General features: G+C 71.3%; 47 protein-coding genes and 2 pseudogenes. 22 read left to right on the forward strand and 27 right to left on the reverse strand.

Annotated elements, in window-relative coordinates; translation table 11 throughout:
• Together CA984_RS45955 and CA984_RS08645 are read left to right on the forward strand one after the other, a co-directional pair.
• Positions 1 to 904: pseudogene (locus CA984_RS45955) on the forward strand (hypothetical protein); the annotation flags it as partial.
• Between the two features lie 162 nt (positions 905 to 1066).
• Positions 1067 to 4786, forward strand: coding sequence for a S8 family peptidase (locus CA984_RS08645; protein WP_086570058.1), 3720 nt, complete (start codon positions 1067 to 1069; stop codon positions 4784 to 4786).
• 220 nt (positions 4787 to 5006) lie between these two features.
• On the opposite strand, the gene CA984_RS08650 is transcribed toward CA984_RS08645, so the two are convergent.
• Positions 5007 to 7739, reverse strand: a complete 2733-nt coding sequence (locus CA984_RS08650) for an AfsR/SARP family transcriptional regulator (RefSeq protein ID WP_165781159.1) — start codon at positions 7737 to 7739, stop codon at positions 5007 to 5009.
• Between the two features lie 247 nt (positions 7740 to 7986).
• Between CA984_RS08650 and CA984_RS08655 the strand changes: the two genes are divergently transcribed.
• The 3 genes from CA984_RS08655 to CA984_RS08665 all read left to right on the forward strand — a co-directional run bounded on the left by CA984_RS08655 (position 7987) and on the right by CA984_RS08665 (position 11509).
• The gene (locus CA984_RS08655) at positions 7987 to 9075 is read left to right on the forward strand and encodes a ThiF family adenylyltransferase (protein WP_086570062.1); all 1089 of its coding nucleotides are present in this window, start codon (positions 7987 to 7989) and stop codon (positions 9073 to 9075) included.
• A gap of 4 nt (positions 9076 to 9079) precedes the next feature.
• A complete protein-coding gene (locus CA984_RS08660; RefSeq protein ID WP_086570064.1) occupies positions 9080 to 10273 on the forward strand; it encodes a hypothetical protein in 1194 nt (397 codons plus the stop codon).
• Between the two features lie 84 nt (positions 10274 to 10357).
• Positions 10358 to 11509 carry a hypothetical protein gene (locus tag CA984_RS08665; RefSeq protein WP_086570066.1) on the forward strand — a complete coding sequence of 384 codons (1152 nt, stop codon included), beginning with the start codon at positions 10358 to 10360 and terminating at the stop codon, positions 11507 to 11509.
• Positions 11510 to 11563: 54 nt separating this feature from the next.
• Here CA984_RS08665 and CA984_RS08670 read toward each other — a convergent pair whose 3' ends face one another.
• From CA984_RS08670 to CA984_RS08700, 7 genes are all read right to left on the reverse strand, one after another.
• The gene (locus CA984_RS08670; RefSeq protein WP_086570068.1) at positions 11564 to 12562 is read right to left on the reverse strand and encodes a helix-turn-helix domain-containing protein; all 999 of its coding nucleotides are present in this window, start codon (positions 12560 to 12562) and stop codon (positions 11564 to 11566) included.
• Between the two features lie 202 nt (positions 12563 to 12764).
• Positions 12765 to 13937, reverse strand: a complete 1173-nt coding sequence (locus CA984_RS08675; protein ID WP_086570070.1) for a lipid-transfer protein — start codon at positions 13935 to 13937, stop codon at positions 12765 to 12767.
• A 44-nt stretch (positions 13938 to 13981) separates the two neighbouring features.
• Positions 13982 to 14392, reverse strand: a complete 411-nt coding sequence (locus CA984_RS08680) for a MaoC/PaaZ C-terminal domain-containing protein (protein WP_031160573.1) — start codon at positions 14390 to 14392, stop codon at positions 13982 to 13984.
• Complete coding sequence (locus tag CA984_RS08685; RefSeq protein WP_086570072.1) at positions 14392 to 15351, reverse strand: bifunctional MaoC family dehydratase N-terminal/OB-fold nucleic acid binding domain-containing protein; 960 nt, start codon at positions 15349 to 15351, stop codon at positions 14392 to 14394. The genes CA984_RS08680 and CA984_RS08685 overlap by 1 nt, the downstream gene beginning before the upstream one ends.
• Positions 15348 to 16502, reverse strand: a complete 1155-nt coding sequence (locus CA984_RS08690) for an acyl-CoA dehydrogenase family protein (RefSeq protein WP_086570074.1) — start codon at positions 16500 to 16502, stop codon at positions 15348 to 15350. The genes CA984_RS08685 and CA984_RS08690 overlap by 4 nt, the downstream gene beginning before the upstream one ends.
• On the reverse strand, positions 16502 to 17587 hold the full coding sequence (locus CA984_RS08695; protein WP_086570077.1) for an acyl-CoA dehydrogenase family protein: 1086 nt from the start codon (positions 17585 to 17587) through the stop codon (positions 16502 to 16504). Before CA984_RS08695 ends, CA984_RS08690 begins: the two co-directional genes overlap by 1 nt.
• Positions 17587 to 19155 (reverse strand): long-chain-fatty-acid--CoA ligase, encoded by a 1569-nt coding sequence (locus CA984_RS08700; protein WP_086570079.1) that lies wholly within the window; start codon positions 19153 to 19155, stop codon positions 17587 to 17589. The genes CA984_RS08695 and CA984_RS08700 overlap by 1 nt, the downstream gene beginning before the upstream one ends.
• A gap of 191 nt (positions 19156 to 19346) precedes the next feature.
• Between CA984_RS08700 and CA984_RS08705 the strand changes: the two genes are divergently transcribed.
• The 5 genes from CA984_RS08705 to CA984_RS08725 all read left to right on the forward strand — a co-directional run bounded on the left by CA984_RS08705 (position 19347) and on the right by CA984_RS08725 (position 24151).
• Positions 19347 to 20060, forward strand: a complete 714-nt coding sequence (locus tag CA984_RS08705; RefSeq protein ID WP_242675819.1) for a TetR family transcriptional regulator — start codon at positions 19347 to 19349, stop codon at positions 20058 to 20060.
• A gap of 114 nt (positions 20061 to 20174) precedes the next feature.
• Positions 20175 to 21332, forward strand: a complete 1158-nt coding sequence (locus CA984_RS08710; RefSeq protein ID WP_086570081.1) for a steroid 3-ketoacyl-CoA thiolase — start codon at positions 20175 to 20177, stop codon at positions 21330 to 21332.
• 16 nt (positions 21333 to 21348) lie between these two features.
• Complete coding sequence (locus tag CA984_RS08715; protein ID WP_086570084.1) at positions 21349 to 22368, forward strand: MBL fold metallo-hydrolase; 1020 nt, start codon at positions 21349 to 21351, stop codon at positions 22366 to 22368.
• 36 nt (positions 22369 to 22404) lie between these two features.
• Positions 22405 to 23079, forward strand: a complete 675-nt coding sequence (locus tag CA984_RS08720; RefSeq protein ID WP_012894583.1) for a FadR/GntR family transcriptional regulator — start codon at positions 22405 to 22407, stop codon at positions 23077 to 23079.
• A gap of 76 nt (positions 23080 to 23155) precedes the next feature.
• Entirely contained in the window at positions 23156 to 24151 is a 996-nt protein-coding gene (locus CA984_RS08725; RefSeq protein WP_086570086.1) for an Lrp/AsnC family transcriptional regulator, read from the forward strand.
• Here the strand turns inward: CA984_RS08725 and CA984_RS08730 are convergent.
• On the reverse strand, positions 24099 to 25523 hold the full coding sequence (locus tag CA984_RS08730) for a hypothetical protein (protein ID WP_086570088.1): 1425 nt from the start codon (positions 25521 to 25523) through the stop codon (positions 24099 to 24101). The two genes, CA984_RS08725 and CA984_RS08730, sit on opposite strands and share 53 nt — an antisense overlap.
• A 156-nt stretch (positions 25524 to 25679) precedes the next feature.
• Here CA984_RS08730 and CA984_RS08735 point away from each other — a divergent pair, with 156 nt between their 5' ends.
• Together CA984_RS08735 and CA984_RS08740 are read left to right on the forward strand one after the other, a co-directional pair.
• Entirely contained in the window at positions 25680 to 26336 is a 657-nt protein-coding gene (locus CA984_RS08735; RefSeq protein WP_086570090.1) for a response regulator transcription factor, read from the forward strand.
• Positions 26333 to 27532, forward strand: coding sequence for a sensor histidine kinase (locus CA984_RS08740; protein ID WP_086570092.1), 1200 nt, complete (start codon positions 26333 to 26335; stop codon positions 27530 to 27532). The genes CA984_RS08735 and CA984_RS08740 overlap by 4 nt, the downstream gene beginning before the upstream one ends.
• Positions 27533 to 27737: 205 nt before the next feature.
• Here CA984_RS08740 and CA984_RS08745 read toward each other — a convergent pair whose 3' ends face one another.
• On the reverse strand, positions 27738 to 28148 hold the full coding sequence (locus CA984_RS08745; RefSeq protein WP_086570094.1) for a cupin domain-containing protein: 411 nt from the start codon (positions 28146 to 28148) through the stop codon (positions 27738 to 27740).
• Between the two features lie 59 nt (positions 28149 to 28207).
• Here CA984_RS08745 and CA984_RS08750 point away from each other — a divergent pair, with 59 nt between their 5' ends.
• Positions 28208 to 28678, forward strand: coding sequence for a MarR family winged helix-turn-helix transcriptional regulator (locus CA984_RS08750; protein WP_108724542.1), 471 nt, complete (start codon positions 28208 to 28210; stop codon positions 28676 to 28678).
• Between the two features lie 136 nt (positions 28679 to 28814).
• On the opposite strand, the gene CA984_RS08755 is transcribed toward CA984_RS08750, so the two are convergent.
• Positions 28815 to 29537, reverse strand: a complete 723-nt coding sequence (locus tag CA984_RS08755; RefSeq protein ID WP_086570096.1) for a TetR/AcrR family transcriptional regulator — start codon at positions 29535 to 29537, stop codon at positions 28815 to 28817.
• Between the two features lie 91 nt (positions 29538 to 29628).
• On the opposite strand from CA984_RS08755, the gene CA984_RS08760 reads away from it, so the two are divergent.
• Positions 29629 to 31020 (forward strand): MFS transporter, encoded by a 1392-nt coding sequence (locus CA984_RS08760; RefSeq protein ID WP_086570098.1) that lies wholly within the window; start codon positions 29629 to 29631, stop codon positions 31018 to 31020.
• Positions 31017 to 31364 carry a nuclear transport factor 2 family protein gene (locus CA984_RS08765; protein WP_086570100.1) on the forward strand — a complete coding sequence of 116 codons (348 nt, stop codon included), beginning with the start codon at positions 31017 to 31019 and terminating at the stop codon, positions 31362 to 31364. The genes CA984_RS08760 and CA984_RS08765 overlap by 4 nt, the downstream gene beginning before the upstream one ends.
• A 43-nt stretch (positions 31365 to 31407) precedes the next feature.
• Here the strand turns inward: CA984_RS08765 and CA984_RS08770 are convergent, their stop codons facing one another.
• The 7 genes from CA984_RS08770 to CA984_RS08800 form a co-directional block, all read right to left on the reverse strand.
• The gene (locus CA984_RS08770; RefSeq protein ID WP_086570103.1) at positions 31408 to 32352 is read right to left on the reverse strand and encodes an aldo/keto reductase; all 945 of its coding nucleotides are present in this window, start codon (positions 32350 to 32352) and stop codon (positions 31408 to 31410) included.
• Positions 32353 to 32533: 181 nt separating this feature from the next.
• Entirely contained in the window at positions 32534 to 33547 is a 1014-nt protein-coding gene (locus CA984_RS08775; protein WP_086570105.1) for an ABC transporter permease, read from the reverse strand.
• Positions 33547 to 35040, reverse strand: a complete 1494-nt coding sequence (locus CA984_RS08780; protein ID WP_086570107.1) for a sugar ABC transporter ATP-binding protein — start codon at positions 35038 to 35040, stop codon at positions 33547 to 33549. Before CA984_RS08780 ends, CA984_RS08775 begins: the two co-directional genes overlap by 1 nt.
• Positions 35040 to 36101: a sugar ABC transporter substrate-binding protein gene (locus CA984_RS08785; protein ID WP_031160603.1), complete on the reverse strand. Its 1062-nt coding sequence runs from the start codon at positions 36099 to 36101 to the stop codon at positions 35040 to 35042. Before CA984_RS08785 ends, CA984_RS08780 begins: the two co-directional genes overlap by 1 nt.
• Positions 36102 to 36225: 124 nt before the next feature.
• A complete protein-coding gene (locus CA984_RS08790; RefSeq protein ID WP_086570109.1) occupies positions 36226 to 36972 on the reverse strand; it encodes an SDR family NAD(P)-dependent oxidoreductase in 747 nt (248 codons plus the stop codon).
• A complete protein-coding gene (locus CA984_RS08795; RefSeq protein WP_086570111.1) occupies positions 36965 to 38260 on the reverse strand; it encodes an L-fuconate dehydratase in 1296 nt (431 codons plus the stop codon). Before CA984_RS08795 ends, CA984_RS08790 begins: the two co-directional genes overlap by 8 nt.
• Entirely contained in the window at positions 38257 to 39102 is an 846-nt protein-coding gene (locus CA984_RS08800; protein ID WP_086570113.1) for a fumarylacetoacetate hydrolase family protein, read from the reverse strand. The genes CA984_RS08795 and CA984_RS08800 overlap by 4 nt, the downstream gene beginning before the upstream one ends.
• Before the next feature lie 414 nt (positions 39103 to 39516).
• Between CA984_RS08800 and CA984_RS47765 the strand changes: the two genes are divergently transcribed.
• Together CA984_RS47765 and CA984_RS08810 are read left to right on the forward strand one after the other, a co-directional pair.
• A complete protein-coding gene (locus CA984_RS47765; RefSeq protein WP_242675820.1) occupies positions 39517 to 39792 on the forward strand; it encodes a glycoside hydrolase N-terminal domain-containing protein in 276 nt (91 codons plus the stop codon).
• A 236-nt stretch (positions 39793 to 40028) separates the two neighbouring features.
• Positions 40029 to 41234: a cytochrome P450 gene (locus CA984_RS08810; RefSeq protein WP_086570115.1), complete on the forward strand. Its 1206-nt coding sequence runs from the start codon at positions 40029 to 40031 to the stop codon at positions 41232 to 41234.
• Between the two features lie 17 nt (positions 41235 to 41251).
• Here the strand turns inward: CA984_RS08810 and CA984_RS49220 are convergent.
• From CA984_RS49220 to CA984_RS08825, 3 genes and pseudogenes are all read right to left on the reverse strand, one after another.
• Positions 41252 to 41449, reverse strand: a pseudogene (locus CA984_RS49220) (IS982 family transposase); the annotation flags it as partial.
• Between the two features lie 134 nt (positions 41450 to 41583).
• Positions 41584 to 42624, reverse strand: coding sequence for a zinc-dependent alcohol dehydrogenase family protein (locus tag CA984_RS08820; protein WP_086570117.1), 1041 nt, complete (start codon positions 42622 to 42624; stop codon positions 41584 to 41586).
• A complete protein-coding gene (locus tag CA984_RS08825; protein ID WP_086570119.1) occupies positions 42621 to 43043 on the reverse strand; it encodes a hypothetical protein in 423 nt (140 codons plus the stop codon). Before CA984_RS08825 ends, CA984_RS08820 begins: the two co-directional genes overlap by 4 nt.
• A 351-nt stretch (positions 43044 to 43394) precedes the next feature.
• Here CA984_RS08825 and CA984_RS08830 point away from each other — a divergent pair, with 351 nt between their 5' ends.
• From CA984_RS08830 to CA984_RS08840, 3 genes are read left to right on the forward strand one after another with little or no spacing between them, the layout of a single operon-like run.
• Positions 43395 to 44003: a dihydrofolate reductase family protein gene (locus CA984_RS08830; RefSeq protein ID WP_086570121.1), complete on the forward strand. Its 609-nt coding sequence runs from the start codon at positions 43395 to 43397 to the stop codon at positions 44001 to 44003.
• A 53-nt stretch (positions 44004 to 44056) separates the two neighbouring features.
• On the forward strand, positions 44057 to 44380 hold the full coding sequence (locus tag CA984_RS08835) for a YciI family protein (protein ID WP_086570123.1): 324 nt from the start codon (positions 44057 to 44059) through the stop codon (positions 44378 to 44380).
• Entirely contained in the window at positions 44377 to 45612 is a 1236-nt protein-coding gene (locus CA984_RS08840; RefSeq protein WP_086570125.1) for an RNA polymerase sigma factor, read from the forward strand. Before CA984_RS08835 ends, CA984_RS08840 begins: the two co-directional genes overlap by 4 nt.
• On the opposite strand, the gene CA984_RS08845 is transcribed toward CA984_RS08840, so the two are convergent.
• Together CA984_RS08845 and CA984_RS08850 are read right to left on the reverse strand one after the other, a co-directional pair.
• Entirely contained in the window at positions 45523 to 46437 is a 915-nt protein-coding gene (locus tag CA984_RS08845; protein ID WP_086570126.1) for a Tn3 family transposase, read from the reverse strand. The two genes, CA984_RS08840 and CA984_RS08845, sit on opposite strands and share 90 nt — an antisense overlap.
• Before the next feature lie 172 nt (positions 46438 to 46609).
• A complete protein-coding gene (locus tag CA984_RS08850; RefSeq protein ID WP_242675821.1) occupies positions 46610 to 47686 on the reverse strand; it encodes a polyprenyl synthetase family protein in 1077 nt (358 codons plus the stop codon).
• 330 nt (positions 47687 to 48016) lie between these two features.
• Here CA984_RS08850 and CA984_RS08855 point away from each other — a divergent pair, with 330 nt between their 5' ends.
• Entirely contained in the window at positions 48017 to 48694 is a 678-nt protein-coding gene (locus CA984_RS08855) for a DsbA family protein (protein ID WP_242675822.1), read from the forward strand.
• Positions 48695 to 48776: 82 nt separating this feature from the next.
• Here the strand turns inward: CA984_RS08855 and CA984_RS08860 are convergent, their stop codons facing one another.
• Entirely contained in the window at positions 48777 to 49004 is a 228-nt protein-coding gene (locus CA984_RS08860) for a DUF397 domain-containing protein (protein ID WP_086570129.1), read from the reverse strand.
• 20 nt (positions 49005 to 49024) lie between these two features.
• On the reverse strand, positions 49025 to 49882 hold the full coding sequence (locus CA984_RS08865) for a helix-turn-helix domain-containing protein (protein WP_086570132.1): 858 nt from the start codon (positions 49880 to 49882) through the stop codon (positions 49025 to 49027).
• 260 nt (positions 49883 to 50142) lie between these two features.
• Here CA984_RS08865 and CA984_RS08870 point away from each other — a divergent pair, with 260 nt between their 5' ends.
• The gene (locus CA984_RS08870; RefSeq protein ID WP_086570134.1) at positions 50143 to 50529 is read left to right on the forward strand and encodes a hypothetical protein; all 387 of its coding nucleotides are present in this window, start codon (positions 50143 to 50145) and stop codon (positions 50527 to 50529) included.
• A gap of 135 nt (positions 50530 to 50664) precedes the next feature.
• Here CA984_RS08870 and CA984_RS08875 read toward each other — a convergent pair whose 3' ends face one another.
• Together CA984_RS08875 and CA984_RS08880 are read right to left on the reverse strand one after the other, a co-directional pair.
• Positions 50665 to 51513, reverse strand: coding sequence for a GNAT family N-acetyltransferase (locus CA984_RS08875; RefSeq protein WP_086570136.1), 849 nt, complete (start codon positions 51511 to 51513; stop codon positions 50665 to 50667).
• 53 nt (positions 51514 to 51566) lie between these two features.
• On the reverse strand, positions 51567 to 52584 hold a 1018-nt coding region (locus CA984_RS08880), incomplete at its 5' end, for a WD40 repeat domain-containing protein (protein ID WP_207620790.1).

Below are 52584 nucleotides of genomic sequence, written 5' to 3' on the forward strand. Positions count from 1 at the left end.
CACCACGCCGGCCCCGGCCGAGTCGCCCCTCGCCGCCGCCCCGGCACCACGGCCGGCCGCGCCGCCGCTGCCCGCTCCGCTCCCCGCCGACGTGCTCGACGACCCGCCGGCGCCGACCGCGGGCTTCCCCCCGCTGGAGGACCTGTTCCGCCCTCTCACCCCCGAGACGCGGGCGGCCCTGGCCTACACCGACAAGCTGGTCGCCTCCGCGCCCCGCGAGGAGCCGATCCCCGCCGCGTTCGCGACCTGGCCCACGCCCGTGGCGCCGCCGGAGCCCCCGGACGCCGCACCGGTCCCGGCGGCCCCCGGCGGGACCGCCCAGGCGCAGCCGCCCCTCCCCGGCTGGCCCCTGCGCCCGGACGAGCTGGACGGACCGGCCCACCAGCACTGGACGCCCCCCGCGGAACGGCCCGGCACCGGCCGGACGCCCTCCGTCGAACAGCCCACCAACAGCCGGACGACCCCCGCCGAACAGCCCACCACCGACCGGACGACCCCTGCCGAACAGCCGAGCGCCGACCGGACGACCTCCACGGAACGGACTGCCACCGGCCAGACGACCTCCACGGAACGGGCTGCCAGCGGCCGGGGGCCGTACACCAGGCGGCCCCGGCACGCCGCCCCGTCCGGCGTCGCACGGCCGGACGCCCCCGGGCCTGAGGCGATCACACCGGACACCGCCGGCACCGCCGGCATCACCGGTGCCGCCGAGGCGGAGGCCGGGCCGGCGCGGGTCTCCCGGCCGGCGCGGGCCGGCAGACGGGCACGTCGCAGGCACAGGGCGGCCGGTGGCGGCCACCGCCACCGCCACCACGACTGGATATGGGAGCTGGTCGGCTTCCTCATCTGCGTGGCGATCGCGATGATCGTCTTCTTCGCGGTCCCCACGATCGTCACTCCCTGAGCACAGGTCCCGGCGGCCGTCGATGACGGCCCGATCCGGGCACCCCGAGCTGTCGCATTAGCGACATGTCATATTTTCGGCAGGCGGTAAATCGTGACGTGAGGGAGTCCTGTCGCCCACTCTCGTGATCAGCAGTACCGAATCACGGAAGGCCACCCCCTCATGCACTGGCTCGCGCGTCTTGCCGCCACCGGAGCGGCGCTCTCCCTCGCCCTACCGGCGTTACCGTCCGGGGCCGAGACCGCTTCCGCCCCGTCTCCGGCCACCGGCCTCCACCGGGTCACCCTGATCACCGGCGACGTGGTGACCGTCCGCCAGGCCGCGGCCGGGAAGTGGGCCGTCACGGTCGATCCCGCCAAGGGCCGGGAGAAGATCAAGTTCACCACCCACGACATCGACGGGAAGCTGCAGGTGCTGCCCGACGACATGGTCCCGTACGTGGCCGAGAACCTGGTCGACAAGGGTCTTTTCGCCGTCGGCGACCTGATCGAGCAGGGATACGACGACGCGGGCAGCCGCACGCTGCCGCTGCTGCTCGCCTACGACAAGGGCGCGCGGACCTCCGGCGCCCTGCCCGGCGCCAAGGCGGGGACCGAGCTGGAAAGCATCGACGCGCGGGCCGTGGACGCCGGCAAGGGCGAGCTGGCCGCGTTCTGGAAGGCCGTCGAGGCGGCGCCGTCGGCTCGCTCCGGCGGGCCCCGGCTCGCCTCGGGGATCCGGAAGATCTGGCTGGACGCCAAGGTCAAGGTGGACCTGGAGCACAGCGTTCCGCAGATCGGCGCCCCCGAGGCCTGGAAGAGCGGGTTCGACGGCAAGGGCGTCAAGGTGGCCGTCCTCGACACCGGCGCCGACGAGAACCATCCCGACCTCGCCGGAAAGATCGCCGACAGGCGCAACTTCACCGCCGACCCCTCGACCCAGGACGGCCACGGGCACGGCACCCACGTGGCGACCACCGTCGCGGGCCTCGGGACGGCCTCCCAGGGCCGCCGCAAGGGCGTGGCCCCCGGCGCCGAGCTGATCGTCGGCAAGGTGCTGGACAACGGCGGCTCGGGCCAGTTCTCGCAGATCATCGCGGGGATGGAGTGGGCCGCGGCGTCCGGCGCCGACGTGGTGAACCTGAGCCTCGGCGGCGAGGCGACCGACGGCACCGACCCCGCCAGCGCCGCCCTGAACGCGCTGACCGAGCAGACCGGCACCCTCTTCGTCGTCGCGGCCGGCAACGAGGGCGAGGAGTACTCCGTCGGTACCCCCGGCGCCGCGACCTCCGCGCTGACCGTCGGCGCGGTCGGCGCCGACGAGACGCTCGCCTCCTTCTCCAGCCGTGGTCCGCGTCTCGACGGAGGCGCCAAGCCGGACATCACCGCCCCGGGAGTGGCGATCGTGGCCGGACGGGCCGAGGGCACCTCGATGGGCGAGCCCGCCGACGAGCGCTACACCGCCGCGTCCGGGACCTCGATGGCGACCCCGCACGTGGCCGGCGCCGCCGCGATCCTCAAGCAGCGGCACCCGGACTGGAAGGCCCCGCAGCTCAAGGACGCCCTGATCTCGACCGCCAAGACCGCGCGGGACCTGACCGTCTACGAGCAGGGCGGCGGGCGGGTGGACCTCGCGCGCGCCGTACGGCAGGACGTCACGGCCACCGGCGTGCTCGACCTGGGCACCCACCAGGACGGCGACTCCACGAGCCCCGCCGGGACCGTCGCCTACACCAACTCCACCCAGGCGCCCGTCTCCCTGGCGCTGACCGCCACCCTGAGCAACCTGGACGGTGACGCCCCCGCGCAGGGCGCGCTCACCCTGGGCTCGGCGTCGGTCACCGTCGACGCCGGCGCCACGGTCACGGTCCCGGTGAGCGCCGACCTGGCGAAGCTGGCCCATGGCCGGCACTCCGGCCATCTCACCGCGACCACCGCGGACGGCTCGGTCGCCCTGCAGACCACGCTGGCGCTGACCAGGAGTCCCCGCACCCACAAGGTGCGCATCAGCGCCGTCGGCAAGGACGGCAGGCCGTCGAGCATGAGCACCATCTTCATGTTCGGCCCCGGAGCGCAGGACAACCTCCTCACCTACATCCTGCCGTGGGAGGCCGAGGAGGGGAAAACCTTCGAGATCCCCGAGGGCACCTACTACGCGCAGGGCCAGTTCGGCGAGGAACGGTCGGGCGCGCGCGTCATCGACATCAAGATCGACATTCCCGAGTTCCCGGTGACCGGTGACGCGGAGCTGGTGTTCGACGCGCGGAAGACGCGGCCGATCGTGATCAAGACGCCGCAGCCGGTGGTCCAGGAGGGCATCTCCACGTTCGCCAGCTACCGCGACACCGGGACCCGGAAGATCTCCTCGTCGTACATGAACTTCCCCTCGGTCGAAGAGCTGCACGTGGCCGAGACGCAACCGGTCCGCCAGGGCGCCTTCGAGTTCACCTCGCGCTGGCAGTACGGCGCGCCGAGGCTGTCGTCACGGGTCAGCGGCCTCAAGGGGCCGCTGGACATCTCCCCGACGGTGAGGTCACCGGAGTGGAACGGCAGGTACCGGTGGGAGCTCGTCGACGGCGGACACGGCACCCCCGAGGAACTCGGCGCTCTCAAACTGCGCGGCCGGGCAGTCATCATGTCGAGCGCCTCGCAGGACGACCCCCAATGGGACGAGATGATCGCCGCCGCCGCCGAGGCGGGCGCCGCGGCGGCCGTCGTCGTACCGGCCGCCGACGACAACCCGTGGCAGTACTGGTCGCCGGTCATGGACAGGCAGGCGATCCCGGCCGCCACGATCCCCCATGAGCAGGGGAAGAAGCTGCTGGAGCGGGTCCACAAGGGCAAGGCCGTCCTCGACGTGACCGGGAACATGGCCATCCCCTACGTCTACGACATCTCGCAGGTCTCCAAGGGGCGGATCCCGGAGCAGATCGTCTACGAGGCCAACGCCTCCAACCTGGCCCGGGTGGACACCGGCTACCACGAGACCGGCGGCTTCGGCTGGGCCAAGGAGCAGCGGTTCGGCTGGCGGCCGTGGCAGGTCTTCGCCAACGAGGGACAGCGGTGGGTCCGCACGGGATCCGCGCGCACCGAGTACGTCACCTCGGGCGACACCGAGTGGGAGCACGTGGCGCAGCACATGTTCACCTGGGAGGCGTTGCGCCCGCTCTCCCCCGGGCTCACCGGCGGGCTGCGCGGCTACGCCGCCGGTGAGAAGGTCGGCGAGCGGTGGTTCGGTCCCGTCGTGCGGCCGGCGGTCCCGCCGGGCAGGCCGGAGTTCACCCCGACCCGGACGGGGGACACGCTGAGGCTCGACATCCCCGAGTTCGTCGACGCCGCCGGCCACTACGGCTACGCGTTCACCTCCGACGAGGAGGACACGGTCTCGGCCCGCTTCTACCGCGACGGCACGCTCGTCGAGGAGCCCCGACGGGCCGTGGGGAACTTCCCCGCCGTTCCCGGGAAGGCCACCTACCGGATGGAACTGTCCACCAAGCGCTCGTCGGAGGAGTGGACGTACGCCACCGAGACCAGCACGGCGTGGACGTTCGGTTCCGCCCGCCCGAAGTCCGGCTCCGAACCGCTGCCGCTGCTCGGCGTCGACTACACCGTGCCCGCCGACCTCGACGGCCGGGTCCGCCGGACGCTGCCGATCCCGCTGGACTTCGGCGTGCGGAGCACCGCGCCCGGCCTCGCCCTGCGGCAGGTCACGGCCGAGCTCTCCTATGACGACGGAAAGAGCTGGAAGCGCCTGGTGCTGCTGCCCCGCGGCAAGGACCGCTACTCCACCCTGGTCTCCCACCAGGCGCGCAGGGGACAGTACGTCTCGCTGCGGGTCACCGCGGAGGACAGCGCCGGGAACGCGGTCAAGCAGACCGTGCTCCGCGCCTACGGGGTGAAGTAGCGGCCGTGCTCCACGTTCACGGCGTGGAGTAGGGCCGACTCTCCGGGGCCGACGTCGAGGTTCTGCCTCCGGAGCGGGCGAGCCCTCCACGGACCCGTCGCGGATGAGAGCGGAGCGGACCTTCCAGCTGGAATGGCCGGAGAGATTGTCGGTGATGACGGTGGCGCCGGGACGGCCGGACCGTGAAGCGCCGCGGGAGGACTTCCGGTGCCGCGTCCGGTCAGCCGAGAGCGGCCCGGGAGCGGGCGATCTGGTCGCGGGTGCGAGCGGACCAGACGTGTTCGTTGAGCGGGTCGAGCCGGTGGAGGCAGGTGGTGAAGTGGGCCAGCGCGGCCCGTTCGTCGCCCCGCCACCGGCTGATCTCGCCCAGCGTGTAGGAGATCAGCGCCTCTCCCCGAGTGTCTCCGGCGTTGACGGACATCTCCGCGCACCGGAGGAGGATGCCGGTGGCGGTGTCGTGGCGGCCCAGCGCGGCCTCGGCCTGGGCCAGCCGGTGCAGCGCCAGCCGCTCGCCGGTGCTCCACCGCAGGTCCCGGCAGAGATCCAGGCAGGCCCGGTAGTAGCCGATCGCCTCCTCGACGCGGCCCGTCTCGTAGCAGGCGATGCCGAGCATCCGCAGGAAGCGGGCCCGGTGGACGGCGCTGTGTCCCTCGGCGCGGGCGAGGGCCCGGCGGCAGATCGCCGCGGCGGCGTCGTGGCGGCCCAGGAAGAACTGGATCGCGGCGATCTCGGTCCACGCGCTCAGCAGGCCGTGCCCGTCGCCCAACGCGTCGAACCGCTCGGCGGCCAGGGTGGCGGCGGCGAGCGCGGACCCCAGGTCCGCCTCCAGGGTGGCGGCGACCCCGAGCGACGCGTACGCGGCGGCGTGCTGATCCCCCGTCCGCGAGCAGCGGTCGAGCAGGTGGCGGAACTCGTCGGCGACCCCGCCGGCGCGTCTGCGGTCCACCTCGGCGTCGGCGCGCACCAGCCGCAGGCGCGTCTCGGCGGCGGCGTCACCCGCCGCGGCGGCGGCGTCGGCGGCCGTCCCCAGCATGCGGACGGCATCGTCGTGGAAACCGCGCACGATCAGGAACGGCGCCAGCGCGTAGGCGAGTCCGGCCGCCTCGCGCACCAGCCCGGCGCGGGCGGTGGTCTCGGCCACGTCCCGGGCCGTGGCGGCGACCCGGCGTAGCGCCGCCACCCTGCTCCGCCCGCTCTCCTCCGTGACGAACAGCTCGGCGGCGAAGCCGCGCAGCAGGTCGTGCATGCGGTAGCGGGGCTGGTCCGCGGCGTCGGCGTCACCGGCGGTGATCAGTCCGGCGGCGGCCAGCTCCTCCAGGGAACCGTCCACGTCGCGCACGGTCGCGTCCGCCAACGCGGCCACCGTCCAGGCGGCCACGCCGTCGGCGGCCACCGATCCGAGCAGCCGGAACGCGCGCCGCGCGGGCGCCGACAGCGCCGCGTAGCTCGCCCCGAACGTGGCGCGGACGTCCAGGTGGCCCGCACGCAGCTCGCTCAGCGCCGGGGCGTCGGCCAGCCGCCGCGCCAGCTCGGCCAGCGGCCAGGCAGGACGGGTCACCAGCCGCGCCCCGGCGATGCGCAGCGCGAGCGGCAACCGCCCGCAGGCGCGTACGATCGCCTCCGCCGATTCGGGGTCGCTCGCCACCCGGCTCGCCCCGGCCACGCCCGCGAGCAGGTCGCGGGCGTCGGCGGGCGGCGGCACGTCCAGTGCGTACGCGATCGCGCCGGGCATCGCGGGCAGCGGCCCCCGGGAGGTGACGAGGACCGCCGACCCGGGAGTCCCGGGGATCAGCGGTTCCACCTGGGCCTCGCCGGCCGCGKCGTCCAGCAGCACGAGCACCGCCCGGTCGGCGACCTTGGCCCGGTACATCGCCGCCCGCTCCTCGACGGAGGAGGGCAGGCCGGCGGAGTCCACGCCGAGCGCCCGCAACAGCTCCGCGAGCGCGTCGGCCGGGTCGCGGGGCGACGCCGAGGCGTCACACAGCCGGACGAACAGCTGGCCGTCCGGATACCGCTGCCGCACCAGATGCGCGACATGGACCGCCAGCGCGCTCTTCCCGACGCCGGGCGGCCCCGACACCGTCACGATCACCGGCGCCGTCCCGGTGCCGTCCAGCGCGGCGACCAGGTCACGGGTCTCGCCCTCGCGGCCGGCGAAGTCGGCGATGTCGGCCGGGAGCAGGCAGATCCCCGTCCAGGCGGGTTCCCGGACCGTCTCCCACGCGGGAGCCGGGACGGGGGCGTCGTCGAGGACCGCCGCCTGCAGGCCGCGTAGTTCCTGGCCGGGTTCCACGCCCAGCTCGGCGACGAGCGTCGAGCGGGCCCGCCGGTACGCCTCCAGCGCCTCGGCGCGCCGGCCCGCCCGGTGCAGCGCCAGCATGAACCGGTGCCACAGGCGTTCGTTGAGCGGCGCGGCCTCCACCAGCGGTGTCAGCTCACCGACGAGCTCGTCGTGCAGGCCGAGCCGCAGGCGCACGTCGATCCAGCCGAGCCGGGCGTTCTCCCGGCGCTCCTCCAGCTCGGCGACGCGCGCCTGCATCGTCGCGGCCAGCGGCACGTCCTCGGCCGGTCGGCCGCGCCACAGCGCCAGCGCCTCGGCGAACAGCCGGTTCGCCGTGGCGGCGTCGCCGCCCGCCGCCTCCAGCCGGGCTCGCCGTACGGCCTCGTCGAAGGCGAGCAGATCCAGCCGGTCGGGGCCGAGGCGCAGGCGGTAGCCGTACGGCACGGTCTCGACCTCGATCGCGGCACGGCGCAGCGCGGTCAGGTACGTCTGAAGGTTCGGCAGGGCGGACCGGGGCGGGTCGTCCCACACCGAGGCGATCAGCCGGTCCCTGGACAGCACGGTGTCCGGATGGAGCAGGAAGACGCCGAGCACCGCGCGCACCTTGGCGGCCAGCCGGAGCGGCTGCCCGGCATCGGTGACCCGGACCGGTCCGAGGACCGCGAAGTCCACTTCGTCTCCCGGAACGATCAGCGGTTCTGCAGCTTCTATGGCGACCATATGCGGTTTCTGTGGGCGAAGGGAGGAGCTTGATCAAAGACATCCGGAAGGAGGTGGATGAGATGAAGATCGAGGTTCGCAAGGTGGAAGCCGTCAAGGCCACCCAGTTCATGACCTGAGGCACCGCCTCTCAGCCGGTCGGGAGGTGGCACGGCCGCCTCCCGGCCGGCTCCGTCCCGACGAGCGATGCGGATGAGCGATGCTGGTGATGTTGAAAGAGTGCGCCTGGGAGTCTCTCGGTGACGAACTGGTGGTGGTCCACGACCCGCGCGAGGCGTACACGCTGGCTGATCCGGACGGCCGGATCGCGGCTCTCCTCGACGAGCTGGCCCGCGGGCCGGCCACGGCGGAGGAGCTGAGCGAGGCGCTGACCGCGCGAGGCGTGGCCGTCACGGGAGACAACGTCCGCGACGGTCTCACCGGGCTCGACTCCCTCGGCCTGGTCGAGAACGCCGACGAACGCCTGCTGGGCGACCCGGACGCCGACGAGCGGCATTTCTCCAACCTGACGTTCTTCGGGGTCTTCGCCCGGCTCGGCAGGTCGCGAGCGGAGTTCGTCCGGCGGCTGCGCGACTCCCACGTCCTCGTGCTCGGTGCGGGCGGCGGCGGCTCGTCCCTCGTGCAGTGCCTGGCCGGGCTCGGCGTCGGCGCGCTGACGCTGGTGGACCGCGACGACATCGCTCCGCGCAACTTCGCCCGCCAGTTCCTCTACCGGCACGCCGACATCGGCCGGTCGAAGGCGGAACGCGCCGCCGAATGGGTGCGCGAGTACGACCCGGGCATCGAGGTCCGCGCCGTGGACCGGTGGATCTCCGGCCCGGACGACCTCAAGGACCTGACCGGGGACGTCCATGTGATCGCCGGCGGCCTCGACGGCGCGCTGGACGCGAACCTGTGGGTCAACGAGGCGGCGCTGCGCGCGGGCGTCCCCTGGGTGGCCGGCGGGATGACCCGCACCCAGCTCATCTACTTCTCCGTCGACCCGGGCAAGAGCGCCTGCCTGCGCTGCGACGAGTCCGACCTGCCCCGCCTGGACGAACGCACGACCGCGGCGGTCGCCCATCGGCTCACCCGCGGGCTGCGGCTCGCCAACGGCCTCACCGGGCCGATGGCGATGCAGGTCGGGTCGCTGGTCGCCTACGAGGTCATGCGTTACCTGACCGGCGTCGAGCCGCCGCGCGCGGCCGGGTTCCGGGTGGTCGTCGACCTGCTCAACGGGCTCGTCCCAGTGTGGCGACCGTTTCCCCGTGATCCCGCCTGCCCGGCGTGCGCACTGGCCCGGCGGTGAGCCGATGAGCGGCAGGGTCCCGCTGCGCCCGCTCAGCGTGGTCGAGGAGGACGATGAGGTACTGGTCGGCGATCCCGCCACCGGCACCTTCGTGACCATGCCGGCCGTGGGCGGAGTGGTGATCTCGGCGCTGCTGCGCGGCGCGACCGAGGAGGAGGCCGCAGCCGAGGCCGAGGCGTTCGCCGGTGAGCCCGTGGACATGCCGTCGTTCGTGGCGACCCTCGCCGAGCTGGGATTCGTCGACGACCGGCCCGACGTGGAACGCCGGGCCGTACGCACCGCGCCCATCCAGATGCGGCGCTGGATGGCGGGGGTCAGCCAGCGCGCGGCCCGCCCCTTCTTCGGACCGGTGGCCTGGACCTGCTACACCGTCCTGGCGCTGTTCTGCCTGGCCGTCTTCGCCGCCTCGCCGTCCCTGTTCCCGAGCCCGGCCCGGGACGCGTTCCTGCTCGACGACGTCGGGCTGAGCGCGCTGCTGCTCGTGCCGTTCGTCCTGGTCTCCACGGCTCTGCACGAGGGCGGCCACTGGCTCGCCGCCCGGGCGATCGGCGTCGAGTCCCGGTTCGGGATGGACCGGCGGATGATGCTGCCCGTCCTGGAGACCGACCTCTCCCAGATCTGGACGGTGCCGCGCCGCCGCCGCTACGGGCCGCTGCTCGGCGGGACGGCGGTGGACGTGGTCCTGCTCAGCCTGCTGCTGGGCGCCCGCCTGCTGATCCGGCAGGGGACGTGGTCACCGGACCCCCTGGTGGACGCGACGCTCTCGACATGGGTGTTCGTGAAGCTGGCGGGCCTGCTGTGGCAGTGCATGGTCTTCCTGCGCACCGACCTGTACGGGGTGCTGGTCAACGCGCTCGGCTGCCGCGACCTGTGGCGGGTCAAGACGCTGATGCTGCGGCGCGCGTTCGGCAGGCTCACCCCGGCGCAGGCGGCGGAGCTGGACTCGGCCGCGCCCGCCGACGTGCGGGCCGGGCGGTGGTTCCGGTGGCTGTGGCTGGCCGGGTTCGCCGGGGTGCTGGCCTGGTCCGTCTTCTTCGTGGCCCCCGTCGTGGTGACCGTGCTGGTGTGGGCGGCCGGGGGGCTTCTGCTCGGGCCGCTCAGCTCGCGGTTCTGGTACGCGTTGCTGTGCGCCGTCCTGCTGCTCGGCCCGTACCTCCTGGCCGCCTCCCTGGCCGTCCGGGAGTACACCCGGCGGTAGACGGGGGCATCGTACGGCAACCGGCTCGCGAGCCTCGCCGGTCGGTACGGCGGGCGGCCCAACAAACCTGATCAAGGAGTTGACGTGTGGGAAATCAACGGTCGTCGGGGAAAGGCCCTGCGTGGCGCCGGCCTCGCGCTGCTTCTGGCGGCGGTTCTCGCGGGCTGCGGGGACGGCGACGGACGGTCCGCGGGCCCGGCCGGATCCGCGTCCCGTGCGCCGGAAGGATCGGCGTCCCCTACGACGGAAGGGTCGGCGTCCGCCACGCCGACGGTTTCCAGGACCGGGCTGCTCTACCGGGACAGGGAGATCTCGCTGAGTGACATCCAGGCGATCAAGAACGGATGCCCGTCGGACATCTACGTGGAGTTCGCGGACAGCGGGCCGCGCGTCCTCGGGTCCGACGAGTCGAACCCGCGCCTGAATGACTACGGGGATCAGACGGAGGAGGGCAGGCCGCCCATCCTGGCGTGGTCGCCCCCATGCTCCTCGGCGAACGGGCGGTTCGACTTCGACGACGTGGCCGTCGCCAAGGCGGCCGCGGACGCCGGGGACCTCGATGAGGCGGGCTGCCGGGACGCCGCACGGGCGGCGGTCGGCAGCGGTACGGACATCGACCGCTACGGCACCCAGGCCCTGGCGGTGGGAGACCGGTTCTGTGAGGACTTCGCCGCCGAGGGCCGCGTGGTCCTCCTGCGTGTGGTGAAGGTGAGCGGCTCCCCGGTCGCGGAGCTCACGTTGTCGGCGACCCTGTGGGCCGGGCCGGCCAAGGCCGAGGGCCCGCCGGCGCAGCCCGGTGACAAGGTCTACGAGAACCAGCCCTTCACGGTGGCCGACGACGTGGCCAAGACACAGGACTGCGGCATCGGCGGTGTCGGGATCGGTTCGGACATGCCGCGCGTCAGGTATCGGCACACACTGTCCGGTGGCGGAGGGGACGTCGAGTACTTCCCGAGCTGCCTGTCCGGAAGCCCGAAAGTGCGGTTCGGCGGATACGTGGCCCGGGTGGAGGGCGGCGCCGACCCGGACATCACCGCCTGCCAGGACGCCGCGGCGCGCGGCGAGCGCGACGACCTCGACGTGCCGGTGTCCGAACTGCGGACCGGGGACCGGTTCTGCATGTTCGACAGCTTCGAGAAGTACGTCGCCCTGTTGAAGGTGACCGCCGTGACCGCCGAGGCCCCCGTGTCCGCGACCTTCTCGGTCACCCGCTGGGAAGCTCCCGAACCGTCCTAGTGCCGCGTTCCTCATAGCAGGTGGACGAACTCATGGCGCAGGACCCGGGAGCGCCTAGAGCCATCGTTCCCGGGCGGCGTGCCAGGCGAGCTGCATCCTGGTCTGCGCGCCGGCGAGCTCCATGATGTGCGACAGGCGCCGCTGCACGGTCCGCTGGCTGAGCCCGAGCTGGCTGGCGATCGACTTGTCCGGCACCCCGGCGACCAGCAGCGACAGCAGGTACAGGTCGTCGGAGTTCAGCGGGCAGGGATGGGTTCCCTCGGTGAGGGCGCCGTCCTCGGCGATCCGCAGCGGCGTCGCCCGGTCCCAGTAGCTGTCGAACAGCGCGATCAGCACCTCCAGCAGCTCGCCGCCCCGGATCAGCGCGGCCGTCGGCTCCGCCGTCCCGGCATGCCGTACCAGCGGCATCAGGCCGACCTCCCGGTCCACGACCATCAGGCGGACCGGCAGCCGGGGCAGGGCTCGGGCGCTCTCCCCCAGCTTGACGCCGTAGGCCACGTTGGCCTGCATCCCCGGCTCCTCCAGCAGGTCGCGCTCGTAGATCACCCGGTAGACCACCCCGCGGCGCAGCGCGTCGAGCTCCTCGTCGTTCTCGGTCGCGTGCATCACGATCGCGCGTCCCCGGCAGAAGCAGAGAACCTCCTCGCGGGCGTTCTCCTGCAGGTGTTCGAGCTGCTCGCGCATGGCGATCCGGTTGGGGAGCACCTCGACGAGCCGGTCGGCGTCGCGGCGGCGGGCGTTGCCCCGGTGTTCCTCGGCCAGTTGCTCCACCTCGCGCCGCGCCCAGTCGAGCGACTGCTGCTGGCGCAGCAGCCGGGCGCCCAGCACGATGTCGGGGGCCACCGCGGTGAAACGCCGCTCCGCCGGGGCGGCCGGCTCCGGGACGGCCGGCCGGACCAGGCCCCTGGCCTCCATCGACCGCAGCGCCGCCTCGGCCGTCGCGATGTCGAGCCCGAGCTCGCCGGCCAGGTCGGTGACGTCGGCCTCGGCTGCCGTGACCAGGAACCGGTAGACGCGTTCCTCCAGCGGATCCAGCCCGACCGTTTCCAACATGTCGCAATAATGCCATCCGAAACACGCATAACGGACGCAACTTCACTTCAGAGCCGAGGCCGCCGTGGTGGGCGGTGGAGCAAATCCTCCGGCTGCTCGTGACACCCGAGCGTCTGCCGGAGAATCCGTACGAGAAGGGAGCGCGCCTCCCCTCCTGACCTCGCACGCGGGTACGGCCGCCGCGCGTCACGGACGGCGGCCGTCACTCCGCCGACAGGATCAGGCCACTGGTGGGCACGCCGGTCCCGGCGGTGACCAGGACGTTACGGACCCCGGCGACCTGGTTCACCGAGGTGCCCCGGATCTGCCTGACGGCCTCGGCGATGCCGTTCATGCCGTGGATGTAGGCCTCGCCGAGCTGGCCGCCGTGCGGGTTGACCGGCAGGCGGCCGTCGATCTCGATGCCGCCGCCGGCCACGAAGTCCCGCGCCTCGCCCCGGCCGCAGAAGCCGAGCTCCTCCAGCTGGGTGAGCACGAACGGGGTGAAGTGGTCGTACAGGATGGCGGTCTGGATGTCGGCGGGCCCCAGGCCGGACTGCTCCCAGAGCCGGCGGCCGACCACCCCCATCTCCGGCAGGCCGGTCATCTCGTCGCGGTAGTAGCTGGTCATCATCAGCTGGCCGGCCCCGGCGCCCTGGGCCGCGGCGCCGATCAGCGCGGGCGACCGGCGCAGGTCCCTGGCCCGCTCGGCGGAGGTGACCACCAGGGCCACCGCACCGTCGCTCTCCTGGCAGCAGTCGAGCAGGTGCAGCGGCTCGACGATCCACTTGGACGCCTGGTGCTCCTCCAGCGTGATCGGGCGGCCGTGGAACCACGCCGCGGGGTTGGTGGCCGCGTGCCGGCGCATGGCCACGGCCACCCGGCCGAAGTCCTCGGACGTCACACCGTAGGCGTGCATGTAGCGCCGGGCGAACATGGCGACCCAGGCCGCCGGGGTCATCAGCCCGTACGGCACGTGCCAGCTCATCTCAAGGCCCTGCGACGAGGGCTCGCCGCCGATCCGCGCGTCGGGCTGGCCGAACCTGCGCCCCGAGCGCTCGTTGAACGCGCGGTAGCAGACCACGGTCTCGGCGACCCCGGTGGCCACCGCCATCGCCGCGTGCAGCACGGTGCCGCACGCGGCGCCGCCGCCGTAGTGCACGCGGGAGAAGAACGTCAGATCGCCGATGCCCACCTCGCGGGCCACGGCGATCTCCTGGTTGGTGTCCTGGGTGTAGGTCACCAGCCCGTCCACGTCCGAGGGGCTCAGGCCCGCGTCGTCCAGCGCCGCGAACACCGCCTCGGCGGCGAGCTGGAGCTCGGACCGGCCTGACTGCTTGGAGAACTCGGTCGCGCCGATGCCGGCGACAGCCGTACTCCCCGGAAGGGAGACCACGGTGATGGGTGCCTTTCTTCGGATGGAGCGCGCGGAGGCCGCGGTCAGCGGTCGGGGAGGGCGAACCGGACGGTGCCGGAGGCGTGGTCGCCGAGGCTGACCTTGCCCCGGACCTCGACGGTGAACTCGCCGTTCTCGCAGGCGACGACGGTGCCGGTGAAGGTCAGCGTGTCACCCGCGTAGGCGGGGACGCCGAGCTTGACGTTGATGCCGCGGATCAGCGCCTCGGGACCCGCCCAGTCGGTGACGTAGCGCTCGACGAGGCCCATCGTGGTCAGGATGTTGAGGAAGATGTCCTTGGAACCCTGTGCTCTGGCGCGTCCGACGTCGTGGTGGACCGGGGTGAAGTCCATCGTCGCCAGCGCCGTCGAGACGATCGCGGTGGGCGTCAGCTCGATCACGAGATCGGGGAGGACGGATCCGATCTCGACCTGGTCTCCGGTAAGCGTCCGCATCACGACTCCTGGGGGACCCACATGGGCAGGATCAGCTCGTCGTCCATCTGGCGATACGTCACACGCACCTGCATACCGATACCCACTTCTTCAGGCGGACAGTCCACAACATTGCCTACGATCCGCACACCTTCCGGCAGCTCCACCACTGCGACCACGAAAGGGGTGCTCCGCCCCGGGACCGGGGGGTTGTGGTGCACGACGTAGCTGTAGACCTCACCCACGCCGCTCGCCACGACGTGCGTCCGCTCGACCGAACGGCACGACGGGCAGACCGGCCCCGGGGGGTGCCGGAGCTCACCGCAGTCGGCGCATCTCTGGATCCGCAGCTCGCCTCTGCCGACACCCTCCCAGAAGAACGCGGTGTCCTTGTTGATCGCGGGCTTGAGCGGGTACGGCTCGCGCGCCTCGGGCTTGGTTTTCCGCTCCCGGGGGCGAAATTTCAGTACCCGGAACAGCATGTCGGCCACGGGCTCGTCCTGGGAGTACCACGTGATGTTCCAGGTGACGAAGTAGCCCTCGCCGAGCGCCGTCCTCTTCGGCCCGGAGAGCCCGGCGAACCGGGTGGCCGGGACCGGCCGCTCGCCGAGCCTCAGGTAGCGGTGGTAGGTCTGCTCGCAGTTGGTCGCGACCACCCCGGTGTAGCCGCTGCCGTCCAGCGCCCGGAGCACGTCGTCGACCGGGGTGGTCGCCTGCCTGCCGTCCCTGTCCACGCCGGGCATGGTCCAGACCTGGATCATCGCCGGAGGCGCCACGATCTCCCCGTGCGCGCTGCCCGCCGCGGCCTCCGCGTCGGTGTAGACCGGGTTGGCGTCCCCCATGGCCGCGGCCCAGTGCCGGATCATCGGGAGGTTCACCGGGTCCGCCGCCGCGACGCCCCGGACCTCGCCGACCGCGATCTGCCGCTCGGCCAGGGCCATGAGCCGGTCGTGGAGGTCCGCCTCCGCCGTCGCGGTCATCGGGGCGGCCTCGGCAGGCTCAGGCCGAGCATGGCGATCAGCTCGCGCTGGACCTCGTTGACGCCGCCGCCGAAGGTGAGCACGATCGCGCCCTTGACGCCGTGGTCGAGACGGCCGATGAAGTCGGCCGTCGCCGGGTCGGCCGGGTCGCCGAAGCGGGCCAGGACGTCGCCGACGATCCTGCCGACCTCCTGCATCCGCTCCGAGCCGTAGATCTTGGTGGCCGAGGCGTCGGGGGCGCCCAGCCAGCCCAGGTCCATGTTGGCCGCGACCTGCCAGTTCAGCAGCTCGTTGGTCCGGAGGTATGCGTAGACCCGGCCGAGCGCCCGCCGTACGGCGGGCTCCTCGATCAGGCCGGTGTCGCGCGCCCAGCGCAGGAAGCGGTCGTAGGTGTGGGCGATGTTGCCCGCCGGGCCCAGCGTGACCCGTTCGTGGTTGAGCTGGTTGACGATCAGGTCCCAGCCCTTGTTCTCCTCCCCCACCACCATGTCCACCGGCACGCGCACGTCGGCGTAGTAGGTGGAGTTGGTGTGGTGCCGCCCGTCCATGGTGGTGATCGGGGTCCACGAGAAGCCGGGGTCGGCGCAGTCGACGATCATCATCGTGATGCCGCGGTGCTTCTTGGCGGCCGGGTCGGTGCGGGCGGCCAGCCAGATATACTGGGAGTAGTGCGCCCCCGAGGTGAAGATCTTCTGGCCGTTGACGACGTAGTGGTCCCCGTCGCGGAGCGCGGTGGTGCGCAGGGACGCCAGGTCGGTGCCCGCCTCGGGCTCGCTGTAGCCGATCGCGAAGTGGCACTCCCCCGCCAGGATGCGCGGCAGGAAGAACTCCTTCTGCGCCGCCGTGCCGTACTGCATGAGGGTGGGGCCGACGGTCTGCACGGTGATGATCGGGTAGGGCACCTCGGCGCGGGCGATCTCGTTGGCGAAGATCTGCTGCTCCAGCGGGCCGTACCCGCCGCCGCCGTACTCCTTCGGCCAGCCCAGCCCGAGCTTGCCGTCGCGGCCGAGGTTGCGGCAGTGCTCCATGTAGGTGTGGCCGAACGGGTCGGTGGAGATCTTCTTGCGGTCCTCGGCGGTCAGGCAGCCCCGGAAGTAGTCGCGCAGCTCGTTGCGGAGCCGCCTCTGCTCGGGGGTCAGGTCGATCAGCATCAGACGAGCGCTCCGATCGTGTCGAGCCGGGCCTCCACACCGCCCAGCAGGTGGGCGTGGTGCTTGCCCCAGGCGAAGTAGCGGTGCAGCGGGTAGGTCACGTCCAGGCCGATCCCTCCGTGCAGGTGCTGACAGGTGTAGAGCGCCTTGAGCACCGGGTCCGTCACGGTGAGGGCCGCGACGGCCAGGTCCGTCTCGGCCTCCTCGGCCGATCCCTCGGCCAGCCGCCACGCCCCGGACCACACGGCCACGTCCAGCGCGCGGCCGGCGATGTAGACGTCGGCGATCTGCACGGTCACCGCCTGGAACTCGGCCAGCGCCCGGTCGAACTGCCTGCGGGTCCTGATGTACTCCGTGGTCAGCGCCAGTGCCCCGGCCAGCACGCCGGAGGAGACGGCGACGATCCCGGCCAGCGCCAGCCGCCGCAGCCCGGCGAACGCCTCGCCGTCCCGCGCGCCCACCGGCTCGCCCGGGGCGCCGTCCAGCGTGAGCGTGGCGGCGGGCTCGCCGGTGGAGACCGGCTCCGCCCGCACGGTCATCGCCTCCGGGGCGACCAGGAACAGCCCGACGCCCTCCTCGGTGGTGGCGGGGACGAGGACCTTGGACGCCTGGGCCGCGTACGACACCGTGCTCTTGCGCCCGTGCAGCACCCATCCGCCGCCCTCCTCCCGTGCGGTCGCGGCCGGTGCGGCGCCGAGGCCGCGGCCCGGCTCGCGCAGCGCGGAGGTCAGCACGAGGTCGCCCCCGGCCAGGGGCGCCAGCGCCTCGCGCTGCTCGCGGGAGCCGTACCGGGCGATGGCCAGCGCGGTGACCAGGCTCTGCTGGACGGGGACCGGGGCCACGCGCGCGCCGATCTCCCGCAGGACGACCGCCAGCTCCACCGGTCCGAGCCCGGCGCCGCCCGCCTCCTCCGGGAGGCAGGCGCCCAGCAGCCCGGCCTGGGCCAGGGAGCGCCACAGCTTCGCGTCGTACGGCGCGCCGCTCGCCTCGTGGGCTTCGAGCCTGCTGGATGTCACCTCGCGGCCGAGCAGCTCGGCCGCGAGGTCGCGCAGGTCACTCTGCGTCTCGTCAAGGTTGAAGTCCACTAGCGCTCCAGGGGGTGCGGCCGGCCGTGCCGGACGAACTCGTCGTCGATCTCGGTGATGTCGTCGGGGGTCAGCGGCCGCCATCCCCGCCGGCCCGGGGGGCGCCACCAGACGGGGTCGCCGGTGTGCCAGCCCTCCGCGGCGAGGATCCGCTTGACGACCTTGTTCGAGGCGGTCTGCGGCAACTCCTTACATATGCGGATATATCGAGGTATGGCTTTCGGGCCGACGTCCCTCCGGCCGGCCAGGAAGTCCTCGAAGGCCGCCTGGTCGAAGCCGTTCTCCAGCACCAGGGCCGCCATGACCTGGTCGCCCGCCGCCGCGTCGGGCACCGGGTAGACGGCCGCCTCGACCACGCCGGGGAACTCGCGGACGACCGCCTCGATCGGCGCGACCGCCAGGTTCTCCCCGTCCACGCGGAGCCGCTCGGTGCCCCGCCCGGCGAAGAACACGTAGCCCCGGGAGTCGGCGTAGGCCAGGTCTCCCGACCAGAACACGCCCTCCCTGATCCGCTCGCGGTCGCCCTCGGGGTCGTTGTAGTAACCGTCGAACAGGCCGGGCCCCTCGGTGTTGACCAGCTCCCCGATCGCCTCGTCCCCGTTGAGCAGCCGCCCGTCCTCGATGACCGCGGCCGGGCACCTCCGCCCGTCGGCGGGGTCGCGGATCTCGACGCCGTCGGGCAGCCTGCCCAGGCAGCCGCTCGGCCCCGCGGGGTCGGGGGTGATCGCGATCGCGGTCTCGGTGGATCCGAACGCGTCGATGACGTGGCAGCCGAACCGTTCCCCGAACCTGCGGACCGCGGTGGCGCTGCCCTCGTTGCCGAAGGCGATCCTGAGCGTGTTGTCCCGGTCGCCGGGCTCCGGCGGGGTGGACAGGACGTAGGAGAGCGCCTTGCCGACGTAGTGGAGGTACGTGACCCCGTAGCGCCTGACGTCGGCCATCAGCCCGGACGCGGAGAATCTGCGCCGGATCACCAAGGCCGCCCCGGACGCCACGGCCGGCGCGTACGCCGCCATGACGGCCCCCGAGTGGAACAGCGGCATGGAGCAGTAGACGACGTCCTGCGGCGAGAGCATCGCCGCCAGGTTGACGCCCGGGACGGCGATCTTCCGCTGCGTGACCCGCACCGCCCGGGGCCGGCCCGACGTCCCCGAGGTGAAGATCAGCATGACCAGCCCGTCTCCGGTGTCGCGCTCGGCGGGCGGCGGCGCGGCCCGGAGTCCGGCGACCTCCTCGGCCAGCTCCGCGTACGCCGGTTCGTGGACGATGAGGTCCACATGGGTCGCGTCCGCGTCGCGGGCGAGCTCGGCGGCGCTCCTGGTCGTGTTCAGCGCGACGAGCACATGGCCGGACAGGGCGGCCCCGCCCAGCAGGAAGAGCATCTCGGGAACGTTGTCGGACAGCACCCCGACATGCACGGCCCGGCCTCGGGCGTCCATCCGGGCGCCCCTGACCCGGCACTCCGCGACGTACTCGCGCCAGCTCCACACCTGGTCCTCGAAGAGCAGCCCGGGCCGATCGTCCCCGGCACGCCGCTCCAGCAGCTCCGCCAACGTCTCCCCGGACATAACGCCTCCCAGCAATGAAGCTCAGGCCAGCAGTTCCGAAAAGTAGAACACATTCTATTATTTGTCCAGGGGCGGCCGGCCGCAATAAGCCGCGACATGCCGATCAAACGCATATGCGGTGTAAGGAAGGGGCGCCTTTGTGACCGGCGAGTAACCCATCGGATCATCCGGAAATCAGATAACGTGTTCTCATGCGTACCCCGCATGTGACCATCGAGGCGCCGGTCGCCTCGCGCCTCCCCGGCCCGCCGCCCCCGAGCGCCGCCGGACCGGCCAAGACCAAGGGGGCACCCGGCGTGCAGAGCGAATCGGCGTCCACCGGCGTCCGCACGAGAAGCCAGCATCAGCGGCGCAAGCGCATCGTCCAGGCGGCCGCCGCCCTCGCCTCGCGCGGCGGCGTCGAGGCCATGCAGATGCGCACCGTCGCCGAGCGCGCGGGAGTCGCCCTCGGCACCCTCTACCGCTACTTCCCCTCCAAGATGGATCTGGTCGTCGCCGTCGTCGGCGAGGAGATCGACCTCCTGGAGAGCAGCATCGAGCGGCGTCCGCCCGGCGCCACCACACCCCCGGGCCGCGCCGTCGACGTCCTGATGCGCGCCACCCGCGGCCTGATGCGCGAGCCCGAGCTCGCCGACGCGCTCATCCGCTCGCTGATCATGGCCGAGGTGGACACCCCGTTCGGGGACCGCATGGCGGGCCTGCTGCTCCGCGTCGCCGGAGACGGCCTCACCGCCGAGACCGCGACCGAGGAGCAGTTCGCCCTCGCGGGCTCGCTGGCCAGCGTCTGGGTGCACGAGCTGCTGGAGATGCTCCGCGGCCGCCGCACGTACGAGCAGATCCAGCGCCGCATCGAGATCGCCGCCACCCGCCTGCTCGTCGATTTCCAGCCCCCTCCTTCCGCCTGAAATTAGAACGCGTTACAGTCACAGTCGGAAGACGACCAGAGCGACGTTCTAGAGCGACGCGCCGAGGGGCCGGCCTGCGGACGCCGGCCCCGGGCCGCCGGGCGAGGGGATCGTATGGGTGCAGTGATCGTCGAAGCCGTGAGAACCCCGATCGGCAGGCGTAACGGCTGGCTGGCGGGGCTGAAGCCGCAGGCGGTGCTCGCGGCGGCCCTGACCGGCCTGGTGGACAGGGCGGGGATCGACCCGGCGATCGTGGGCCAGGTCTTCGCCGGGTGCGTCACCCAGGCGGGCGAGCAGGGCGGGCACGTGGGCCGGCACGCCTGGCTCTACGCCGGCCTGCCGTACCAGACGGGCGTGACCACGATCGACGCGCAGTGCGGCTCCTCCCAGCAGGCCGTCCACCTGGTCGCCGCCCTCATCCAGTCGGGCGTCGTCGACGTCGGCATCGCCTGCGGCGTCGAGGTGATGAGCCGCGCCCCGCTCGGCAGCAACGTGCTCCCGGCCCGCCCCCGGCCCGACGACTGGGCCGTCGACCTGCCCGACCAGTTCACCGCCGCCGAGCGGATCGCCCAGCGGCGCGGGCTGACCCGCGAGCGGCTCGACCGGTTCGGCGCCCGGTCCCAGCGGCTGGCCGCCGAGGCGTGGGCCGAGGGCCGGTTCGACCGGGAGATCGTCAAGGTGACCGCGCCGGTCCTCGGCGAGGACGGGCAGCCGACCGGCGAGAGCCGCACCGTAGACAGGGACCAGGGGCTGCGCGAGACGACCGTCGAGGGGCTGGCCCGGCTCAAGCCGGTGATGGGCGACAACGGCCTGCACACCGCGGGCACCGCCTCGCAGATCTCCGACGGCGCGGCGGCGGTGCTGCTGATGAGCGAGGAGGCCGCCGCCCGGCACGGCCTGCGCCCCCGGGCCCGCATCCTCGCCCAGGCCCTGGTCGGCGCCGAGCCCTACTACCACCTGGACGGGCCGGTGGACGCGACCGCCAAGGTCCTGGCCGCCACGGGCATGACCGTCGCGGACATCGACCGGTTCGAGGTGAACGAGGCGTTCGCCTCGGTCGTCCTCTCCTGGGCGTCGGTGCACGGGCCGGACATGGACCGGGTCAACACCGGCGGCGGCGCCATCGCCCTCGGCCACCCGGTCGGCGCGACCGGTTCCCGGCTGATCACCACCGCCCTGCACGAGCTGGAGAGGTCGGATTCGTCCACCGCGCTGGTGACGATGTGCGCGGGCGGGGCGCTCGCCACCGCGACCGTCCTCGAACGACTGTAAGAGCAAGGAGCACCGTTTGAAATCCCGCCGCAGGCCGTACAGCGAGCAGCGTCCGATCGACGTCGGCGGCGGGGTGTGGAGCGTGCCCGTCCCGATCCCCGGCAACCCGCTCGGCTACACCCTGGTCTACGCGATCGAGTCCCCCGCCGGGCCGGTGCTGGTCGACGCGGGCTGGAACCACCCGGAGGCCTGGCTGGCGCTGCGGGACGGGCTGGCCGCCGTCGGGATGGACGTCCGCGAGGTCCGGGGGGTGGTGGTCACCCACTTCCACCCGGACCACGCCGGGCTGGCCGGGCAGGTCCGGGAGGAGTCCGGGGCGTGGGTCGCCATGCACGAGGCCGACGCCGCGCTGGTCAAGCTCATGTGGAGCTTCGGGGAGGGCGCGCAGCGCGACCTCCAGGCCGACATGCTGCGCCGGGCGGGGGCCGCCAAGGTCGAGGTGGAGGAGGTGACGGCGGAGCGGCCGCGGCCGCCCGCGCCGCCCGACCGGACGCTCCACGACGGCGACCTGGTCGACCTGCCCGGACGCGCGCTCCGCGCGATCTGGACCCCCGGCCACACCCCGGGTCACATCTGCCTGCACCTGGAGGACACCGGCCGGCTGTTCACCGGCGACCACGTGCTGCCGGCCATCACCCCGCACATCGGCCTCTACCCCTACGACCGCAGCGACGTGGATCCGCTCAGCGACTTCCTGGACTCGCTGGCGAAGGTGGCGGACCTGGGCGAGCTCGAAGCCCTGCCCGCCCATGAATGGATATTTCAAGATACGGCCGCTCGGGCGACGGAGATCCGCACGCACCACGAGGAGAAGCTCGTACGGCTGACCGCCCTGCTGGCCGAGGCCGGGGAGCCCCTCACCATCTGGGAGACCGCCGGCCGGATGAGCTGGAACCGCCCCTGGGAGGAGCTCCCGGCGATGCTGCGGGGCATGGCCGCCGGGGAGGCGGCGGCCCATCTGCGCACCTTGGAGGTCCGAGGTGTGATCCGCCGCGTACCCGGGGTGGACCCGGTCCACTACGCCCTACACTCTTAGACATCCGATGTCTGAGGGACCCGAGGATGGTGAAGCGTGGCGGTCACCGACGCCGCTATCGACAAGATCAAGCAGATGATCCTCTCGGGCGAGCTCGCTCCGGGCAGCAGGCTGCCGAAGGAGGCCGACCTGGCCGAGCGGCTCGGCCTGTCCCGCAACTCCCTGCGTGAGGCCGTCCGCGCCCTGGCCCTGATCAACGTACTGGACGTGCGCCAGGGCGACGGCACCTACGTGACCAGCCTGGAGCCCCGGCTGCTGCTGGACGCGATGTCGTTCGTGGTGGACTTCCACCAGGACGACACCGTGCTGCAGTTCTTCCAGGTCCGGCGGATCCTGGAGCCGGCGGCGACCGCGATGGCGGCGACGCGGATGAGCGAGTCCGAGGTCGCCGAGCTGCGCAAGATCCTCGCAGAGCTGCCCGCCGACCCGAGCGTCGAGCAGCTCGTCGCCAACGACCTGGAGTTCCACCAGCACATCGCGGCGGGCTCGGGCAACGCGGTGCTGTGCTCCCTCATAGAGAGCCTGTCGGGCCCCACCACCAGGGCCCGGATCTGGCGGGGCCTGACCCAGGAGAACGCGCTGGAGAAGACCCGCGAGCAGCACGCCGCGATCTGCGACGCCATCGCCTCCCGGCAGCCCGAGGTCGCCCGTGCCTGGGCGACGGTCCACATCGCCGGGGTCGAGGAGTGGCTCCGCAGCGCTCTCGCCTGAGCCAATCGCACATCAGGAAAGATCACGAAGTCGTACTCTTGGGGCGGACCGGTCCCGCGACTACGAGGATGACCCGATGCAGCCACTCGACGGAGCCGATCTCAGGGTGGTCGCCGCCCTCCAGGTGAACGGGCGGGCCACCTGGGACCGGATCGGCCGGGTGCTGGCGGAGCCCACCCGCAACGTGGCGCGCCGGGCGACCCGGCTGATGGATTCGGGCGTGCTCTCGGTGATCGGGCTGCTCGACGACCGGCGGCTCAGCTCGGCCGCGCTCCGGCTGCGCTGCCGCCCCGGATCGGTGATCGAGGTGGGAACGGCCCTCACCGAGCTGCCGCAGACCCGCTCCGTCGCGCTGGTCTCGGGCTCGGTGGACTGCGCGGCGGAGCTCTCCGTGGCCGACGAGTCGCTGGTGGACCTGCTCTTCCGGGACATCCCGGCGATCGACGGCGTGCTGGAGAGCACCGCGTATCCGGCGCTGAAATACTTCAGCACGCCCCTCGACTGGCACCTCGGCGTGCTCACCCCGCAGGAGGTCGAGGGGCTGCGCGAGCGGTACGCCCCGCCGGAGCGCTCCCCGCGCGGGGTCGAGGAGCCCTCCGCCGAGGACGGGCGGATCATCGCGGCGGTGGTCACCGACGGCCGCGCCACCCACGCCGAGGTCGCGGCGGCCACCGGGATCAGCGAGTCGACGGCCCGCCGCCGCCTGGACTCCCTGCTCCGCAGGGGCGTCCTGCGCATCCGGGCCGAGATCGAACCCGCCTACCTGGGGCTGCCGGCCGAAGCCGTGCTCTGGCTGCGGGTGGCCGAGAACGAGGTGGAGGCCGTGGGCCACACGCTGGCCGCCCGCCCGGAGGTCAGATACGCCGTGGCCGTGGCCGGCGACCACCAGCTGGTGGCGCAGGTCGCCATGCCCGGCCGGACGGAGCTGTACGGGTTCCTGCGGGAGATCGGCGGGATGCCGGGCATACGGGCCATCGAGACGACCATGATGCTCCGGCCGCTCAAGCGCGGCTTCATGATCAAGCGAGACGGCCGGGTGGAGCGCTGGGCCGGACCCATCGGCTCTCCGTGACGCCCAGCGCGGCGGCGACGCAGGCCACGGGGATCGCGGGCAGCACGTAGCGGTGGTCGAAGTCCAGTGCGGCGACAGGCGCGACGAGCAGGAACACGGCCGCCGCCCACGGCAGCAGCGCCACCCGCCGCCGGCCGATCGAGCCGAGGCCGCCCAGCAGCAGCACGATGCCGAACAACGGACCGTGCAGCACGGCGGGATAGGCGTAGGCGGCGAGGACGCTCCCGTACGGCTCGACAGAGGACATCCCGCGGATGCCGCCGTCGTACTCCCCGCGTACCTTGTCGATCAGCGGGAAGGCGGGCAGCGGCCACGAACCGTGGGGGAACGTCAGCGCGGGCGAGACGCGCAGGGGGTGGCGTACCGGGGTCCACGCGAAGGTGAGCGAGGTGTCGTGGACGACCTCGCCCAGGTAGTCCAGCGGCTGCGCGGCGATGGCGCGCAGGGCGAAGGAACGGGCCAGGTCGTTGTGGGCGAAGCGGCCGCCCGGCAGCCTGTTCAGCGAGGCGTCCGCTGCCCACACGTACTCCGAGGCGGCGTCGACCACGGTGCCGTTCGGGCAGAGCTTCGCCTCCTCGTCCGGCGGCTTGATCACGGAGCAGTCGGCGAACGTCATCGTGCGCGCCCACAGCGCCACACCGTCCGAACCGCTGAGCGCGAACCGGCCGTGATGCGCCTGGTACCACCCCGCGTAGCCGGCGAGAGGGAGCAGCCCGGCGAGGGCGAGCGCGATCAGCTGCCGGCGGCCGGCCCGCTGGATGATCAGATGGATCAGGACGAGGCCGAGCAGCGGCACCGCGACCGTCCGGGTGAGCCCGGCCAGCGCCAGCAGCAGGCCCACCGCGGCGCAGGCGCGCACCGACGGCCTGGTCCGCCACAGCAGGACGGTCAGCGCGGCCACGACGAGGAAGATGACCTGGGTGTCGGAGAGCACGGCGTGTTCCAACCTCAGGAACGCCGGGTCGAACAGCACGGGCAGGGTGGCCGGCGTCGCCCCCCACCCGGGAAGCGACCGGCGGCGGAGCACCAGATAGATCATCGAACCCATGCCGATCCCCATGACGTGCTGTACGCCCGCCACGAGTTCGACGCTGTGGAACGGCAGGAGCAGCTTCAGGAAGAAGGAGTACCCGGCGGGGTGGAACGCACCGCCGGGCTGGAGGTGGACGGCGGTGTCCAGGTAGGTGAAGGAGTCGTACCAGTAGAGCTGCGCGGTGTCGTAGCCCAGCATGACGAGGCAGCGAAGCGCCGCCGCGAGAGCGAGCACGACGGCGAAGACCCCGTGGCCGGTGGCGAAGAACCGGCGGGGGAAGGACGGTCTGCCCTGGTCCACGGGGTGGACGGCCTGGGCGCCGGCGGTGGAGACAAGCATGGTCGAGCCCCCGATCAGGCGCCGGGCGGTCCCGGCGCGGTGAGGGCAGTCCAGCGATCGACCGATAACCTTGGCGTGATCAAATCCGGTTATGTCGGCGTTATGCCGCCTCTGGCACGCTGGCACGCTGCACGATCCAACGATCAAGGAGCTGCCGTGCGGGTACTGGTCGCCGAGGACGAGCGCATGCTCGCCGACTCCATCGGTGCGGGGTTGCGTGGCGAGGCACTCGCCGTCGACATCGCCTACGACGGCGAGACGGCGCTGGAGCGGCTCCGTGTCCACGACTACGACGTGCTCATCCTGGACCGCGATCTGCCGGGCGTGCACGGTGACGACGTGTGCAGGGCGCTGGTGACCGACGGCGCACTGGTCCGCGTCATCATGCTCACCGCGTCCGGCGACGTGCGCTCCCGGGTGGAGGGCCTGTCCCTCGGCGCCGACGACTACCTGCCCAAGCCGTTCGCCTTCGAGGAACTCGTCGCCCGCGTCCACGCGCTGGGCCGCCGGGTGCGTCCGGCCGACCCCCCGATGCTGGAGCGGGCCGGCATCCGCCTGGACTGGGCGCACCGCCAGGTGTTCCGGGACGGCCGCTACGTACCGCTCGCCCGCAAGGAGTTCGGCGTGCTGGCCGAGTTGCTGCGCGCCGACGGAGCGGTGGTCTCCGCCGAGACGCTGCTGGAAAAGGTGTGGGACGAGCACATCGACCCGTTCACCAACACCGTGAGGACGACGATGATGAAACTACGGCGCAAGATCGGCGAGCCGGCGGTCATCGAGACCGTCACCGGGGCCGGGTACCGCATCCCGTGAAGACGAGCGTACGGCTGCGCTTCGCCCTCGCCTGCGGCGTGGTGTTCGTCCTCGTCGGCGCGGTGCTGCTGGTCGCGGTCTCCTTCGTCGTGCGGCAGAGCCTGGAACCCCGTGACGGGCTGCGCCGGCCCGAGTTCATCACGGTCGCGGGCAAGAGATACGTGCCCCCGCCCACCGATGCGTACGCCCTGAAGATGTTCTACTCGTCGGGGCAGTCCGATGCGTACTACGTGGCCCAGCAGCGGGTTGCGCAGGTCAGGCGGGTCTACCAGCGCGACACCGTCAAGAACGTGCTGACCGTGGGCGGTCTCGGGCTCCTCGCGGCCGGCGGCCTCGCCACCGCGGCCGGCTGGCGGGTCGCCGGATGGGTGATCCGCCCCGTCAGGTCGATGACCGCGAGCGTGCGACAGGTCGCGCAGAGCCACGATCTCGCCGAACGCATCGCCCATGACGGGCCGCAGGACGAGATCAAGGAGCTCGCCGACGTCATCGACGGCGTCCTCGGCCGTCTGGCCCGCTCGTACGACGGCCAGCGGCGCTTCATCGCCAACGCCTCACACGAGCTGCGCACCCCGCTGACCATCAACCGCACGCTCGTGGACGTGGCGGTCCGCCGGCCCGACGCGACCGAGGACGTCAGGCGCCTCGGCGAGTCCCTTCTGGTGGTCAACACCAGGCACGAGCGGCTGATCGACGCGCTGCTCGCCCTGTCGGAAGGCGAGCGCACGGTTCTCGAGCGGCGCCCCTTCGACCTGGCCGACGTGGTCGAGCACGTGCTGGACCTGGCGGCCGAGGAGGCCGGGGACAGCGAGGTCACCGTCCACCGGCTGCTGGATCCCGCGCCGACCGCCGGCGAGGCGGTGCTGGTCGAGCGGCTCGCGCAGAACCTCGTGGAGAACGCCATCCGGCACAACCACCCCGGCGGCGAGGTGTGGGTGTCCACCCGGCAGCGGGCCGACCGGGTGGAGCTGGTGGTGGCGAACACCGGGCTCCCCGTGCCTCCCTACGAGATCGAGACGATCTTCGAGCCGTTCCGGCGGCTGCACGGCGACCGGCTGCGCTCCGACCGCGGCAGCGGCCTCGGGCTGTCGATCGTCAGGGTCGTGGCCGAGGCCCATGGCGGCGACGTGACCGCCAGCCCTCGCGAGGAGGGCGGCCTCACCATCGCCGTCGAACTGCCACGCGAGCGATTGTGAACGCCTCCCGGTCACGCGGCCGTCCTCGCCGTCGAACTGCCACGCGAGCGATTGTGAACGTCCCCCGGTCACGCGGCCGTCCTCGCCGTCGAACTCACGCGGTTCGGCCCCGGCCGCTCGCCCCGGTTCACTCAGGCGGCCCCTCCACTCCAGCTCGCCCGGGCGGTGCGGCCGTCCGCGCCAGGCCCGCCCGGATGGTCGTCTCTCAGACGACCCAGGCCGGCAGGATCTTGTCGCCGTCGGGGACGGCGCAGTCCGCCGAGACCCGGGTGTCGTCGACCACGTAGGCGCGCATGCCCGCGGGGGCGGCGACGATGGCGGCGAGGCCGGTCGCCGGGTCCGCGCTCAGGCGGCGCGGCACGTCGGCCGGGAGGACGAGGGTGTCGCCCGGCCCGACGGCGAGCTTCTCGCCGCCGAGCTCGACGGTCGCGCCGCCGTCCAACAGGGTCCACACCTGCTCGGTGTCGATGGCGTGCAACGGGCCCGCCTGGCCGGGGCGCATGTCGACGCGCCAGACGGCCTGCCCCGAACCTCCCTGGGTCGGTGAGGCGAGCGTGGTCATGACGGCGTTGGCCGTCTCGGTCCGGCGGCTTTCCGCATGGCGGATGACAGTCATCGCGTGATCCCCTAAATTAGACAACGTGGTTGCCCAAATAGTGAACCAGGTTGTCTATCGTGTCAAGTGACCCTCCCGGATTCGAGCTGCCGCTCCGGCTGTTCCTCGGCTTCCGCGTCCTCATCGACGAACTGCACGCCGAGCTGGCCCGGCAGGGCCATCCGGACATGCGGCCGATGCACGGCTTCGTCTTCCAGGCGATCGGCGTCGACGGCACGACGGCGGCCGAGCTCGGCCGCCGCCTGGGGGTGTCCAAACAGGCGGCGGGCAAGACCGTCGACGCGCTGGAGCGGCTCGGCTACGTGGAACGCGGCTCCGACCCGCACGACGCGCGGCGCAAGGTCGTACGGCTCACCGAGCACGGCGTCGACTCCCTGGTGCGTTCGGCCCGCATCTTCGACGAGCTGCGGGCCCGCTGGGCCGAGACGCTCGGCGAGGAGCGGCTGCGCGCGCTGGAGGCCGACCTGCGCAAGGTCACCCCGCCGGACGCCTTCCCGCTCGACGTCCCCGGCTGGTTCGGCGGCCACTGACCGGCGGTCGCCCGGGGCCGCCTCCACACGGGCAAGCCCGGGGCCGCCTCCACACGGGCAGGCCCGGCCGGCTCCCACGCGGGCAGGCCCGGCCGGCTCAGCCGGCGATCGCCGGCCCATGAGGGGCGACACCCCTTCACGCCGGAGCGGCCGGCCTTCCCTCAAGCCCCAGACTGCGGGTGAGGTCGCGCAGTTCGTCGAGGTATAGCCGCCCCGCGTCCTTCGTCTGGCCGCGCAGGTGGCCGTAGACCTCAAGGGCGACCAGACCGTGCATACGGCCCCAGACGCGTAGTGCCAGCGCCACCGCCGCGGGAGGCAGTCCGGGGAACTCCGCACGGACCAGGCCCGTCAGGATCGGATCGAAGTCGGTCCAGTCGTATCCGCCCGGCTGCCGGGCCACCGCCTGCGGCCAGGCTGCGGCCACCAAGCCGGTGAGACCCGCGCAGGCGCGGTGCGCGGCCTCGGCGGCGGCCCCGCCCTCCGGCGCCTGGTAGCCGGGGACCGGGTCCCCGTAGATGAGCCGGAAGCCCTCGGGATTGGCCAGGGCCCACTCCCGCAACGTCTGCCCCCAGGCCAGGATCCGGCCCGCCGCGTCGTCGGCGGGCACGGCGTCGCGCGCCGCCTCCACCGTGTCGACCAGCGAGGTGTAGACGTCCGTGATCAGCGCGCTGACCAGCGTGTCGCGGGTCTCGTAGTAGCCGTAGATGGCTCCCGCCGTCATGCCCATCTCACGGGCGATGGCCCGCAGCGTGATGGCGTCGGGCCCACCCTCGGCCATCAGCCCGAGCGCGACCGTCTTGATTTCGGCGGCCGTCTCCGCTCGCAGGCGTTCCCTGCGGCTCGGCGTCGAGACTCCCATGGTTGACACTCTACAGGGTTGCGCTACCGTACGGCGTGTTCTAACTTAACGCCGTGTAGTAAATGTTCGGCATGCAGAGAAAGCTCAACGCGTGAATGCGAAACGACTGATCCTCCTGGCGTTCTCCCAACTGATCGTCGCCCTCGACTACAACATCGTTTATGTCGCGCTCCCCGATATCGGGCGTGAGCTCGGTTTCTCCCCCCAGAGCCTCCAATGGGTCGTCAGCGGCTACGCCATCGGGTTCGGCGGCTTCCTGCTGCTCGGTGGCCGTGCGGTCGACCGGCTCGGCGCGCGGCGCATGCTCGTCCTCGGCCTCGCGCTCTACGGCATCTCGTCGCTGGCCGGAGGGCTCGCCGCCGGTCCGGGCCTGCTCGTGGCCGCCCGCGCGGTCCAGGGACTGGGCGGCGCGCTGCTCGCCCCCGCGACCCTGGCGCTGATCTACTCCGGCTTCGCCGAAGGGCCGGCGCGCAACCGGGCGCTGGGCGCCTGGGGAACCGCGGGCAGCGCCGGCCTGGCCGCGGGTGCGCTGCTCGGTGGCGTGCTCACCGCGACGTGGGGCTGGCAGTGGGTCTTCTACGTCAATGTCCCGCTGGCACTCGTCGCGATCATCGCGGCGCTGCGGCTGCTGCCCCCCGACCCGGCACGCGGGCACGGCGGCTTCGACGCGCTGGGCGCGCTGCTGGCCACCGCCGGCTCGACGCTGATGGTGCTCGGCCTCGTCAGCGGCCCCGAGGCGGGCTGGACCACACTCCGCGGCCTGGGCTCCCTGGCCGCCGGGGTCGTCCTGATCGGAGCCTTCCTCCTGGTCGAGGCCCGTGCCCGGGAACCACTCGCCCCGCCGCGCCTGCTCGGCGACCGCAACCTGACCACCTCGATGCTGGTGATCCTGTTCTTCCAGAGCGCGCTCGGCGGCGGCTACTACCTGCTCACGATGTACCTGCAGCCCGTGCTCGGCTACAGCGCCCTGCAGGCCGGTCTGGCCTTCCTGCCGCTGACGCTGCTGTCCATGGTCGCCGCCGGCCGGCTCGCACCCGCCCTGCTGGGACGGTGGGGAGTGCGGACCACCCTGATCGCCGGAATGCTGGGCAGCGGCGTCGGAATGGCCGTCCTCTACGCGGGCATGTCGGCGGACGGCTCCTTCTGGGCGCTCATGCCCGGCACCGTGATCTGGGGCCTGTCGGGAGGCTTCACCTTCGTCGCCATGTTCGCGGCGGCCGGGTCCGGCATCGCCCCGACAGAACAGGGCGTCGCCTCGGGGCTGGCGACCACGGCCCAGCAGATCGGCGGGGCCATCGGCCTGGCCGTCATCATCGCGGTGGCCAACGCGGGCGAGCCGGGAGCCGGCGGCCTGCGTACGGCCGGCTGGGTGGCGGCCGCGGCCTCCATCGCGGGCGCCCTCATCGCACTCACCCTCAAGCGACGGCCGACCGCCGCCGCGCAGGAGACGACCACCACCTCCATGGAAGGGATCAACAGGTGAACCGCACCAACCTCGCACAGAAGTACATCGAGATCTGGAACGAGAGGGACGCCGGCCGCCGCCGGTCCGCGATCGACGCGGTCCTCACCGAGGACAGCGTCTACAGCGACCCCGACTGGGAGGCGGTCGAGGGCCGCGACGGCATCGACACCATGATCGGCCGAGCCCGGGAGAAGTTCGGCGACCTCGCCTTCAGCCTTGGCGAGGTGATCAACGAGCGCCACGACCTCATGCTGTTCACCTGGCACCTCGGGCGGCCCGGCGAGCCGCCGGTGGCCACCGGCTACGACGTCGTCCGTTTCGAGAAAGAGTCGATCCGCCGGATCGACGGCTTCTTCGTCTGATCACGCCCGCGCGTCGGTGCCGGCCGGCCGGCCGCCGCCCCGTTCAGCCGGGGATCAGGTCCTCGGCCGCCAGTTCGGCCCAGAGGTCCTCGGGGACGGGCCTGGCGGTCAGGGCGGCGTTGCGGGTGACCTCGGCGGCGGACCTGGCGCCGACGACCACCGAGGCGACCGCCGGGTGGCGGAGCGGGAAGGCCAGCGCCGCTTGGGGCAGGGTGACGCCGTGGCGTTCGCACACGGCCGCGATGCGGCGGGCGCGGGCAAGCAGCGGCTCGGAGGCGGGGGCGTAGTCGTAGGTGCCCGACGGCTCGTGGGTGGCGAGCAGTCCGCTGTTGAACACTCCGGCGGCGACCACCGAGACGCCCCGTTCCTGGCAGAGCGGCAGCAGCTCCTCCTCCCCCGACTGGTCGAGGAGGGTGTGGCGGCCGGCCAGCATGACCATGTCCACGCCGGTCTCCCGGACGAACCGGGTGAGCATCTCCGACTGGTTCATGCCGACCCCGACGGCCTTGACGACCCCCTGGTCGCGCAGTTCGGCCAGGGCCGGATACGCCTCGGAGACGGCCTGTTCCCAGTGGTCGTCCGGGTCGTGGATGAGCACGATGTCGACCGCGTCGAGACCGAGCCGGAGCAGGCTCTCCTCCAGCGACCGCCGTACGCCGTCACGGGAGAAGTCCCACACCCGGCGGAGGTCGGCCGGGACGTCGAACCCCTGGTCGTCCCGGGCGGCCGGGACGCCGGTGGGCGCCGGCACGAGCAGGCGGCCGACCTTGGTGGACAGGGTGTAGGAGTCGCGGGGCCGCCCGGCCAGGGCGGTGCCGAGCCGCCGTTCCGACAGGCCGAGCCCGTAGTGGGGCGCGGTGTCGAAGTAGCGGAACCCGGCGTCGTAGGCGGCGTCCACCGTCGCCCTGGCCTCGTCGTCGCCCACGGCGGTGAAGAGGTTGCCGATGGGGGCGGCGCCGAAGCCGTACTCGCTCACGGAGAGGGTCATGACCGCCGATCCTGTGCCTTGCCGTAGTCCCCCGGGGAGAGGGATGGTCGATCCTGCGCGTTGCCGTAGTCCCCCGGGGAGGGGGTGGTCGGTCCTGGGCCTTGCCGTACCCGCCTGGGAGCGGGAGCGATCCCCGCTCCCGCGCCCTGCCGTACCCGCCCGGGAGCGGGTACGGCCGTCGTCAATCCTGTGCCTTGCCGCCGGCGAGGCGGCTGATCATCAGGGCGACCAGGATGATCGAGCCGTAGACGAGCTGCTTCCACTCGCCGGGGACGCCCTTCAGCGTCAGGATGTTCTCGACGAGACCGATCACCAGGACACCGGTGAGGGCGCCGAGGATCGTGCCCTTGCCGCCGTCCATGCTGACCCCGCCGATGACCGCGGCGGCGAAGGCCATGAAGATCCAGCCGACGCCCTGGTTGGCGCTGATGCCGCCCAGGCGGCCGGTCTCCAGCACTCCGGCGAGCGCGGCGATCACGCCGCCGATGATGAAGACGATCCACAGGACCCGCTCGACCCGGATGCCCGCCGCGCGGGCGGCGTCGGCGTTGCCGCCGATGGCGTAGAGCGAGCGGCCGGCCCGGAAGTAGCCGAGCGCGACGATGGCCGCGGCGAAGAGCAGGCCGGTGATCCAGATGGCCGCCGGGAGGCCCAGCCAGGTGGCGCTGCCGAGGTAGAGGAACGACTCGGGCAGCTCGAACAGGCTCTTGCCCTGGGTGAGGCCGAGCTGGAGTCCGTGGACGACGATCATCATCGCCAGGGTGACGATGAAGGCCGACAGCTGGAACCGCATGATCAGGAAGCCGTTGAAGGCTCCGACCAGCCCGCCGACCAGCAGGCAGAGCGGGATCGCCAGGATGCCGGGGAGCTCCAGGCCGAACCCGCCGGCCGCGACCGGGATGACCAGCATCACGCCGACGGCGGGGGCCATGCCGACCGTGGACTCCAGCGACAGGTCGAACTTGCCGGCGATCAGGATCAACGCCTCGGCGAGCACCACCAGCGCCAGGGCCGACTGCTGCTGGAGGACGTTGGTCAGGTTGCCGGCGGTGAGGAACACCGGGTCCACGAACGACCCGACGATCAGCAGCACGATGATCACCGGGACCAGCGTGAGGTCCCGGAACCGCCCGAGCTGGAACCGCCGGCCCTGTGCGGGCAGGGTCGCCACGGGCGTCGTCTTTGTAGTGGCCATCAGTGTTCGATACCTTCCATCGCCGCCACCAGCTCGCTGTCGGTCCAGCCGCGGGGCACGTCCTTCACGACCTTGCCGTGAAACATGACCAGGACCCGGTCGCAGATCCGCAGGTCGTCGAGTTCGTCGGAGACCAGTACGGCTCCGGTCCCCTGGGCCACCGCGTCCTCCACGGCGCCGAGGAGCGAGTGCTTGGCCTTCACGTCCACCCCTGCGGTCGGGTTGATGACCACGAGCGCCCGGGGGTCGTCCGCGAGCGCCCTCGCCAGCACGACCTTCTGCGCGTTGCCGCCGGACAGGTCGGCCACCGGCTGGTCGGGTCCGGTCGTCTTGATGTCCAGCTCGGCGATCATCCGGGCGCCGTGCTCGCGCCGTCTCGCCGGGGAGATCATGCCGTACCGGCCGAGCTTGCCCGCGATCGGGATGGTGGCGTTCTCGGCGATCGACAGCAGCGGCACGAAGCCCTCGTGGTGCCGGTCCTGGGGGACGAAGCCGAGACCGGCGGCGAGCACGGACGGCACGTCTCCCGGCTTGACCTCGGTGCCGTTGACGGTCACCGTGCCGGCGTCGGCGCGGCGGAGGCCGACCAGCGTCTCGGCCAGGCCGACCTTGCCGCTGCTGCCGGACCCGGCCAGGCCGACGATCTCCCCGGACCTGATGGCCAGGTCCACGTCCTCGTAGCGGCCGTCGAGGCTGAGCCCCCGGGCGGCCAGGACGACGGGGGCGGAGGCGTCGACCGTACGGGAGCGGTATTCGTAGGCGGCGGTGGCCTCGCCGGTCATCGCGTCGACCAGCTGGGCGTGCGGGAGGTCGCCGACCGTGGTGGTGACGATGTGCCGGGCGTCGCGGAAGACCGAGACGCTCTGGCAGATCTCGTACACCTCCTCCAGGTGGTGCGAGATGAACATCATCGTCACACCCTGTTCCCGGAGGGAGCGCATCCGGTCGAAGAGCCGCTGGATGGCCGGGCCGTCGAGCTGGGCGGTGGGCTCGTCCAGGATGATGAACCGGGCGCCGAACGACAGCGCCCGGGCGATCTCCAGAAGCTGGCGCTGCTCGACGCTCAGGTCTCCGGCGAGGCCGTCGGCGTCCACGTCCACGCCGTACTGCTCCAGGAGCTGCCTGGCCCGCGCGCGCAGGCCGCGCCACTTGATCGCGCCCCGGTCGGTCTGCCGGTTCAGGAAGAGGTTCTCCGCGACGGTGAGCGTGGGGATGATCGTCGACTTCTGGTAGACGCACGCGACGCGCTGCCGCCAGGCGTCCCGATCGGCCAGCGGCGGCGCGAGCTCCCCGCCGAAGCGGACCTCGCCCTCGTCGGGGCGCTGGAGCCCGGTCAGGATCGACACCAGCGTGGACTTGCCCGCGCCGTTCCGGCCGACCAGCGCGTGCGTCTCCCCCTCGGTGATGGCGATCCCGGCACCGTTGAGGGCGGTGGTCGGGCCGAAGCGCTTGGTGATACCAAGCGCTTCAACCGCTTTAACGGAAGATGTCATCACTTGACCTGGTTGCCCCAGAGGCTCTTGTCGTCCACGTTCTCCTTGGTCACCAGCGGGGCGGGAAGCTGGTCCTCAAGGCCGTTCGGCAGCTGGATGATCGTGCTGTCGTGGTCGGTCGGGCCCGGCTGGAAGGTCTTGCCCTCGATCGCGGCCTTGGCGTAGAAGAGCGCGTACTTGGCGTACAGGTCGGCCGGCTGGGAGAGCGTGGCGTCGATCTCACCCTTGCGGATCGCCTCGAACTCCTGCGGGATCCCGTCGTTGGAGATCACGAAGACGTGCTTGGGGTCCTCCGGCGGCGCGATCAGGCCCTTGGCCTTGAGCACCTGCAGGGTCGGGGCCAGGTGGACGCCTCCGGCGTGCATGTAGATGCCCTTGACATCCGGGTGCTGCTGGAGGCGGGTCTGCAACATCGAGGCGGCCTTGGTGCCGTCCCACTCGGTCGGCTCGTCGAAGACCGTGATGCCGGGGAACTTCTCCTTCATGCACGCGCCGAACGCCTCGGCCCTGTCCCTGCCGTTGATCGAGGACAGCGCGCCCATGAGCTGGACGATCTTGCCCTTGCCCCCCAGCTTCTCGCCGAGGAACTCGCACGCCCTGGTGCCGTAGGCCTTGTTGTCGGCCCGCACGACCATGAAGATCTTGCCCTTGTCGGGGCGGGTGTCCACCGAGACGACCGGGATGTTCTTGTTCTCCAGGGTCTGGAGCGTGGAGGCGATCGCGCCGGTGTCCTGCGGGGCCATGACGATCGCCTTGGCGCCCTGGCCCATCATCGCCTGGGTGTTGGCGACCAGCTTGGCCACGTCGTTCTGGGAGTTGGTCGGCGGCATCAGCTCGACGCCCAGCTCGCCGGCGAGCTGCGGGACGTACTTGTTGTAGGAGTTCCAGAAGTCGGAGTCGGCGCGCGGGAAGTCGATCCCGACCTTGCCGCCCTTGGCCCCGGCGTCGGCCGCGGGCTTGGCGCTGCTGTCCGCGCCGGTGGTCTCCGACGAGCCGCATGCCGAGACGGTGAGAGCGAGCGCGAGCAGTGCCGCACCCGTCGCCGCAGTTCCGAGTTTCATACCGTTGCCTCGATTCGAAACCATGTGGGGGGTGAATTATTTCTAGACCGATATCTCGTACATCTCATTGGGCGGCCGGCCTCCGGAGGGAGGCCCCCGCCGTGTCACGCCACGTCGCGCCGTGTCACGTCGCGGGCCGGAGCCTGAGTCCCTGCATGCCTCCGTCGACCGCCAGGGCCATGCCGGTGGTCGAGGCCGCGAGCGGGCTCGCGAGGTAGGCGATCGCGGCCGCGACCTCCTCCGCGCTCACCAGGCGGCCCATCGGCTGACGTCCCTCCAGGGCCGCCCGCTCGGCCGCCGGGTCCGCCGCCGCGTCGAGCAGGCGCTGCACCCAGGGGGTGTCGGCGGTGCCCGGGTTGACGCAGTTGACACGGATGCCCTCGCGGACATGGTCGGCGGCCATCGCCAGGGTGAGCGACTGGATGGCCCCCTTGGACGCGCTGTAGAGCGCCCGCTGGGGCAGGCCCGCCGTGGCGGCGATGGAGCAGGTGTTGACGATCGCCGCGTTCGCCGAGCGCCGCAGGTGCGGCAGGGCCGCCCGCGTCACCCGGACGATGCCGAGGACGTTGACGTCCAGGACCCGGGACCACTCCTCGTAGGGGTTGTCCTCGATCGTCCCGGCCGCGCCGATCCCGGCATTGTTCACCAGGATATCCAGGCCGCCCAGCCGTTCGGCCGCCTCTGCGACCGCCGTACGGACCGCGTCCTCGTCAGTGACGTCCGCCGTGACCGGGATGAACGGCTCCCCGGGCGGGTTGAGGTCCAGGCAGGCCACCGCCGCTCCGCGCTCGGCGAGCAGGGTGGCGGTGGCCAGGCCGATGCCGGAGCCGCCGCCGGTGACCAGGACGCGCAGGCCGTCGAACTCAGCCATTGAGGGACCTCCAGACGGGGCCGTCGGGGTAGGTGTGGTCGGTGATCGACCGGGGGTGCATGGCGGCGCCGAAGCCGGGCAGACTCGGCGCGACGTAGGCGCCGTTCCTGATCACCACCGGGTCGGCGAAGTGCTCGTGGAGGTGGTCGACGTACTCGATCACCCGGTTCTCCATCGAGCCGCTGACCGCGACGTAGTCGAACATCGACAGGTGCTGGACCAGCTCGCACAGGCCCACGCCGCCCGCGTGCGGGCAGACCGGGACACCGAACTTGGCCGCGAGCAGCAGGATCGCGACGTTCTCGTTCACGCCCGCGACCCGGGCCGCGTCGATCTGCAGGTAGGAGATCGCCTCGGCCTGCAGGAGCTGCTTGAACATCATGCGGTTCTGCACGTGCTCGCCGGTGGCGACCGGGATCGGCGCGATGCCCCGCGCGATGGCGGCGTGGCCGAGCACGTCGTCGGGGCTGGTCGGCTCCTCGACCCAGTGCGGCCGGAACTCGGCCAGGGCGTTGACCCAGGCGATGGCGGAGTCCACGTCCCAGCGCTGGTTGGCGTCGATGGCGATGGGGAAGTCGTCGCCGCAGGTCTCACGCGCGATGCGCATCCGCCGCCGGTCGTCCTCCAGGTCGGCGCCGACCTTCAGCTTGATCTGGGTGAAGCCCTCGGCCATCGCCTCCTTGCACAGGCGGCGCAGCTTGTCGTCGCTGTAGCCGAGCCAGCCCGGCGAGGTGGTGTAGGCCGGGTAGCCGTGCTCCCTCAGATGGGCGATCCGCTCCCGCCGGCCCGGCTCCGCGGCGCGCAGGATCTCCAGCGCCTCCTGCGGGGTGAGCGCGTCGCTGAGGTAGCGGAAGTCGACCAGCGCGACGATCTCCTCGGGCGACATCTCGCCGAGCAGCAGCCACAGCGGCTTGCCCTCCCGCTTGGCCTTCAGGTCCCAGAGCGCGTTGACCACGGCGGAGATCGCCATGTGCATGACGCCCTTCTCCGGGCCGAGCCAGCGCAGCTGGGAGTCGTGGACCATGTCCTTCCAGAGCGCGCCCAGGTCCTCGACGTCCTTGCCGATGACGTACGGCTCCAGCGCCTTGATGGCGGCGGTCTGCACCTCGTTGCCCCGGCCGATGGTGAAGGCGAAGCCGTGGCCCTCGAACCCGTCGTCGGTCTTCAGCACCAGGTAGGCGGCCGAGTAGTCCGGGTCCGGGTTCATCGCGTCGGAGCCGTCGAGCTCCAGCGAGGTGGGGAAGCGGATGTCGTAGGTCTCCAGCGCGGTGATGCGGTAGGCGCTCATGCCTGCCCCACCGTCTGGCGCTGGCGGCCCAAGCCGTCGATCTCCAGCTCCATGACCTGGCCCGCGCGCAGGTACGGCGTGCCCGGCAGGCCGAGCGCGACGCCGGCCGGGGTGCCGGTGTTGATGACGTCGCCGGGCTCCAGGACCATGAACCGGCTGAGGTAGCGGACGACCTCGGCGACATGGAAGATCATGTTCTTGGTGTCGCCGTTCTGGTACGGCTCGCCGTCCACCCACAGCCGCAGCCCCAGGGACTGCGGGTCGGCGATCTCGTCGGCGGTGACCAGCCAGGGGCCGAGCGGGTTGAAGGTCTCGCAGGACTTGCCCTTGTCCCACTGGCCGCCGCGCTCGAGCTGGAACTCGCGCTCGGAGACGTCGTTGGAGATCGCGTAGCCCGCGACCGCCGCGAGGGCCTCCTCGTGGGTCTCCGCGTAGCGGACGGTCCGGCCGATGACGACGGCCAGCTCGACCTCCCAGTCGGTCTTCACGCTGTCTCTGGGGATCAGGACCTCGTCGTAGGGGCCGACGACCGTGTTGGGGGCCTTCATGAAGATGATCGGCTCGGCCGGGATCGCAGCGCCCGTCTCCTCCGCGTGGTCGCGGTAGTTGAGCCCGATGCACACGATCTTCCCCGGCCTGGCGACGGGCGGGCCGATCCGCAGCCCCTCGGTCTCCAGCACGGGCAGTTCGTCCCGTTCCAGCGCCTCGCGGACGCGCGCCACTCCCCCGGAAGCGAGGAAAGCCCCGTCGATCTCGGGTTCCGAGATTGCGCGGAGGTTACCGGCCTCGTCCATGACGGCCGGGCGCTCCTGGCCGACGGGTCCAACTCGCAGCAGCTTCACACCGCACCCTTCAGTCATACATCGGATGTCTTGTCTCGTGATGCTGAACGACACCGAACCTCTATGTCAACCCTTCAGCGGGGTATACATCCGATCTGTTATAGAGGATAAACCGCAGGTGACAGTGGTATAGCGGGATCTTCCCCACACTCCCTCCATCAGTCATCGGATTTAACCGGGCGGGCGTCGGCGAGGCTCACCTGTCGGATCCTCCGGTGTGAACGGCGATCCCGTTGATCGATAACTCCCAAACATCGGAGGATGAGCCTTGTTGCAGCGGGGTTTCGGTGCTATCTCCTTGAGACAGGCCGGTCCTGTGATCGGAGGAATCGGTTATCTCACCCTCCAAGACGACGGCTCGACATCACCCTGCCGGCCACACCCACTCTCGCCACCTGCCTTTATGGGCAGCACATGGCCCACGCGGAGCCGGAAAAGAGCACAGCAGCCGTACAGACACCCGATGATTTGACGCTCTGGTACGACAAGCCCGCCACCGACTGGGAGACGCAGGCGCTGCCGATCGGCAACGGCGCGCTGGGCGCCATGGTGTTCGGCGGGGTCGCGAGCGAGCAGATCCAGGTGGTCGCCCAGCACCTGACCGGAGCCGTCGACCGCATGGCCATCCTCCCGGAGCGCACTGCCCCGGCACCTGGCGCGACCCGGCCTTCCGACCCCCGCCCCGGCTGATCCGCACGCCGCCTGCGGGGCTCCCGCGCCCCGTTTCCGGAGCTCCCGCGCCCCGGAGGGGGCGTGCCCTCACTTGACTCTCCCGCCCACCCGTAATAGAACACGTTTCAGAAAGCTGTCCGGCCAAGCGCTTGATCAAATGGTCGGCGCCGCACCCGCCGGAGAGCGCGGCGGGCGCGTTCCGGTTCCGTCAGCGGCATCGGGGAGATGCGCGTACGGTTCGCCCAGGAGGATCAATGGACATCAATCTTGTCGACCAGGATTTCTACTGGCAGAACGGCGCGCCTCACGACCAGCTCGCCTGGCTGCGGGCCAACGCGCCCGTCTACCCGCACCCGGGCGACGCCGAGCGGGGATGGCCCGGGTTCTGGGCCGTCACCGGCCACTCCGACGTGGTTCACGTCTCCCGCCGCTCCGACCTGTTCTCGTCGAGCAGGAAGCTCGCGCTGTTCGACGAGATGCCCGAGGACCAGCGCGCGCTCCAGCGGATGATGATGCTCAACCAGGACCCGCCGGAGCACACCCGGCGTCGCTCCCTGGTCAACCGGGGCTTCACCCCGCGCATGATGGGCGCCCTGGAGCAGCACATCCGCGACATCTGCCACGAGCTGGTGGACGAGGCCAAGGGACGCGGCTCGGCCGACTTCGTCAGGGACATCGCCGCCCCGCTGCCGCTGTACGTGATCTGCGAGCTGCTCGGCGCCCCCGTCGAGGACCGGGACAAGATCTTCAACTGGTCCAACCAGATGATCGGGGCCGAGGACCCGGACTACGCGGCCGACTCCTCCGGGGGCCCGGACGCGGCCATGCAGGTCTACGCCTACGCCAACGCCCTGGCGGCCGAGCGGCGCGAGCGTCCCCGTGAGGACATCGTCACCAAGCTGATCATGCCCGACGCCGCGGGCGAGACGCTCACCGAGGAGGAGTTCGACCTGTTCGTGCTGCTGCTGGTGGTCGCGGGCAACGAGACCACCCGCAACGCGGCCTCCGGCGGCATGCTCGCCTTCTTCGAGCACCCCGAGCAGTGGAAGCGCCTGGTCGCCGACCCCGCCCTCGCCCGCACCGCGGCCGACGAGATCGTCCGCTGGGTCTCCCCGGTGAACCTCTTCCGCCGTACGGCCACCACTGACACGACGATCGGCGGGCAGGAGATCAAGGAGGACGACAAGGTCGTGGTCTTCTACAGCTCGGCCAACCGGGACGAGAAGGTCTTCGCCGACCCCGGCGTCTTCGACATCGGCCGCGACCCCAACCCGCACATCGGCTTCGGCGGCGGCGGGGCCCACTTCTGCCTCGGCAACCACCTCGCCAAGCTGGAGCTCCGGGTGCTGTTCGAGGTCCTGGCCGAGCGGCTGCCCAACCTCACCCAGGCCGGTCCCGCCCGCCGACTCCGCTCCAACTTCATCAACGGCATCAAGGATCTGCCGGTCACCCTCACCTGACGGCCCTCCGCTTTGCGGGCTGGCCTGAGCCACTTGGCCTCGGAGGTGAAGCCGAGCACGGCCTGCATCATCGCGAGGGTGACCGGTTCGGCATCGCTCAGACGGGGAGCGATCCCGACCTGCGGACGCCGAGGCGCCAGGCCGGGACGCTCTTTCAGCAGGTCATCCGTCGTCGCGTAGAGTGCGGTCGCGAGGGTGTCTAGGTTGTTGGTCACAAAACGATCTTTGACACCCTCGTTCTCGTCTCCGCAGGCACCCCTTGGGATAGATCATCCAGCTCGCACGACGCGTACTGGTCTGCCAATGACCGAGCGTGCGCGGGATTCCCCCAACCACGCATGCTCGCCGGCTATCTGATCTTGATGATCACCTTTCCGAACGGGCTGGCCGATTCGTAGTACCCGTACGCTGCCACGGCTTCTTCGAACGGGAACACCCGGTCGAGGACTGGTCGGAGCCGATGCGTGGTGATGACGTTGTTCATCGAGATGAACTGGGCGCGACTGCCGACAGCCAATGCGCGGACCGTAGCGGCGACGCCGAACAGCAGACGAGGGTCGACCGGTGGCCAGTTGCCGGAGACGGACCCGACGAAGGCGATGTGCCCGTCGACGGCGACTGACTTCAGCGACTGCTCCAGTGTTCCGGCGGTGTCGACGACGCGGTCGACCCCTCGCCCGGCGGTGAGTTCACGGGTAGCGGTGTGCCAGTCCGGGATGTCGCGGTAGTTGATCACCTCGTCGGCTCCCAGATCGCGAAGGCGCTGTTCCTTGTCCGCGCGGCTTGTCGTGGCGATCACTCTCGCGCCCAGGAGTTTGGCGAACTGCACCGTGAACAGCGACACGCCGCCGGAGCCGGTGACCAGCATGGTCTGTCCGCGCTGGATTCCGCGGCCGTCGCCGGTCAGGGCGTTCCATGCCGTGACGGCGGCGCAGGGAAGAGTTGCCGCCTCGGCGTAGGAGAGGTGGTCGGGGATGTGCACGAGCGCGTCCTCGGGGAGGATGGCCAGCTCGGTCAGCATTCCGTCGAGCGAGCCACCCAGTTGCGGCAGGTATGCCGGTTCCAGCGGGCCGTCCAGCCACCGCGGGAACAGTGCGGCGGCGACGCGGTCGCCTGGGCGCACCCGCCGGACATCCGGCCCAACGGCGACGACCTCGCCGGCACCGTCCGAGACCGGTATGACGTCCGGTTTGACGGGCAGCACGTACTGCCCCCGTAGCACCAGAAGTTCGCGGAAGCTGAGTGAGGTGGCGTGGACCGCGACCGCGACCTCCCCCTCCCCGGGTGTGCGTGGTTTGTGCGTGCGCAGCGACAGGCCGTCGATACCGCCGCCGATGGTGACGTGGTAGCTGCGCACCATCGATGGGCGTATCGCCATCGTCGCGGTCATCCCTCGATGAACTGGTAGTCGCTGACGATGCGGCCGTCGGGGCCGAGCATGAGGATCTCCAGCCCGACGCCGGCGACCTCACCCCCGTCCCGGGGTGCCATCTCCCAGTTGAACTTGACAACGTCGTGGAGCCGGTCGGCGTTGCCGCGCGACCGGAAGACAAAGGTGCCTGGCGCGACGAACTCCTCGTGGGCGCGAGTCACCCGGAACTCCAACGCGTGGTGCCCGCGCGCCTCCAAAAGGAGACGGTTGAAGCCCAGCCCTTCAGCGGTCTGCAGGATCTCCTTGGGAGGCTGCAGCACATGGACGGCGTCGGCGGACCACAGCTCGCGAATCGAGGCGCGGCGGCGCTCCGCATCGGGTTCGTTCCACACGGCAACGTAGCGGTCGGTGAGGTCGTGGATGTCAATGTCAGCCATGGTTGATCCCCTAGGTTGCGCATGGTCGGCGTGCGGCAACGACCTTGCTGCGCCGGCTGTCGCGCGGCAATTCCTCGCAGGGAATCGCGGGTCAGCAGCCGATCGGGTTCCACAAGAGGGGTGATCAGCGAATCGACCAGAGGCGGGCTCGCCGGAGCGTTGCGTGAGTGGCGCACTCGGCGGCGCGTCAGCCAGCTGGAACTGGCCATGCGTGCCGGAACCACCCAGCGGCCGTCCCGGAAAATTCTTCAAAGAAATCCGGGAGGCGGTGTCGGATCGGGGCGGTGGTGTTCGTAGCAGGGGTGAGGCCGCCCGCAAGGGGGGCGGCGCCAAGGCAAAGGAACCGCGATCATGAAGCTGACGACCATGACTCAGGTCACCCTCGATGGCGTGATGCAGGGAAACGGCGCCGCGTCGGATGACCGCAGGAACGGATTCGAGCGCGGCGGCTGGGCCCTGGGTAAGGGCGACGACGAGACCAGGACGTACATCACGCAGACCTATCAGCGCGCCGAGGCGTTCCTGTTCGGCCGGCACACCTACGAACTGTTCGCCGGCTCTTGGGGATCAATCGACCAGATGCGCGCACATCCCATCGGCGTGGCCTTGAACGAGGCCCCCAAGTACGTTGCCTCGAGCACGCTCACCGCGCCGCGTTGGAAGGACACGACCGTTCTCCGCGGTGACCTCGCGGCGGCCGTCAGTGAGCTGAAGGCCAAGCCCGGGGGTGAGCTGCAGGTGCACGGCAGTGGCGCCCTCATCCGGTGGCTGCTGGAGAACGATCTGGTCGACGAGATGACTCTGATCGTGATCCCGGTGGTCGTCGGCCAGGGCGCGCGGCTGTTCCCGGAGTCCGGTCCGGACCTTGCGCTCGACCTGGTCGAGTCGCGGGTCGACTCCAAGGGCGTGTCGATCCAGGTCTACCGGCCGGCTGGGCGCCCGCGGTATGCAACGGCTTGAAGTCCCTGACCAGCGAACTACGCTGTCTTGACACCAGAGGAGTTGATCTTCAGATGCAGTACCTGGTTTCCGTGATCGATGACAAGAGCAATCCCGGCAGCACGGACAGGCGGCCCGCCATCAGCACGTTCAACGAACGACTGATCGCCGAGGGCTACTGGGTCTTCTCGGGCGGACTCGCGGACACCGACGCGGCCACGGTCATCGACAACCGGGGCGAGCAGGCGGTGTTCAGCGACGGGCCTTTCGTGGAGTCGAAGGAGTACCTCGCCGGCGTCTGGGTGTGGGAGGCCCCCGATCTGGATGTGGCGCTCAAGCTCGCCGCCGAGGCGTCGAAGGTCTGCGACCGGAAGATCGAGGTGCGGCCGTTCCAGTGAGTGACGTCGAGGAGGCGATCACCCGGGCCCACCACAACGAGTGGGCCCGGGTGGTCGCCGCCCTGACCAGGCGTTTCGGTGACCTCGACATCGCAGAGGAGGCGGCCGCCGAGGCGTTCGCGACCGCCGTCCAGCGGTGGCCGGCCGACGGCGTACCCCCCAACCCCGGCGCCTGGCTGACCACCACCGCCAACCGCAAGGCCATCGACCGGATCCGACGCGAGAACAAGCGCGACGACAAGCACAAGGAGGCTCAGATGGTGTACGGCGACGGCCCGCCCGAGCCTGTCGGCGCCATCGACGACGATCGGCTCCGGCTGATCTTCACCTGCTGTCATCCGGCGCTGGCGATGCAGACCCGCGTAGCGCTGACGCTGCGCATGGTCGGCGGTCTGACCGTGCCTGAGATCGCCCGCGCCTTCCTGGTGCAGGAGACCGCCATGGAGCGGCGGATCACCCGCGCGAAGGCCAAGATCAAGGCGGCCCGCATCCCCTATCGGGTACCGGCCGTGGAGGATCTGCCGGCACGCGTGTCTGGCGTCCTCGCCGTGCTGTACCTGGTGTTCAACGAAGGCTACCTGGCCACCGGCCCCGACACCGATCCCCTACGTCACGGCCTGACCGCCGAGGCGATCCGGCTCACCCGCCTGATCCGTGCCCTCCTGCCGGGCGACGGCGAGGTGGCCGGGCTGCTGGCGCTGATGCTCCTCACCGAGGCCCGCCGCACCGCCCGGGTCTCGGCCGGCGGCGAACTGGTCCCCCTGGCCGAGCAGGACCGTGGGGCCTGGGACACAGGCCTGATCGCCGAGGGCCACCGGCTGGTGCGCGAGCGCCTCGCCGCTGCCGCCGCCGGGGCGGCTGCAGGCCGCTACCAGATCCTCGCCGCGATCAACGCCGTGCACACCGCCGCCCGCGACGTACGCGACACCGACTGGTCACAGGTCCTCGCCCTCTACGATCAGCTCGTCCGCCTCGACCCCTCGCCGATCATCGCCCTCAACCGGGCCATCGCGGTCGCCGAACTCGACGGCCCGCAGGTGGCATTGGCGGCCGTCGACCGCCTTGAGGACAAGCTGGCCGGCTATCACGCCTACCACGCCACCCGCGCCGACCTGCTGCGCCGGCAGGGCCACAGCCAGCAGTCACGCGCGGCCTACGACCGGGCTATTGAGCTGGCCGGCAACACCGCCGAGACCGCCTACCTGACCCGCCGCCGCGACCAACTGCGATAGCGCCCACAGATCCCCATCAAAACCCCGCGCGCAGCGGCGGCCGACCCGGGCGCCCTGCCGATGCATCCCGCAACCTGTCGCGCCGGCGACGGGTCTCTGCTTCTTGGCACGGTCGACTCCAGCCCGGCCGTATCCCACGCTTCCCACCGGCGAGGACAGGGCCGGACGAAAGGTCTTCTGTGCTTCCGCGCGGGCCCCGGAGGACCTCGGCCGACTGTGCCCAGGGCCGACGTGGGCGCTCGGAGCGGCGGCGAACGGCGGTACGCGTCTGGCCGTAGCGTGGTTCCACGGTAGGGCACCGGTGGCAGAGGGGCCCTTAAGGACGGACTGAACCAGCAGGGTGTTGATGAACACCAGCGCGGACTGCAGCAGGCGCAGGCTGAGCATGGAGACCTCCTGGTGTTCCTTGTCGCTGCCGGGCAGGGTGCCGGCGCTGCCGTAGAACAGGTCGGTGTTGGCGGAGTTCCAGTTCCCCACGACCTGCAGGTCCTCGTGGATCTTCCGGCGCAGCTCTGGGGCGGTGACGTACTCGGCGACGAAGATGCTCTTGACCGCCTTGCCGAGTTCCTCAATGGCCTTGTAGGTGGGGTGCTTGGGGCCGCCGCGGGTGAAGCGTCGCAGCACCTGCTCGGCCTCGGCCGTGCCCAGCCGAAGGGCGGTGGCGTACTTGACCATCTGGTCGTACTGCTGAGCGATGATCTTCCAGTCGATCGGCTTGTCGGCCACCATGCCAGTCAGGCCGGACGGGACCTGGTCGACGGCAGCCTTGGGTACCTCGCCCGCGTGCCGCGGGAACCGTCCCTCCTGCTCGAAGAATTTCAGCAACACCGAAACCCAGTCGCGTCGCGCCCGTCTTGTTCCCCACCAGTCCCCAGTCACCGTCCAGCAGCGTCCAGGCCGCGATCAGCTCCTCCGACTCCCACTCTCGACGCATCCCCGCCGTTCCCTTCGCCCGACCCCCGAGAACAGGGCAACACGATCGAACGGGGAACACTCCCTACGCCCCGGTACGCGCGCTTCGTGACGACCACGGACCGCAACCTTGATCTAGCTCATCGCTACTTCGGGGCTGGGGACACGTTCGGGAGCGGAGGGCCCTGACGAGCAGCGACTCCGTCCAGTCGACATAGGCGGCCGGCAGGCCGTACAGGGTGGCGGCGATCTCCGGGTCGGCGATGACCGGGAGCGAGGCCAGGGCGTCGGACGCCAGCCCCCGGCAATACTCCAGGGTGTCGTCGATCATGCGGCCGCTCCGCAGGCGGGTGAGCAGGACCGTGATCTCGTCCTCGCTCAGCCGCCTGCCGAGGAAGGGCCGCAGGTCTCCGTGGTCGTGCTGGAGCGCCAGCAGCAACGGGAGGGTGTAGACACCCTGCCTGAGGTCGTTGCCGACCGGCTTGCCGAGCCGCTCGGCGGTGGAGGCCAGGTCCAGCAGGTCGTCGAGGACCTGGAACAGGACGCCGAACCGCTCGCCGTACTCGGCCATGCTCCGCCCGTCCGGGTGTGCGACCAGGCAGCTCGCCCGGAACAGGGACGCGGTCTTGCCCGTGATCGACCGCAGCGCGTCCTCGGGGGTGCGGCCGGGGTCGAACAGCTCGGCGATCTCCTGGAACTGCCCCTCGGCCAGCTCGACGACCACGGATGCGAGCGTCTGGGCGACCGGCTTGGAGACCACGGAGAGCGCGGCGAGCCCGGCCCTGGCGAGCATGAAGTCCCCGACCACCAGCGCCCTGGCGTCACCGAGCTCGGCGTTGAGGGTCCGCACCCCCCTGCGCTCGGCCGCCTTGTCCATGAGATCGTCGTGGACCAGCGACCCGGCGTGGATCAGCTCCACACACGCCGCCGCGGTGACCACCCGGTTGTCGATCCGCCCGCCCAGGGCGAGCGCGGTCGCCAGGGTCAGCGCGGCCCGCAGCCGTTTACCCCCGGCACCGGTGATGCGCCCGGCCGCGCCGTTGATGAGCGGCAGCCGGGAAGAGGTGCTCAGCCGGTGGATACGCTTCTCCACCCGCAGCAACCCGGCCGAGACCGCCGGGCTGTTGAGGATCTCCTCTGGACGCGCGACATGGGTAAGCACGGCACTCTCTCTCCTCGCCTCGGCCCCCTGACCGACCGCCTCCCACGCTGCCCGATGATCGCTGTGGCGACGCTGAGCGTCGCTGAGACCCTTCTCAGATCGGGATGTCGCAGTTGCCGGGGAGGAATGTCTGCCCTTGTGGAATACGCGGCGGATCACGCGCCGGAGCCCCGGTCCGTCCATGGTCACGGCCGCGGCAGCGCCCGCCGGGAGCGAGACGACCACGTACCGTATGTGATCACCCAGCGTTCACGCTCGCACCGACCGGCCCCGGCCGCCGAGAGGCCGAGCGGGAACGACCTCAGATCGATAGGCGGATTTTTGAGCACCGTGAACTCCCCCCGCGTCCGAAGGAAGACGATCCTGCCCGTCCTCGTGGCCACGGCCGTCATCTTGGTCACGGTCGCGATCACGTCGAGCAGGCCCGACGGCATTCCCGCGAACGCCGCCACGCCATCGGATCTGATCACCCTGCGGCCCGACGGCAGCGTCGTCATGGCCCAACGCGGCGTGAGAAGCCCTGTTCTGGAGGTGTACGAGGACTACCAGTGCCCCTACTGCCAGGAATTCGAGCGGACCAATGGCGAGACCATCAAGCAGTGGGCGGTTCAGGGCAAGATCAAAGTCGTCTATTATCCGATGACCATTTTCCACAAGGAAAAATCGCCCGTCACTCACGCCAACTCACACCGCGCGCTGAAAGCCTCGTTGTGCGTGACGGATCCCCGCAAATGGCTGGCCTATCACGACGAGCTGTACACCCACCAGCCGGAGGAAACGGCGGAGGGCGGGTTCGCCGTCGAGGATCTGGTGACCTACGCGAGGAAGGTCGGCATCGCCGAGGCCGATTTCGCCGCGTGCCTGAACTCCCGGGAGAGTTCCGACCGCGCCGAAGAGGTGTCCGAACTGGCCCTCACCCGGAAGGTCGAAGGGACGCCGACAGTACGCCTGAACGGTGAGGACATCGACTGGAGCACGCCCTGGGCCGGCACCCAGCAGCAAGTCTGATCACGCGGCTGAATCCGGTCGTCGGCAGGTGCGGACGACCGGGACTTCGTTCCCGATGACGGTGTGGGCGTCTCCTCGCGCGTCACAGGGCGGGGAAGTCGAACTCCCCGTCCTTGACGCCGCCGATGAACGCCTCCCACTCGGCGCGGGTGTAGACGATCACCTGGCCGTCGGGGTGATGGCTGTGCCGTACGGCGACCCGCCCGCTGCCATCGGTCAGCGGCCCGGCCTCCACGCAGCTTCCGCCGCCGTTGTCGCTTCTCGTGCTGATGTGCCAGGCAACATTGGCCAAGTCCTCGGGGGTAGGCATGCCATGCCCTTCCATCCGGTTCACCGCGACAGCTCCTCTGCCGTCGCGGAGATCAGCTCAACCGACTCCTCTGGCGTGAGGGCCAGCTCTCGCAATTCATCGTACGTCCGTGCGAAGCGCTGGGTATCGGGTGATTCCACATAGATAGCGCCCTTCGGCGTCTCCGCATAGCCGACCTCGGGAAACGGCTTCTCCATCGTGAAGATACGGAACGCGCCGGTCGGACTGGCGTGCGCCCCGGCGCTGAACGGCAGCACACGAATCTCGATGTTCGGTCCGGCAGCGCATCCGGCCAGGTGCCGAAGTTGGGCCGCCAGACATTCCGGACCGCCGACCTCGCGACGCAGTACGGCCTCATCGATGATCGCTGAGAGCCGAGGCGGATCTTCCCGTTCGAGGATTCCTTGACGGGTCATGCGGAGTTCGACCCAACGGTCGATCTGCTCGCTCTTCGCGTCGTACTCGGCCGCCGTGATCGCCGCCCGCGCGTATTGCGAGGTATGCAGCAGACCAGGTAGCAGCGTGTTGTCAAAGGTGCGGATCTCCTGTGCCCGGGATTCCAGCCATACGTAGTCGACGAAGGCACCGGCGACCTCGGCGGCATACCCGTCCCACCAGCCTTTCTGCCAGACCTCCTGGCTGAGCCTCATCAAACTCTCGCGCCGCCTGCTGTCGGCGACGCCGTACAGGTCGAGGAGAGCCAGCAGGTCAGGACGCCGGATGGGGTAACCGCCGGACTCGAAGCGGCTGACGGTGGCCGGATCGCGTTGGAGATACTCACCCACGTCTTTAAGGATCAGATCGTTGGCCTCGCGTAGCTCTTTGAGCTGCTGACCAAGCCACTGGGAACGCAACGTAACCCACTTCGGAGCGGCCATGCCCCACCCTTTCCGAGCCGACCCACGCAAATCGGAGAGCGGCGCAATCAATGCAGTTGAACAACTTGTCGACCACCCATCGTGCATGTCACTATACCCAACGTAGCGAGTCGGTTACAGAGGGCACAGGGAACGGCAATGTCCGACCACGGAACGGTTACGTGGTCGCGTGAGCACCGAGGAAGAGAAGAGGGCCGGGGTGGGCTTCGCTTGCCGGCCACACCCACCCCGACCCCGGACGTCGGAAGGAAGCACCCGACATGGAGCACTTCAACGGTTCCGACTACCCGCCTGTCTACCACGGCGCGGGCTCGCAGCGAGGCGAGATCGGAAGCGGCGGGGACGACTTGTCCCGGAAATCCGATCCGCCCCTCGCCGGGGAAGACCTGCCTCTCACCAGAGAAGACGTGCGGGCACTGGCCGGCGGCCTGCCGCGCATGTTCGCGCTGGTCCAGGAGACCGGGGAGGACGACGAGGAGATCGCCGTGGAGGTCGTGGCCTACGGGCTGGCACTGCCGTGCGGCACGGCGGCGACCGTCGGCGTGGTCAACGGGTTCGGCCGATGGACGAGCGCCCACAGCGCCGCGTCGCGGCTCCGCTCCGACCTCGTCTGGCTCGGGGACGACGGTGAGTGGCCGAGTTCATGACACTCGAAGACGGCGGCGGCCCGCGCGATCCTGATCGAGCTGCTCGGCATACGGGAGGTGCCGGTCTCCGCCGTGTACACAAGGACTGGATCGACCCCGGTTCATCGATTGACGATCTACGGATGTAGTACCGGGTCAGGCCAGAGCCGGTGAGGGAACGGCGCGGCGTGGGTCGAGCAGGCCGGGGTCGGTCGCCATGAACAGGTCGAAGGAGTCGTTGCGCCATCCGGCCGCGAGCAGGGGCCGGGTCGCCCGATGCGGCGCGGGCAGGCAGATCCGCGCTCGGCCGCCGGGCGGGTCCAGGGAGGCCAGCACGGCGACGACCGCGTCCCGGACCGCGCCCGCGTCGGCGTGGGGCGCCGTCGCCAGGTGCACGACGCCGTACTCCGCCCCGGCGCCGGCCACCGTACCCGCTGCCAGCGGCTCACCGTCGCGACCGGCCACGACCGCCTGCCCGGACGGGCGAGCGGCCCAGGCCCGGTGATCGGCGGCCCGGTCGATCCCCGTCCACCGCTCCTCCAGGTCGGCGACCTCCCCGGGGTCGGCCGCCGAGACCGCCCAACCTCCGGGGACGCGTAGCGCCCGCACGTCCCCGGCCAGGTAGAGGAGGGGCCACCAGCCGTCGAGGCCGGACCTCGTGTACAGCGGCAGCGCGTGAGAGTGCACGCTGCTGAAGGTCATCCGCCGGGAACCGTCCCGCCACAGGGCCGCGAGCATGGCCCGGCCGGCGCCCAGACCGTGGGACCGGGGGTCGACGAACAGGTCGCAGAGCATGGTGGTCTCCTCCGGACCGTTGCCGATCCGGCGGATCGCGCCGAACCCCGTCACGGCACCGCGATGCTCGGCGACCACCACCCGGCCGCAGGAGAGCAGGTGACCCACGTAGGCCGGGTCCGCGCCCGTCCACTCCTCGTCCTGCCCGGCTGAGACCGCCACCGCCGCGATGACGTCCAGGTCACCGATGGTCGCGTCCCTTACGTGCATGTCCGTCACGGCCCTACTGTGCCACGGACCCCGGCGACGCTCGGATGCTGGGTTCAGGAGCCGGACGCCGGGGAGGGCGGGCCCAGGCTCCACACCCGCACTCTGCCGTCGAAGTCGCCGGCGAGGAGGACCGGCCGTCCTTCCAGCTCCGTCACCAGCATCGACGTGATCCCGTGGGTGGGGGTGCCGAACACCTTGCCGATCTGCTCGCGGGTGGCCAGGTCCCACACCCGTATCCCGTCGTAGCCGCCGGAGACGACGACCTGCCGCCCCTGCAGCTCCGTCACCACCACCGACTCGACGCCTTCGGTGTGGCCGGTGAACGGCCTGCCGAGCTGCTTACGGGTGGCCAGGTCCCACACCAGCACCGTGCTGTCATCGCCACCGGAGGCGCCGGAGACGACGACCGGCCGCCCCTCGAACTCCGTCACCGTCACCGTCGTGTCCCCGCCGGTCTGCGCGGTGAACGGCCTGCCGACCTGCTCACGCGTGGCCAGATCCCACACCCGCGCCCCGTCGCCGCCGGCGGAGACCACGACCCGCCGTCCCTCCAGCTCCGTCACCACCACCGACTCGGCTGCGACTGTGTGGGTGAACGGCCTGCCGATCTGCTCGCGGGTGGCCAGATCCCACACCCGCACCGTGTTGTCGCCGCCGGCGGAGACGATGACCCGCCGCCCCTCCAGCTCCGTCACCACCACCGAGGTGATCCCGCCGGTGTGGCCGGTGAACGGCCTGCCGACCTGCTCGCGGGTGGCCAGATCCCACACCCGCACCGCGCTGTCGCCACCGCCGGAGACCACGACCCGCCGCCCCTCCAGCTCCGTCACCACGGCGTGGGCACCGGTGTTGTGGGCGGTGAACGGCCTGCCGGTCTCCTTGCGGGTGGCCAGATCCCACACCCGCACCGTTCTGTCGCCGTCGGAGACGACGACCTGCCGCCCCTCCAGCTCCGTCACCGCCTCCACCGATGAGGACGCGTCGTTGGAGGCGAACGGCCTGCCGACCGGCATGCCGAGAGGGATGGCGCTCGGAGTCCGATCGGGCGACGGCGCGGAGGGACCCGTGGAC

The organism is Streptosporangium minutum (assembly GCF_002149035.1).
GTDB lineage: Bacteria > Actinomycetota > Actinomycetes > Streptosporangiales > Streptosporangiaceae > Streptosporangium > Streptosporangium minutum.

Excerpts from the sequence above, each read along its gene's own strand:
- CA984_RS08645 (WP_086570058.1), top strand. The coding sequence starts at position 1,067 with ATGCACTGGCTCGCGCGTCTTGCCGCCACCGGAGCGGCGCTCTCCCTC.
- CA984_RS08730 (WP_086570088.1), bottom strand. The coding sequence starts at position 25,523 with ATGCTTGTCTCCACCGCCGGCGCCCAGGCCGTCCACCCCGTGGACCAG.
- CA984_RS08825 (WP_086570119.1), bottom strand. The coding sequence starts at position 43,043 with ATGGCTGACATTGACATCCACGACCTCACCGACCGCTACGTTGCCGTG.
- CA984_RS08660 (WP_086570064.1), top strand. The coding sequence starts at position 9,080 with ATGAGCGGCAGGGTCCCGCTGCGCCCGCTCAGCGTGGTCGAGGAGGAC.
- CA984_RS08685 (WP_086570072.1), bottom strand. The coding sequence starts at position 15,351 with ATGACCGCGACGGCGGAGGCGGACCTCCACGACCGGCTCATGGCCCTG.
- CA984_RS08860 (WP_086570129.1), bottom strand. The coding sequence starts at position 49,004 with ATGCCTACCCCCGAGGACTTGGCCAATGTTGCCTGGCACATCAGCACG.
- CA984_RS08725 (WP_086570086.1), top strand. The coding sequence starts at position 23,156 with ATGCAGCCACTCGACGGAGCCGATCTCAGGGTGGTCGCCGCCCTCCAG.
- CA984_RS08865 (WP_086570132.1), bottom strand. The coding sequence starts at position 49,882 with ATGGCCGCTCCGAAGTGGGTTACGTTGCGTTCCCAGTGGCTTGGTCAG.
- CA984_RS08755 (WP_086570096.1), bottom strand. The coding sequence starts at position 29,537 with ATGGGAGTCTCGACGCCGAGCCGCAGGGAACGCCTGCGAGCGGAGACG.
- CA984_RS08785 (WP_031160603.1), bottom strand. The coding sequence starts at position 36,101 with ATGAAACTCGGAACTGCGGCGACGGGTGCGGCACTGCTCGCGCTCGCT.
- CA984_RS08655 (WP_086570062.1), top strand. The coding sequence starts at position 7,987 with ATGCTGGTGATGTTGAAAGAGTGCGCCTGGGAGTCTCTCGGTGACGAA.
- CA984_RS08710 (WP_086570081.1), top strand. The coding sequence starts at position 20,175 with ATGGGTGCAGTGATCGTCGAAGCCGTGAGAACCCCGATCGGCAGGCGT.
- CA984_RS08680 (WP_031160573.1), bottom strand. The coding sequence starts at position 14,392 with ATGCGGACGCTTACCGGAGACCAGGTCGAGATCGGATCCGTCCTCCCC.
- CA984_RS08705 (WP_242675819.1), top strand. The coding sequence starts at position 19,347 with ATGCGTACCCCGCATGTGACCATCGAGGCGCCGGTCGCCTCGCGCCTC.
- CA984_RS08770 (WP_086570103.1), bottom strand. The coding sequence starts at position 32,352 with ATGACCCTCTCCGTGAGCGAGTACGGCTTCGGCGCCGCCCCCATCGGC.
- CA984_RS08775 (WP_086570105.1), bottom strand. The coding sequence starts at position 33,547 with ATGGCCACTACAAAGACGACGCCCGTGGCGACCCTGCCCGCACAGGGC.
- CA984_RS47765 (WP_242675820.1), top strand. The coding sequence starts at position 39,517 with ATGGCCCACGCGGAGCCGGAAAAGAGCACAGCAGCCGTACAGACACCC.
- CA984_RS08670 (WP_086570068.1), bottom strand. The coding sequence starts at position 12,562 with ATGTTGGAAACGGTCGGGCTGGATCCGCTGGAGGAACGCGTCTACCGG.
- CA984_RS08795 (WP_086570111.1), bottom strand. The coding sequence starts at position 38,260 with ATGAGCGCCTACCGCATCACCGCGCTGGAGACCTACGACATCCGCTTC.
- CA984_RS08870 (WP_086570134.1), top strand. The coding sequence starts at position 50,143 with ATGGAGCACTTCAACGGTTCCGACTACCCGCCTGTCTACCACGGCGCG.
- CA984_RS08875 (WP_086570136.1), bottom strand. The coding sequence starts at position 51,513 with ATGCACGTAAGGGACGCGACCATCGGTGACCTGGACGTCATCGCGGCG.
- CA984_RS08830 (WP_086570121.1), top strand. The coding sequence starts at position 43,395 with ATGAAGCTGACGACCATGACTCAGGTCACCCTCGATGGCGTGATGCAG.
- CA984_RS08700 (WP_086570079.1), bottom strand. The coding sequence starts at position 19,155 with ATGTCCGGGGAGACGTTGGCGGAGCTGCTGGAGCGGCGTGCCGGGGAC.
- CA984_RS08820 (WP_086570117.1), bottom strand. The coding sequence starts at position 42,624 with ATGACCGCGACGATGGCGATACGCCCATCGATGGTGCGCAGCTACCAC.
- CA984_RS08790 (WP_086570109.1), bottom strand. The coding sequence starts at position 36,972 with ATGGCTGAGTTCGACGGCCTGCGCGTCCTGGTCACCGGCGGCGGCTCC.
- CA984_RS08690 (WP_086570074.1), bottom strand. The coding sequence starts at position 16,502 with ATGCTGATCGACCTGACCCCCGAGCAGAGGCGGCTCCGCAACGAGCTG.
- CA984_RS08745 (WP_086570094.1), bottom strand. The coding sequence starts at position 28,148 with ATGACTGTCATCCGCCATGCGGAAAGCCGCCGGACCGAGACGGCCAAC.
- CA984_RS08835 (WP_086570123.1), top strand. The coding sequence starts at position 44,057 with ATGCAGTACCTGGTTTCCGTGATCGATGACAAGAGCAATCCCGGCAGC.
- CA984_RS08810 (WP_086570115.1), top strand. The coding sequence starts at position 40,029 with ATGGACATCAATCTTGTCGACCAGGATTTCTACTGGCAGAACGGCGCG.
- CA984_RS08780 (WP_086570107.1), bottom strand. The coding sequence starts at position 35,040 with ATGACATCTTCCGTTAAAGCGGTTGAAGCGCTTGGTATCACCAAGCGC.